The 57,671-nt window shown below is 60.5% G+C and carries 42 protein-coding genes and 14 pseudogenes (2 of these 56 cut by a window edge); 27 read left to right on the top strand and 29 right to left on the bottom strand.

All coding sequences use genetic code 11. The features are described 5' to 3' along the window. The 3 genes from AB4O25_RS04730 to AB4O25_RS04720 all read right to left on the bottom strand — a co-directional run. On the bottom strand, positions 1 to 1,376 hold the 5' portion of the coding sequence (locus AB4O25_RS04730) for a serralysin family metalloprotease (RefSeq protein ID WP_460150577.1). Its footprint begins 58 nt before the window's first position; only the first 1,376 of its 1,434 coding nucleotides appear in the window; its start codon is at positions 1,374 to 1,376; its stop codon lies beyond the left edge, outside the window. A gap of 366 nt (positions 1,377 to 1,742) precedes the next feature. Next, positions 1,743 to 2,846, bottom strand: a complete 1,104-nt coding sequence (locus tag AB4O25_RS04725; RefSeq protein WP_065879103.1) for a DmpA family aminopeptidase — start codon at positions 2,844 to 2,846, stop codon at positions 1,743 to 1,745. A gap of 9 nt (positions 2,847 to 2,855) precedes the next feature. Then, complete coding sequence (locus tag AB4O25_RS04720) at positions 2,856 to 4,220, bottom strand: APC family permease (protein ID WP_017530631.1); 1,365 nt, start codon at positions 4,218 to 4,220, stop codon at positions 2,856 to 2,858. A 199-nt stretch (positions 4,221 to 4,419) separates the two neighbouring features. Between AB4O25_RS04720 and AB4O25_RS04715 the strand changes: the two are divergent. Further along, positions 4,420 to 5,202 (top strand): annotated as a pseudogene (locus AB4O25_RS04715) (helix-turn-helix transcriptional regulator); the annotation flags it as partial. 57 nt (positions 5,203 to 5,259) lie between these two features. On the opposite strand, the gene AB4O25_RS04710 reads toward AB4O25_RS04715, so the two are convergent. The 4 genes and pseudogenes from AB4O25_RS04710 to AB4O25_RS04695 form a co-directional block, all read right to left on the bottom strand. Then, positions 5,260 to 6,339 (bottom strand): polyamine ABC transporter substrate-binding protein, encoded by a 1,080-nt coding sequence (locus AB4O25_RS04710; RefSeq protein ID WP_065879104.1) that lies wholly within the window; start codon positions 6,337 to 6,339, stop codon positions 5,260 to 5,262. Between the two features lie 60 nt (positions 6,340 to 6,399). Continuing rightward, positions 6,400 to 6,495 (bottom strand): annotated as a pseudogene (locus tag AB4O25_RS04705) (cupin domain-containing protein); the annotation flags it as partial. Between the two features lie 34 nt (positions 6,496 to 6,529). Continuing rightward, positions 6,530 to 7,936, bottom strand: a complete 1,407-nt coding sequence (locus tag AB4O25_RS04700; RefSeq protein ID WP_460150576.1) for an NAD(P)/FAD-dependent oxidoreductase — start codon at positions 7,934 to 7,936, stop codon at positions 6,530 to 6,532. Between the two features lie 49 nt (positions 7,937 to 7,985). After that, a complete protein-coding gene (locus AB4O25_RS04695; protein ID WP_460150943.1) occupies positions 7,986 to 8,795 on the bottom strand; it encodes a helix-turn-helix transcriptional regulator in 810 nt (269 codons plus the stop codon). Positions 8,796 to 9,051: 256 nt separating this feature from the next. Here AB4O25_RS04695 and AB4O25_RS04690 point away from each other — a divergent pair, with 256 nt between their 5' ends. Further along, a complete protein-coding gene (locus AB4O25_RS04690) occupies positions 9,052 to 9,324 on the top strand; it encodes a DUF1652 domain-containing protein (RefSeq protein WP_003174017.1) in 273 nt (90 codons plus the stop codon). Between the two features lie 65 nt (positions 9,325 to 9,389). Here the strand turns inward: AB4O25_RS04690 and AB4O25_RS04685 are convergent, their stop codons facing one another. Then, positions 9,390 to 11,837, bottom strand: a complete 2,448-nt coding sequence (locus AB4O25_RS04685) for a UvrD-helicase domain-containing protein (protein ID WP_460150575.1) — start codon at positions 11,835 to 11,837, stop codon at positions 9,390 to 9,392. Positions 11,838 to 12,053: 216 nt separating this feature from the next. Between AB4O25_RS04685 and AB4O25_RS04680 the strand changes: the two genes are divergently transcribed. Beyond that, entirely contained in the window at positions 12,054 to 12,749 is a 696-nt protein-coding gene (locus AB4O25_RS04680; protein WP_017530625.1) for a pirin family protein, read from the top strand. Positions 12,750 to 12,866: 117 nt separating this feature from the next. On the opposite strand, the gene pgm is transcribed toward AB4O25_RS04680, so the two are convergent. The 4 genes and pseudogenes from pgm to AB4O25_RS04660 form a co-directional block, all read right to left on the bottom strand. Next, complete coding sequence (gene pgm, locus AB4O25_RS04675) at positions 12,867 to 14,513, bottom strand: phosphoglucomutase (alpha-D-glucose-1,6-bisphosphate-dependent) (protein WP_460150574.1); 1,647 nt, start codon at positions 14,511 to 14,513, stop codon at positions 12,867 to 12,869. Between the two features lie 96 nt (positions 14,514 to 14,609). Continuing rightward, entirely contained in the window at positions 14,610 to 16,016 is a 1,407-nt protein-coding gene (locus AB4O25_RS04670; protein WP_460150573.1) for an aminotransferase-like domain-containing protein, read from the bottom strand. After that, positions 16,013 to 17,428, bottom strand: a pseudogene (locus tag AB4O25_RS04665) (hypothetical protein). The gene AB4O25_RS04670 and the pseudogene AB4O25_RS04665 overlap by 4 nt, the downstream one beginning before the upstream one ends. Before the next feature lie 698 nt (positions 17,429 to 18,126). After that, on the bottom strand, positions 18,127 to 19,149 hold the full coding sequence (locus tag AB4O25_RS04660; protein ID WP_460150572.1) for a zinc-dependent alcohol dehydrogenase family protein: 1,023 nt from the start codon (positions 19,147 to 19,149) through the stop codon (positions 18,127 to 18,129). A gap of 268 nt (positions 19,150 to 19,417) precedes the next feature. On the opposite strand from AB4O25_RS04660, the gene AB4O25_RS04655 reads away from it, so the two are divergent. After that, complete coding sequence (locus tag AB4O25_RS04655) at positions 19,418 to 20,332, top strand: LysR family transcriptional regulator (RefSeq protein ID WP_028616088.1); 915 nt, start codon at positions 19,418 to 19,420, stop codon at positions 20,330 to 20,332. A gap of 143 nt (positions 20,333 to 20,475) precedes the next feature. On the opposite strand, the gene AB4O25_RS04650 is transcribed toward AB4O25_RS04655, so the two are convergent. Both AB4O25_RS04650 and AB4O25_RS04645 read right to left on the bottom strand, forming a co-directional pair. Then, complete coding sequence (locus AB4O25_RS04650; protein WP_460150571.1) at positions 20,476 to 21,030, bottom strand: DcrB/PsbP domain-containing protein; 555 nt, start codon at positions 21,028 to 21,030, stop codon at positions 20,476 to 20,478. A gap of 256 nt (positions 21,031 to 21,286) precedes the next feature. Beyond that, on the bottom strand, positions 21,287 to 22,186 hold the full coding sequence (locus AB4O25_RS04645) for a LysR substrate-binding domain-containing protein (protein ID WP_068931823.1): 900 nt from the start codon (positions 22,184 to 22,186) through the stop codon (positions 21,287 to 21,289). Between the two features lie 204 nt (positions 22,187 to 22,390). On the opposite strand from AB4O25_RS04645, the gene AB4O25_RS04640 reads away from it, so the two are divergent. Both AB4O25_RS04640 and AB4O25_RS04635 read left to right on the top strand, forming a co-directional pair. Further along, complete coding sequence (locus AB4O25_RS04640; protein ID WP_017529083.1) at positions 22,391 to 22,993, top strand: glutathione S-transferase; 603 nt, start codon at positions 22,391 to 22,393, stop codon at positions 22,991 to 22,993. A 245-nt stretch (positions 22,994 to 23,238) separates the two neighbouring features. After that, a pseudogene (locus AB4O25_RS04635) lies at positions 23,239 to 23,736 on the top strand (pectate lyase); the annotation flags it as partial. A gap of 347 nt (positions 23,737 to 24,083) precedes the next feature. Here AB4O25_RS04635 and AB4O25_RS04630 read toward each other — a convergent pair. Continuing rightward, positions 24,084 to 24,928 (bottom strand): annotated as a pseudogene (locus tag AB4O25_RS04630) (ZIP family metal transporter); the annotation flags it as partial. Between the two features lie 471 nt (positions 24,929 to 25,399). Here AB4O25_RS04630 and AB4O25_RS04625 point away from each other — a divergent pair. The 3 genes from AB4O25_RS04625 (at position 25,400) to AB4O25_RS04615 (ending at position 26,721) form a co-directional block, all read left to right on the top strand. Continuing rightward, entirely contained in the window at positions 25,400 to 25,579 is a 180-nt protein-coding gene (locus tag AB4O25_RS04625; protein WP_460150570.1) for a con-10 family general stress protein, read from the top strand. 318 nt (positions 25,580 to 25,897) lie between these two features. Then, entirely contained in the window at positions 25,898 to 26,116 is a 219-nt protein-coding gene (locus tag AB4O25_RS04620; RefSeq protein ID WP_116078836.1) for a con-10 family general stress protein, read from the top strand. A 53-nt stretch (positions 26,117 to 26,169) separates the two neighbouring features. Further along, the gene (locus tag AB4O25_RS04615; protein ID WP_065879113.1) at positions 26,170 to 26,721 is read left to right on the top strand and encodes an ATP-dependent Clp protease proteolytic subunit; all 552 of its coding nucleotides are present in this window, start codon (positions 26,170 to 26,172) and stop codon (positions 26,719 to 26,721) included. A 188-nt stretch (positions 26,722 to 26,909) separates the two neighbouring features. Here the strand turns inward: AB4O25_RS04615 and AB4O25_RS04610 are convergent, their stop codons facing one another. Continuing rightward, positions 26,910 to 27,224 (bottom strand): hypothetical protein, encoded by a 315-nt coding sequence (locus AB4O25_RS04610; protein WP_068931822.1) that lies wholly within the window; start codon positions 27,222 to 27,224, stop codon positions 26,910 to 26,912. A 297-nt stretch (positions 27,225 to 27,521) separates the two neighbouring features. On the opposite strand from AB4O25_RS04610, the gene cyoA reads away from it, so the two are divergent. The 5 genes and pseudogenes from cyoA to cyoE all read left to right on the top strand — a co-directional run bounded on the left by cyoA (position 27,522) and on the right by cyoE (position 32,290). Continuing rightward, positions 27,522 to 28,439: a ubiquinol oxidase subunit II gene (cyoA, locus tag AB4O25_RS04605; RefSeq protein ID WP_017529076.1), complete on the top strand. Its 918-nt coding sequence runs from the start codon at positions 27,522 to 27,524 to the stop codon at positions 28,437 to 28,439. 54 nt (positions 28,440 to 28,493) lie between these two features. After that, positions 28,494 to 30,418 (top strand): annotated as a pseudogene (gene cyoB, locus AB4O25_RS04600) (cytochrome o ubiquinol oxidase subunit I). 3 nt (positions 30,419 to 30,421) lie between these two features. Further along, complete coding sequence (gene cyoC / locus AB4O25_RS04595; RefSeq protein ID WP_068931820.1) at positions 30,422 to 31,036, top strand: cytochrome o ubiquinol oxidase subunit III; 615 nt, start codon at positions 30,422 to 30,424, stop codon at positions 31,034 to 31,036. Position 31,037: 1 nt separating this feature from the next. Next, the gene (cyoD, locus tag AB4O25_RS04590; protein ID WP_116078841.1) at positions 31,038 to 31,376 is read left to right on the top strand and encodes a cytochrome o ubiquinol oxidase subunit IV; all 339 of its coding nucleotides are present in this window, start codon (positions 31,038 to 31,040) and stop codon (positions 31,374 to 31,376) included. 35 nt (positions 31,377 to 31,411) lie between these two features. After that, a complete protein-coding gene (gene cyoE, locus AB4O25_RS04585; protein WP_263290895.1) occupies positions 31,412 to 32,290 on the top strand; it encodes a heme o synthase in 879 nt (292 codons plus the stop codon). A 7-nt stretch (positions 32,291 to 32,297) separates the two neighbouring features. Here the strand turns inward: cyoE and AB4O25_RS04580 are convergent, their stop codons facing one another. Next, positions 32,298 to 32,807, bottom strand: coding sequence for a ferritin-like domain-containing protein (locus tag AB4O25_RS04580; RefSeq protein WP_065879118.1), 510 nt, complete (start codon positions 32,805 to 32,807; stop codon positions 32,298 to 32,300). A gap of 64 nt (positions 32,808 to 32,871) precedes the next feature. After that, positions 32,872 to 33,754: pseudogene (locus AB4O25_RS04575) on the bottom strand (manganese catalase family protein). A gap of 287 nt (positions 33,755 to 34,041) precedes the next feature. On the opposite strand from AB4O25_RS04575, the gene AB4O25_RS04570 reads away from it, so the two are divergent. Both AB4O25_RS04570 and AB4O25_RS04565 read left to right on the top strand, forming a co-directional pair. Beyond that, a complete protein-coding gene (locus tag AB4O25_RS04570; RefSeq protein WP_116078844.1) occupies positions 34,042 to 34,794 on the top strand; it encodes an OBAP family protein in 753 nt (250 codons plus the stop codon). A 128-nt stretch (positions 34,795 to 34,922) separates the two neighbouring features. Continuing rightward, positions 34,923 to 35,120 (top strand): hypothetical protein, encoded by a 198-nt coding sequence (locus AB4O25_RS04565; RefSeq protein ID WP_460150569.1) that lies wholly within the window; start codon positions 34,923 to 34,925, stop codon positions 35,118 to 35,120. On the opposite strand, the gene AB4O25_RS04560 is transcribed toward AB4O25_RS04565, so the two are convergent. The 8 genes and pseudogenes from AB4O25_RS04560 to AB4O25_RS04525 all read right to left on the bottom strand — a co-directional run bounded on the left by AB4O25_RS04560 (position 35,070) and on the right by AB4O25_RS04525 (position 44,092). Beyond that, a complete protein-coding gene (locus AB4O25_RS04560; protein ID WP_135196289.1) occupies positions 35,070 to 36,056 on the bottom strand; it encodes an SDR family oxidoreductase in 987 nt (328 codons plus the stop codon). The two genes, AB4O25_RS04565 and AB4O25_RS04560, sit on opposite strands and share 51 nt — an antisense overlap. Before the next feature lie 115 nt (positions 36,057 to 36,171). After that, positions 36,172 to 37,782: a gamma-glutamyltransferase family protein gene (locus AB4O25_RS04555; RefSeq protein WP_017529064.1), complete on the bottom strand. Its 1,611-nt coding sequence runs from the start codon at positions 37,780 to 37,782 to the stop codon at positions 36,172 to 36,174. Between the two features lie 22 nt (positions 37,783 to 37,804). Continuing rightward, positions 37,805 to 38,584, bottom strand: coding sequence for an amino acid ABC transporter ATP-binding protein (locus AB4O25_RS04550; RefSeq protein ID WP_017529063.1), 780 nt, complete (start codon positions 38,582 to 38,584; stop codon positions 37,805 to 37,807). A gap of 2 nt (positions 38,585 to 38,586) precedes the next feature. Next, entirely contained in the window at positions 38,587 to 39,363 is a 777-nt protein-coding gene (locus tag AB4O25_RS04545; protein ID WP_017529062.1) for an amino acid ABC transporter permease, read from the bottom strand. A 12-nt stretch (positions 39,364 to 39,375) separates the two neighbouring features. Further along, positions 39,376 to 40,185, bottom strand: a complete 810-nt coding sequence (locus AB4O25_RS04540) for an ABC transporter substrate-binding protein (protein ID WP_017529061.1) — start codon at positions 40,183 to 40,185, stop codon at positions 39,376 to 39,378. Between the two features lie 63 nt (positions 40,186 to 40,248). Then, positions 40,249 to 40,921, bottom strand: a pseudogene (locus AB4O25_RS04535) (GntR family transcriptional regulator). Between the two features lie 226 nt (positions 40,922 to 41,147). Beyond that, positions 41,148 to 42,678 (bottom strand): annotated as a pseudogene (locus AB4O25_RS04530) (sensor domain-containing diguanylate cyclase). Between the two features lie 523 nt (positions 42,679 to 43,201). After that, positions 43,202 to 44,092: a LysR family transcriptional regulator gene (locus tag AB4O25_RS04525; protein ID WP_017529057.1), complete on the bottom strand. Its 891-nt coding sequence runs from the start codon at positions 44,090 to 44,092 to the stop codon at positions 43,202 to 43,204. A 190-nt stretch (positions 44,093 to 44,282) separates the two neighbouring features. On the opposite strand from AB4O25_RS04525, the pseudogene AB4O25_RS04520 reads away from it, so the two are divergent. The 5 genes and pseudogenes from AB4O25_RS04520 to AB4O25_RS04500 all read left to right on the top strand — a co-directional run bounded on the left by AB4O25_RS04520 (position 44,283) and on the right by AB4O25_RS04500 (position 49,931). Continuing rightward, a pseudogene (locus AB4O25_RS04520) lies at positions 44,283 to 45,340 on the top strand (4-oxalomesaconate tautomerase). Positions 45,341 to 45,383: 43 nt separating this feature from the next. Beyond that, positions 45,384 to 46,697 carry a dicarboxylate/amino acid:cation symporter gene (locus tag AB4O25_RS04515; RefSeq protein ID WP_460150568.1) on the top strand — a complete coding sequence of 438 codons (1,314 nt, stop codon included), beginning with the start codon at positions 45,384 to 45,386 and terminating at the stop codon, positions 46,695 to 46,697. A 134-nt stretch (positions 46,698 to 46,831) separates the two neighbouring features. Then, a pseudogene (locus tag AB4O25_RS04510) lies at positions 46,832 to 48,135 on the top strand (CitMHS family transporter). A gap of 95 nt (positions 48,136 to 48,230) precedes the next feature. Then, entirely contained in the window at positions 48,231 to 49,475 is a 1,245-nt protein-coding gene (locus AB4O25_RS04505) for an OprD family porin (RefSeq protein WP_460150941.1), read from the top strand. 201 nt (positions 49,476 to 49,676) lie between these two features. Then, complete coding sequence (locus tag AB4O25_RS04500; protein WP_065879125.1) at positions 49,677 to 49,931, top strand: hypothetical protein; 255 nt, start codon at positions 49,677 to 49,679, stop codon at positions 49,929 to 49,931. A 33-nt stretch (positions 49,932 to 49,964) separates the two neighbouring features. On the opposite strand, the gene AB4O25_RS04495 is transcribed toward AB4O25_RS04500, so the two are convergent. Then, complete coding sequence (locus tag AB4O25_RS04495; protein ID WP_460150567.1) at positions 49,965 to 50,465, bottom strand: CinA family protein; 501 nt, start codon at positions 50,463 to 50,465, stop codon at positions 49,965 to 49,967. A gap of 122 nt (positions 50,466 to 50,587) precedes the next feature. On the opposite strand from AB4O25_RS04495, the gene AB4O25_RS04490 reads away from it, so the two are divergent. The 5 genes and pseudogenes from AB4O25_RS04490 (at position 50,588) to AB4O25_RS04470 (ending at position 53,335) form a co-directional block, all read left to right on the top strand. After that, complete coding sequence (locus tag AB4O25_RS04490; RefSeq protein ID WP_116078860.1) at positions 50,588 to 51,010, top strand: low affinity iron permease family protein; 423 nt, start codon at positions 50,588 to 50,590, stop codon at positions 51,008 to 51,010. Between the two features lie 85 nt (positions 51,011 to 51,095). After that, positions 51,096 to 52,405, top strand: a pseudogene (locus tag AB4O25_RS04485) (SDR family oxidoreductase). Positions 52,406 to 52,449: 44 nt separating this feature from the next. After that, on the top strand, positions 52,450 to 52,731 hold the full coding sequence (locus AB4O25_RS04480; RefSeq protein ID WP_116078864.1) for a hypothetical protein: 282 nt from the start codon (positions 52,450 to 52,452) through the stop codon (positions 52,729 to 52,731). 110 nt (positions 52,732 to 52,841) lie between these two features. Continuing rightward, on the top strand, positions 52,842 to 53,096 hold the full coding sequence (locus AB4O25_RS04475; RefSeq protein ID WP_065879130.1) for a DUF6555 family protein: 255 nt from the start codon (positions 52,842 to 52,844) through the stop codon (positions 53,094 to 53,096). Next, positions 53,093 to 53,335 (top strand): hypothetical protein, encoded by a 243-nt coding sequence (locus AB4O25_RS04470; protein ID WP_065879131.1) that lies wholly within the window; start codon positions 53,093 to 53,095, stop codon positions 53,333 to 53,335. The genes AB4O25_RS04475 and AB4O25_RS04470 overlap by 4 nt, the downstream gene beginning before the upstream one ends. Before the next feature lie 224 nt (positions 53,336 to 53,559). Here AB4O25_RS04470 and AB4O25_RS04465 read toward each other — a convergent pair. Further along, positions 53,560 to 55,352, bottom strand: a pseudogene (locus AB4O25_RS04465) (thiamine pyrophosphate-requiring protein). Positions 55,353 to 55,369: 17 nt separating this feature from the next. Beyond that, positions 55,370 to 56,226, bottom strand: a pseudogene (locus tag AB4O25_RS04460) (SDR family oxidoreductase). A gap of 329 nt (positions 56,227 to 56,555) precedes the next feature. On the opposite strand from AB4O25_RS04460, the gene AB4O25_RS04455 reads away from it, so the two are divergent. Further along, positions 56,556 to 57,671, top strand: the beginning of a protein-coding gene (locus AB4O25_RS04455) for a CheR family methyltransferase (protein ID WP_460150566.1). Its footprint extends 2,982 nt past the window's final position; the window shows 1,116 of its 4,098 coding nt (coding positions 1-1,116); it begins with the start codon at positions 56,556 to 56,558; its stop codon lies beyond the right edge, outside the window.

The following is a 57,671-nucleotide window of genomic DNA, read 5'->3' as shown; positions in this document are numbered from 1 at the left end:
ACGCCGTGCCCGGAGAAGTCCACCGCCAAGGTACCCAGGTTGCTGCCTGCCGCATAGGTCAGGACCGCGTCGCCGGCATGCCCGGTAAACGCATTGACGAAGCTCAGGCCGGCGCCTTTGGTGATGCCGCTGAGGTCGATCTTGTCCGAGCCCGAGGTGAAGTCGAAGAGCTTGTCTGCAGCCCCTGGCTTGGAATCGGAACTGGCGCCGAACACAAAGGTGTCGCTGCCCGCGCCGCCCCACAATTGGTCGGCACCACCCCCGCCATAAATCAGGTCATTGCCGGCCCCGCCTTTGATCACGTTGGCCGCGTTGTTGCCGATGATCAGGTCGTTGCCCGCGCCGCCGAAGGCGTTCTCCACGGTGACGCCCTTGGCGATGGACACGTTGCCCACCAGGCCGCCGACGTCGGAGAACGCGGTTTCATTGAGGTTGATCTTCTGGTTCTGGGTGAACCCGGAGAAGTCCAGGGCGTCATTGCCGCCACCGTCCCACACCGAGAACACCAGCTTGTCGGCGTTGGAGCTGGCGCTGAGAAAATCACGCCCGGTATTGGAGTTGAAACCGTAGGTGGTGTCACCGGCACGGGTGTTGTAGTTGGCGCCGTAGAGCTTCTGGATCGCCGCGATATCGTCGATCAACGGCCCCGAGGCATAGGCCTCGACCCCGCCTTTGCTGAAGTTCTGGTTAGTGTTGCTCTCGCTCCAGTAACTCATCAGGCTGTAGCCGCGCGTGTCCTGTCCATAGGTCGCGTCGTTGTAGGTGGGCGCGCCTTCGCCGGCGTTGTAGTCGCCGGGGTGAGCCAGGCCCAGGGTGTGGCCGATTTCGTGGGTGAGCGTCTGCCGGCCATAGTTGTTCAGGTCCGGGGTTTTGTTCGGCGTGTAGCTGTTGTTGGTCAGGTACCACGAGGTGCCGTCGTAGCCCGCGCCGGTGCCGGGCAGGTAGGCGAAGGCCGCCGCGCCGTCCTGGCCACTGCTGTAGTTGCCGAAGGTCATGTGGCCGTCACCGCCGCTGGCTTTCTCGGTGAACGCGACGTTGGCCACGTCTGCCCAGGATTGCATGGCCAGCACGGCCTGGGCCTTCTGCTGCGCGCTGAACTGGCTGAAGCCCGAAATGCCGTGTTTGTTCAGGGTGCTCGAGGAGGCCGAGGTGAGGAACGTGTAGGTCAGGTCGATCTTGCCGTTGCCGTCGAAGTCCCGGTACGCGGCGCCGTCGCGCAGCAGTTGGGTGGCTGCCTGGTCGACGGTGTAGGAGGGTTTGCCATTGATCGTGAGGTTGCCGCCACGGTCATACAGATGGCTGAAGCTATCGATTTGCGCGTAAGCGGTGCTGGCTTGCGCCGCCGACACGATAGCCTTGTCTTTTACTTTTGACATAAACGTACTTCCTTGTGTGCAAGTGCATCAGTCTTTGATCGATAGGAACCCCGCTGGCGAGATCGTCCTATCACTCGCCTCTTTTGAAGGCGTCACGAAACTGACACAACTTGAAATCTTTCGTCCACCTCTATTTCCAAGGTTAAAAACGCACCATCCGACAACTTAGGGAAGTCGGGTGCCGTATTTATTGGGGCACTCGGATTTTGTCCAACAAAAAACACCGGGCTCGTATTTAAATATTAAATATCGCTAACGCCGCGTAACTTCAGCGACGTCACGAATAATGGGATCCACTCTATTGCCACGGTGGCATTGGCAATATTAAACAGCCACTCCTTCAACTAACGATCAGGTTGTTCGTCATTACCGGGGCACACTCCAGCCGCTGTTTTTTAATGCCTGCAACAGCGTGTCGCCCGTGAGGCCCGGCACCCGTACGCCGTCATCGGTGGTCATGTCCTCCCCGGCCAGAATGGCGTTGATGATCGCCTCCTCCACCGCCTCGGCCGCCGCGCTGAACAGCGGCGAAATATGGTCGTTGTTGAGCATCTGCAACGTGCTGCTGAACGGCAGGCCTGCACGCGCGTAATCCGCCGGCGGCAGGTCCCTGTTGCCGGTGGCGAAGGCCAGGAACAGGTCGCCGCTGGAGTCCTCGGTACCGCCGCCGGTGCGGGCGATGCCAATGGATGCGCGTTGTGCCAGGCGCTGGCACTGGTGCGGCAACAGGGGCGCGTCAGTGGCAATGACCACCACGATCGAGCCCATGCCCGGCGTGCCGCGTTCGGCGAAGGGCGAGGCAATGCCCATCAGTTGGCGCCCCACCGGGTAGCCGTCGACCCGCAGCTCCTGGCGCTTGCCATGGTTGGCCTGCACCAGCACGCCAACGGTCCAACCGCCCTGCTCCGCCGGTAAACGTCGCGACGCGGTGCCAATACCGCCCTTGAACTCATGGCAGATCATCCCGGTACCGCCACCCACCGCGCCTTCCTGCACGGGGCCGGTCTCGGCGTTGTGCAGCGCCTGGCGCACGTGCTCAGGCTTGACGTGTTGACCCCAGATATCGTTGAGCAGGCCGTCGTAAGTCTCCATCACCACCGGCATGCACCAGTACACCGCCGGGTCCGCCAGGCGTTCGCGCTCCAGGGCGATCAGGGTGTCGCGCACGATGCCCAGGCTGTGGGTGTTGGTGATGGCCAGCGGCGTGGTCAACAGCCCGGCTTCGCGGATCCATTCAAGGCCGGTGGCATCGCCATTACCGTTGAGCACGTGGTAACCGGCGAAACACGGTTGTTGCCGCGCCTCGCCGGCGCGCGGCTGGACCACGCTGACGCCGGTGCGCACGTGTTTGCCGTTGATACGCGTCTTGAGTGTGCTGTGGCCGACCCGGACGCCCGGCACATCGGTGATTGCATTCAACTCACCGGGCGTACCCAGCCCCAACGTGATGCCCAATTGACGTGCGCGCATACCCACTCCTTACAGTTTCTGGAAGACCGGACTCGACCGGCCGCTGATGCAATAGAAAATCACCGACACGGCCAGCAAGCCGAGGATGACCATGATGTCGCGCACCGAGGCCGCCATGACCAACGTGATCAACAGGTACCCCGCGCCTAGTACCGCCAGCAACGCGGGCAACGGCCACAGCGGCATGCGATAGGGATGCTCGCGGTCGCGCAGCAGCGCACGGCTCATCAGTGCGCTCAGCGCCACCACCAGGTACACCAATATGATCAGCAACACGCTGAACGACGTGAGGTCGGCCAAATTCGAGCTGAAACTGAGCAGCGCCGAGGGGATCGCCAGGAACAGCGTAGCCAGCCAGGGCGAATCCCAGCGCGGGTGGATCCGCGTGAACAGGGTGTTGATGCTGGGTGTCCAGAGCGCATCGCGCCCGCTGCTGAACACCACGCGGCCGATCTGGATGACGATGGCGACGATGGCGTTGAACACCGACAGGAAGATCCCCGCGCTGACCAGCCGCGACAGGGTTTCATTGCCGTGGCTGGTGAGCAGGTAGCCGATAGGGTCGGGGCTGCTGATCATCGCGCTCAGGGAGGGCGCGCCGATCAACAGCGCGGTGATCGGTACCAGTTCGATGATCACCACCAGCCCCAGGGACCACAGCACCGCCTTGTGTACGCCTTTGCCGGCGCATTTCATGTCTTCGGCCAGCAACACTGCGGTGCCGTAACCGTTGTAGGAAAACAGGCCGATGCCCACCGCACCGATTACCAGGGCCCAGGGCGCCAGGTGCAGTACGCCGTTCTCGACGATCTGCGGCTGGAACAACACACTCGCGGGCTGCACCGGGTTGCCGAAGCCGATAAACACGATGACCAGCAACGCCGCCACTTCCAGCAGCAGGCACGTGCCGGTGATCCACGCATTGAGCTTGATATTGAGAACGCCCAAGGCGTAGCTGCATGCCACGATCACCAGGGCGACGGTTTGTGAATCAAAGCGGGTGCCCAAGGCGTTGTTGAGGTAGGTCGCGGCGCCGGTGGCCAATACCGGCGGGATAAACAGCAGCATCACCAGCACGGTGAGGAACGTCGCATAGCCGGCCATGCCGCCGAACACGCGCTTGGCATACACATACTCACCACCGGCGCTGTTATGGGCGCGGCCCAGTTCGGCGTAGCAAAAGGCGAACATCAGTGCGAGCAAACCGGCCATCACAAACGCCAGGAACACCCCGCTGCCGGCCTGCTGGATGGCGAACGGTGCGATCACGAAGACCGAACTGGCGGGTGTCACGGCGGAAACCGTGATGGTCACCACATCGAAGACGCTCAGGGTGGGTTTCAGCACGCCGTCAAGCGTGGGGGAAGTGCTCATATCGTTATCCTCTGTCGTTGTTCTTGGTGTGAGGCAGAAACGAAAAATGATGTGTTGGCGGGATATGTTTCCCGCTGAATAATGGTGAAATTAAACGCTGCGTTTATGTCAGCCAATTCCCCTATTGGCGTACTCCCCTTGACGGCCTGCGGCAAAAGCCGAACCCTGGGCCGATCTTTGGGTGGCGGGAGCCTGTCATATGAGCCTGTTTCGCGAAGTCGGCATGCACGCTGGCCTGGGCCGCACCGTCTCGCATATCGGCACCGAGCGTTTCTGGAAACCGTTGGTGTTGTTGCTGCACCAGTGCGTGCCCTTCGATAACGCCCTGGCGATCTTCTACCCCCTGGATGGCCCACCCCGGGCCCTGGAAGAGTACGACGCCCAGCCCACCAGCAAACCCGCTTCGATGCTGGTGTACCTCAATGGCCTGTACCTGCTCGACCCCTTCTACCAGGCGTGCCGTGAAGGCAATGCCAGCGGCGTGTATCGCTTGGAAGAAGTGGCGCCGGATCATTTTCGCCAGAGTGAGTACTTCCTCAACTACTTTCACGACAACGTGCTGGAAGACGAGGTGCAGTTCATCCTGCAACTGCCGGGTACCGGCACGCTGTCACTGTCGCTGGGCATGCAGCGGCGCTTCAGCGGCGAAGAGGCAGGCTTGCTGACTACGCTTGCGGCCTGGGTGCTGCCGCTGATGCAACAGCATTGGCAACAGAGCACTCAACGGGTGCCGGCCATGGACAGCCAGATCAGGGATGCATTGAGCCAGTTCGGCAGCGGTGTGCTGTCGGAGCGCGAACTGGAAATCGCCCGGCTGGTACTGCGCGGGTTTTCTTCCAAAGCCATGGCCGAGCGCCTGAATATCTCGCCGGACACGGTAAAAGTGCACCGCAGGCACCTGTACGCGAAGCTGGACATATCGTCACAACCGGAGTTGTTTTCGTTGTTTATCCAGTCGCTGGGGCATGACTTGAAAACCCCTGAGATCGTTCCCCCGCCAGGCGGGGGAACGATCAAACCCATCAAGACAGATGGTTTTTCAGCGCCCCATGCGAATGGTGTTCCAGACTCGCGTGCGAATCCGGTCGATATTCAGCGGCATGGCTTGCAGGGCAAACAACTTACCCATCATGTCCGCGCTGGGGTAGACCTTGGTGTCGCCTTTGATTTCAGGGTTGACCAGGCTGTCCGCCGCGCTATTGCCGTTGGCGTAGTGCACGGCGTTGGTGATCTCCGCCATGACCTGGGGCTCCAGCAGGTAATCCATAAAGGCGTAGCCGGCCTTTGCATCCGGCGCGTCGGCGGGCATGGCCACCATGTCGAACCAGATCGCGGCGCCTTCCTTGGGGATCTGATAACCGATCTTCACGCCATTGTTGGCTTCGGTGGCGCGGCTCTGGGCCTGCAGCACGTCGCCGGAGAAGCCGACAGCCACGCAGATATCGCCATTGGCCAGGTCACCGGTGTATTTCGAGGAGTGGAAGTACGCCACATACGGCCGCACTTTCATCAGCAGGGCTTCGGCCTTTTTGTAGTCCTCGGGGTTCTTGCTGTGGTGCTCAAGGCCCAGGTAATTGAGGGCGATGGGCAACAATTCCGGGCCGTTATCGAGGATGGCCACGCCACACTTGCTGAGCTTTTGCATGTATTCGGGCTTGAAAATCAGGTCCCAGGAATTCACGGGGGCATCGTCCCCAAGCACCGCCTTGACCTTGTCGATGTTGTAACCGATGCCGGTACTGCCCCACAGGTAGGGGAAACCGTGGGCATTGCCCGGGTCATTGTTCTCCAAGGCCTTGAGCAGCACCGGGTTGAGGTTTTTCCAGTTGGGCAACTGGCTCTTGTCGAGCTTTTTCAGCGCGCCACCCTGAATCTGCCGGGCCATGAAGTGGTTGGAAGGAAACACCACGTCATAGCCGGAGTTACCGGTCATCAGCTTGCCGTCGAGGGTTTCGTTGCTGTCATACACGTCGTAGCTGAAACCGATCCCGGTCTGTTTCTGGAAGTTCTTCGTGGTATCCGGGGCGATGTAGCTGGACCAGTTATAGATTTTCACCGTCTCGGCGGCCTGGCTGACAGAGGCCAGCAACATCAAGGGCAACAGGGCAATGGCTTTCATGGTTCGATTTCCTGGCGGTTTTAGGGCTGTTTTTATGGCAGGCGATCAAGGATCAAAGCGTTACAGAATCAATACGTAGGTCTTGCGCACGGTTTCCTGGATATCCCACACGCCCGTGCTGTTGGCCGGCAACATCAGTGCATCGCCGGCTTGTATATGCTCACGGGTGTTCTCGTGTGAGTGAAACGGCTCAGTGCATGAAACCTTCCATGAACCCGGCCACGCCGGTCGCCCATTTGCGACGCCACGGGGCGGAGTTGGGGTTGGCCAGCACCTGGTCTTCATGGACAAAACTGCGAATGATCGTGTTGTAGCCCAGCCAGCGGCAGGGCTCGGGTTCCCAGGCCTTGAGCGCGTCGAGACCACGTTCGCGAATGACCCAGGGCTGTTTGGTCAGCGCTGTATCGCGCCCGAGGATCAAGTCCGCCAGGGTGCGACCGCCGAGGTTGGCAGCGCCGACGCCCTCCCCGCCATACCCGCCAGCCAGTGCGATGCCGGACTGTTGATCACAGAGCATGTGCGGCCGGAATTGGCGCGACATGCCGAGATTGCCGCCCCACGAATGGCTGATCCGTGCGTTTTTCAACTGTGGGAACAGCTCACTGAACAGGTAGCGACGCAGCTCGACTTCGCTGTCGGTCAGATCGAAGTTGTGGCGCAACTGTCCGGCGAACTGATAGCCGCCACGGGCGCCGAATACCAGGCGGTTGTCCGCCGTGCGCTGGCCATAAGTGACCTGGCGGCTGCTTTCGCCGAAGGCCTGGCCGTGGCTCAGGCCAATCTCGTCCCAGGTGCTGGCCGGCAACGGCTCGGTGGCGACGATCAGACTTTGCACCGGCAATTGGTAGCGGCCCAAGGGCGGCAACGTGTTGGCATAGCCCTCGACGGCCGGTACCACCCACGCCGCGCGCGCACTGGCCTTCGCCGTGCGCAGGCCGCCGGACTGCCACTGGGTTACCGGGCTGTTTTCATAAATCTTCACGCCCAGGCGTTCCACCACCCGCGCCAGGCCGCGCACCAGCTTGGCCGGCTGAATCGTGGCGACATGGGGTGCATAGATACCGCCATAGGGCCTGGCGATGCGGAGCTGTTCGGCCAACTGCTGCGGGCTCAGCCAGCGGTAGTCGGCGTCGGTGAGGCCCTGGCAATAGAGCTTGTGCAGATAGGCGCGCAGGCTGGCTTCTTGCTCGGGGTAGCGCGCGGCACAGTACAGGGCGCCCCCCTTGCGGTAGTCGCAGTCGATGCCTTCGCGGGCCAGTACCTGCGCCACTTCGTCGGGGATGCCGTGCAGCAGATCGAACGAGGCGCGGCGCGCTTCGGCGTGCAAGCCGGCCAGCAGCCGATCTTCGCCGAGCAGGTTACCCATCAGCCAGCCACCGTTGCGCCCCGAGGCACCAAAACCGGCGGTTTGCGCCTCGATAATCGCGATGGTCAACTCAGGCGCCTGGCGCTTGAGGTAGTAGGCGGTCCATAGCCCGGTGTAACCGGCGCCGATAATGGCCACGTTGACGTCCAAGTCATGCTCAAGGCACGGCCGAGCCACCAGCGGGTCGTCCAGTTGATCCATCCATAAACTGATGTTGCGCCATTGCGGCATGCCAGGCTCCCCTACCTCATTTCGATAGAGGGGATCCTAGAGCGCGGGGTTATTCGCTGTCTTGCGCGCGTGCACGCAGGGAAATTTGCTTGACGTAGGCTTTGGGCGACTGCCCGGTGTGCTGGCGGAAGGCGCTGTAGAACGCCGACAACGAATTGAAACCGGCGGCGAAGGCCAGGTCGTCGACCTTTATCGGCGGTATGGCGTTATCCAGCGCTGCCAGCAAGTGCTGGAGCCGGGCCTGGTTGACGTAGCGGTAAAAGCTTTGCCCCAGCACTTGGTTGAGCAGATAGGAAATCTGGTTTCGGCTGTAGCCACACTCCTTGGCGACGCGCTGCAAATCCAATTCGGGGTCCAGGTAGGGTTGCCTGCGCTCGAAGTACTGCTGCAGGTCCTTGGCCATGTGCCCCAATTGCTGGGGCGACAGGCCCAGGCGGCTGACCGTGGGGCGCAAGGCCTGGGTGGGCTGCTCATGCACCAGTGACGCGTATTCATTGACCCGCCAGATCAACCCGTCGCGCACGGTAATGGCTTCGCTGGTACGAAACGACACCAGCCCCTGGCCGCCCCGCAACGTGATGCGGTACTGGATGAAGGCGGTGTCGCCCTCGGCACGGATGCGATCGGTGTGCTCAATGGCCTCATCGGCCTCACGGGGCATGCTGGCGTGCAGGTACTCACGCAGGTCGGCGTAACCAATGACACGGTTCTGGAAAAAGTCGTGGTACTGGATGTCCGGGTGGTAGTAGGACATTACCCCGTCCAAGTCGCGGTGGCGCCAACACAGATGGTGGCGCAACACCAGCTCACGCGTGGCGTGGGTGTGCTGGCAATCATCGTCGGCGGCGATGTCGGGCATGGGCGGTTCTGCGCTGGGTAAACCGTGGAGCTTGCCGAAATTCCACAGTGCCGACAACGGCCAATTGCGACCGCAGAGTAATGGCACTGTGCCCAATCCTGAGCAGGGCTTGACCTGCATCAACCTTATGCAAAACAACCGCCGAACGGGGCAAAAAAACTCGACTCGCGTTTGCGAACGAATGCTATTTTTAAAGCTCCGACGCCACGACCACTGACGGTCATGGCTCCCTGCCGCGAGCTAAAGGAAGCGCTCAATGAACAAGGTGGGCAACATGAACAAAGTGACGTTCCCCAACGCCTGCCAGTTGATGCGCTGGCATTTCCATCCGATGGGCTTCGAGGGCAGCATGGACGCGCCCGGCAGTATGGTCGCCCGCCTGTTCGACCGCGCCAGCGGCGAAACCCTGATTGCCATCGCCGGCATCCCCTGTGCCACGGTGATGAATGCCGCCGATGTGGAACGCATCATTGAAGCGGTGGAAGACGAGCTGGCGTCCTTTGTACCGCCGTTGTCGTTGCGGGCGTGAGGTGAAGGCGGGAACGCCCACACCTCATCCGGACAGTTGCTCCCACAGTAGAGCCGGTGCGGCTTTCAGCCGCGCTGGTCATCGAAAAATGCCTTTTTTCCATCGACCCGTTCCGAAGCCCTGGGCACATTCACAGCTTGGCCTTCGGGCTTTTCCACATACCAGTAGCACTGGCTGATGGCCCGGGTAATGCCGACGTAGGCCAGGCGCAGCACCTCGTCCTGTTGCGCCGTGTCATACGGCTCGCTGTCGCCGTCCTTGCCCAGACCCGCCATGCGATACACCTGATTCTTGTAGGGCGAACGGGTCACGTGCTGGCAATCCCCAAGCAGAAAGACCGCATCGGCCTGCAGCCCCTTGGCGCTGTGGTAGGTCAATTGCTTGAGCCTGCGCGCTTGAGGCGGCAAGCTGGAATCCACATTAACTACTGACTGAATATGATCTTGAATCAACAGCTTATCGCTGCTTTTTCGATACAGCATTAATATCGAATCACCCTTTTGGTAGTGCTCCAGCAATCGACGGCCCAGCGCTGCGTCATCACGCGCAAACACTTTGACCGGCTCCAGCGCCTTGGGCGTGCCGCTGGCCTTGGCCTTCTTGCCGGGAATCGCCGGGGCGGCCCGCACAATATGCTCGGCTGCATCAATGATGTGCTGATGGCTGCGGTAGTTCTCGCCGAGCATTACGCGGGTGGTACTCGGTGCGGGGAATTCTGTGTTGAATTGCATGAAGTATTTCGGCGAACTGCCGCGCCAGCCATAGATCGACTGCCAGTCATCCCCGACGCACAGCAGCGAAGAATGCTGTGCGCCACGCCCCACGTGCATCGCCGGGCCCCGGCTACGGATTTCGCGCAAGCTGGCCCGCAGCCACGAGACGATCTGCGGCGACACGTCCTGGAACTCGTCGATCATCAGGTGCGACAAGGGGCGCAGCAACGGATCGCTGAGCAACTTGAGGTTTTCCGGGGTGTTTTCGCCAAATAACGAGAACATGCGGTTATACGTCATGATCGGCGGCGATTGGTCGAGCAAGTGATCTTCCAGGGCCTTCCAGAAAATGCTCAGGGCCTCGAAGAAGAAGCGGTCCGGATCGTCTTTGGCAAAGCTCATCCGGCCCACGGCGGTGGGCACGTCCAGGCCGAGGTTCTCAATGAAGCCGGCCGCCATGACAAAGCTGTCGAGCAACGGTGCGCCGGCCAACTCACCTTTGACCTTGTAATCAAAGCCCGGCCCGGCGCTGGCATCTCCCGCCAGGCCGCTCGCAAGGCGCCCAGATGATTCATAACTATCGAACCAAATCAGTGGCTTACGACAGAAAGCTTGAAGCAAGGTGCGCTTTACCGCCCATTCCGCGCGTACCGACAGCTTGGCATTCGGGCGGCTGAGCTGAGGGTTTTCCCGTGGATCAAAGCCCAGCACCACCCAGGCATCCAATTCGGGGATATAGCCGTGGCAGTGAAACTGTGCGCCATTGACCTCCACGGTCTGACGGTTGGGCTCAATCCCCTTGATCGGCCAGGCGCCGGCGCGAAACCACAGGTCTTCGATCACATCGCACAGCTCTTCATCGCGCTTGGCCGCCAGTTCGGTGACCGCCGCACGTTTCTGTACATCCGGATGGTCACGCTCCAGCTCCTTGAGCTGCAGGCCCTGACGAGCCAGCGGTGCGATCAGCTCGCGGAAACGCGGGTGCTCGCCCTGCAACCGGTGATAACAGGCGTTCATCTGCTGACGCTGGGCGTCATTGATGCGCAGGTCGAAGGGGTTGCTATCGGCGTCTTCGAAGCCGGAACTGAGGTTTTCGAACGCTTGCAGGCGCTCAAAGCCCGGCAGGCTGCGCACCATCGGCAGGATGCGCGAGTGAAAGGTACGCACCACCGCCTGGGCATCTTTCATATCAAGCGGTTGGCCCCACAAGCTCATCATTTGCATGAGCTTGTGGATGAAGTCCTTGCGTGACTCGCGGGTAAAGGTCACCACCGTCATTGAGCTCAGCTCGAAGCCCAGATAATGGGTGAGCAGCAAAATGCGCAGTACCAGCGAGGTTGATTTACCGGCCCCGGCCCCGGCAATGACGGATGTCGAAGGCGTATCGCTGAAAATCATCTTCCATTGCGCCGCGCTGGGCTGGGCATGGGCCGGCAGCAACCGCGCCACGTCGGCCTTGAGACGTTTTTTCAGGTCGGCGGTCAGGGGCAACCGCCAATCGTCGAACAGGCTGTCGTCGATGCCGGGGGCTCGGTGCTCATCCGGGCGGAAATCACGAATCAACAGGACTTGTCGGCCCTCTTCGATGCCATCGGCCTTGCCTTCGCGATAGCCATACTCCACGCCGGCTTCGTGACCACTGCGAAACCCATCGGCTTGCCCGTGCAACCACGAAAACCGGTGCTGTGCGCGCAAGCGGGTCAGGCCGTGGCCAAACAAACGGGCGGCGAGGCGTTTCAACAGCGGCATTTGTGCCAGTGGGCGCAGTTCAGGGGGCAAATCAGGCTTGTGTTGCGGCACGCGGACTCCTGCGATGAGCTGGGTTTGACAGGTGCGCCATGGTCGCCGGAAACGCCGCGCAGTTCCAGCCAATTGCTGTGGCGTCATGCAGTTAGGCGATGAACTGAAAGTCAAAGCAGCGCAAACCAATCAATTTAGCTGATAGGAATCAGGCATTTTTTACGCTTTTATCGATGTTGGGCTGACGGATGATGCCGTCATCAACAGGAGGCAATCATGCTCGAACTTCGACCTTTCAAATCCCTGGGCGGCGCCCATCATGGCTGGCTTGACGCTCATCATCACTTCTCGTTCGCCGAATACCACGACCCCAAGCGCATGCACTGGGGCAACCTGCGTGTGTGGAACGACGACATCATCGCGCCAGGCACCGGCTTTCCACAGCACCCGCATCGTGACATGGAGATCATCACCTATGTGCGCGAAGGCGCGATCAGCCACGCCGACAACCTGGGCAATAAAGGCCGTACCGAAGCCGGTGATGTGCAGGTGATGAGCGCGGGTACCGGGATCGCCCACAGTGAATACAACCTGGAAGCCACGCCGACCAAGATTTTCCAGATCTGGATTATTCCCAACGAAGCCGGGCTGCCGCCGTCATGGGGGGCCAAGCCGTTTCCCAAAGGTGAGCGCGAGGGCTTTGTGACCCTGGCCAGCGGCAAGGTCGGTGACAGCGAAAGCCTGCGCATTCGCGCTGATGCGCGCCTGGTGGCGGCTAATTTGAAGGCGGGCGAAAGTGCTGAGTACCGACTCGACAGCGGCCGCCGTGCCTATCTGGTACCGGCCACGGGTGTGATTGACGTCAATGGCGTGCGTGCGCAGGCGCGAGACGGCGTGGCGGTCGAGGATGAGCAGGTGTTGCGGGTGACGGCGCTTGAGGACAGCGAGATCGTATTGGTCGATCTGGCCTGATCGAAAGGTGGGAGGGACGGTGCGACCTGCTCCCGATAGCGGTGTGTCAGTCAGCTGATTGAATAACTGTCGCACCGCTATCGGGAGCAAGCCCCTCCCACATTTTTTACAACTGTGTCAGTTGGAGCTGATTGCGCCATCTACCAGCACTTGCGCCTCTTGCACCAATTGCTTGAGGTGATCTTCGCCAATAAAGCTTTCGGCGTAGATCTTGTAGATATCCTCGGTGCCCGATGGCCGTGCGGCAAACCAGCCGTTTTCGGTCATCACCTTCAAACCGCCAATCGCCTGGTTATTGCCCGGCGCGTGGCTGAGGATCTGCTGGATGCCTTCCCCGGCGAGTTCGGTGGAGGTCACCTGCTCCGGCGACAGTTTACCCAGCAAGGCTTTCTGCGCGGGCGTGGCCTTGGCGTCCACACGAATGGCGAACGGTTCGCCCAGGGCGTCGGTCAGGCCACGGTAGATCTGGCTTGGGTCCTGGCCTTTGCGCGAGGTCATTTCCGCCGCCAGCAGCGCCGGGATCAAGCCGTCCTTGTCGGTGCTCCACACGCTGCCGTCTTTACGCAGGAACGACGCGCCGGCGCTTTCTTCGCCACCGAAACCCAACGAACCTTCGAACAAGCCGTCGGCAAACCACTTGAAGCCCACCGGCACTTCATACAGACGGCGGCCGATGCGGGCCGCCACCCGATCGATCAGGCCGCTGCTGACCACGGTCTTGCCCACGGCCGCATCGGCGCGCCAGTCAGGACGGTTCTGGAACAGGTAGTCGATGGACACCGCCAAGTAATTGTTCGGCGCCAACAGGCCGCCGGACGGGGTGACAATGCCGTGGCGGTCGTGGTCCGGATCGCAGGCGAAGGCGACGTCGAAGCGCTCCTTGAGGCCGATCAACCCCTGCATGGCATAGCTGGAGGACGGGTCCATGCGGATCTGACCGTCCCAGTCAACGCTCATAAAGCGGAAGGTGGCATCGACTTCGGTATTCACCACCTCCAGGTTCAGGCGGTAATGCTCGGCAATCGCCGACCAGTAGCGCACCCCTGCTCCGCCCAATGGGTCGACGCCCAGGCGCAGATCGGCGCTGCGGATCGCGTCCATATCGATCACGTTGACCAGGTCCGCCACGTAGGTATTGAGGTAGTCGTGACGGTGGGTTGTGTCGGCCTTGAGCGCCTGGGCATGGGAGATGCGCTTCACCCCGGCCAGCTTGTTGGCGAGCAGCTCGTTGGCCTTGGCCTCGATCCACTTGGTCACATGGGTATCGGCCGGGCCGCCGTTGGGCGGGTTGTACTTGTAGCCGCCACTTTGCGGCGGGTTGTGGGACGGTGTGATGACAATGCCGTCGGCCAGGCCGCTGGTACGGCCACGGTTGTAGCAAATAATGGCGTGGGAAATTGCCGGGGTCGGCGTGTATTCATCACCTTCAGCGAGCATCACATGCACACCGTTGGCTGCCAGGACTTCCAGGGCGCTGGCGCCGGCCGGCGTCGACAGTGCGTGGGTGTCCAGGCCGACAAACAGCGGCCCGTTGATGCCTTGGGCTTCGCGATACAGGCAGATCGCCTGGCTGATGGCCAGCACGTGCCATTCGTTGAAGCTCAGCTCGAACGAGCTGCCACGGTGCCCGGACGTACCGAAGGCCACGCGCTGGGTGGAGATCGCTGCATCAGGCTGGCCGGTGTAGTAGGCCGTGATCAGTCGCGGGATATCCACCAGCAACTGGGCCGGCGCCGGTTTGCCCGCAAAAGGACTGATTGTCATGCATAAACCTCGGAAAGAAGGATGTGGAAAAATGGCAGTTTACTGAGAGTTGGACTACTGCGCGACGGTATCGATCCTACAACACAAATAGAAATTTCACCCAGTCTGCGCCTGGCGCAAGGCGTCGCTCAATGCCGCCAGGGCAATGTCCAGATTAGGGTGGCCATGGAAGGTGTGGCTCACGCGCAGGTTCTGGTGATGCAAGCCGCTGACGCTGAACAACTCACCGGGTGCAACCACCACTTGCTGTACCAGCAAACGCTGGAATACCTGGCGCATATCCACGGCACGCGTGGAGGCCAGCCAGAACGCCGCCCCAGCCGCCGGCATTCGAAAACTCACCTGCCCTCCCAACTGTTGCTCCAGGCGCAGGCTCATCCGCACCGCTTGTTCGCCGAGCTGTTGGCGCAGCGTGCGCAGGTGCTGATCGAAACGCCCGCTTTGATGTAAGCGGGCGATGGCACGTTGGCGAATCGACGACAAGCGAAATGAGCGCAACAGGAATTGACGCTGCAACTCAACGCCCAGGCGCCGCGCCAGCAAAAAACCATAGGGGGCTTCCGAGCCGAGCAGTTTTTCGAATGAAGAGAACACGATCACCCGGTCAGGGTTCACCAGATCGCGCAACGCCGTGTGGGACGTATCGAAACTCAGCCGGCCGAAGGTGTCGTTTTCCAGCAGCCAGCAATCGTGTTGGCTCAGCAGCCGCGCCACTTCCAGCCGCTCGTAGAGCGACATCGTCACCCCCGAAGGCAAGCTGACCGTGGAAGAGAACATCACCAGGTGCACCGCTTCGTCGCGCAGCAGCCGCTCCAGGGTCGGGCGGTCCAGGCTACCCTCGGGTGTCCAGGGCAACTCAAGGATGCGCACCCCGGCGTCCTGGAACAGGCGCAGGATGAGCCAGTCACAAGGTGACTCCACGATGACCGTGCTGCCCCGCAGGCCCAGCACTTCAATCAGGATGTCCAGCACGCCGCGCAGGTCGGCACCGATGTACACATTGTCGGCGTGCCAGCAGTGGGTGGGCGACGAGGTGTAACGTGCGGCCAATGCGGCCTGTAATTCCCAGACCCCGTACGGCTGGGACCAGGGCTGCAAGTTTTCCGGGTACTGGCGCACCAGTTCGCGTTCCAGGCGCAGCAGGGCTGTGTCCAGTGAGGCCAGCAACGCGGGCTCATCGCCACTGAGCACGGCCATGCCGGGGCGTCGGGCTGCCGCGTAGAGGCGGTCGAGCAAATCCCCACCTGCCCACGCCGAGGGGTTGGCAGACATGGGCCAGGCGTAATAACCGGACTTGGCCACCGAATACACACGGCCTTCTTTTTCCAGCAACGCATAGGCGTACTGGATCGTCGAGATCGACACGTTCAGGCGCCCGGCCAACTGCCGCAATGACGGCAGCTTTACGCGGGTATCAGTACTGACCTCGTTGATCAGGGTAATCATGTAGCGGTAGACCGCCTGATACGCGAAGTCCGCCTGACGCTCGCCGCGCAGGGTCATTGCCCGGACGAATGCACGGCCAGGGCGGCGCCGTGGGTTGCAGGGGCACGCCGTGCGCCATGGACGTCGACAAGGGGACGTTTGCGATACAGGTGCTGCAACAGCGGCAAGGGCACGCCGCTGGTGTCCGTGACCCACTGTTGCAGCATATCGGCGGACGGCTTGCCCTGAGCACCTTGTGCAGTTCCGGCAGCGCCACCAGCATGCCCGGATGGCACTGGCGCAAATAGCTTTCCAGGCGCTCGCCATGATGAATGAACGGCGAAAACAACAGGCAGATCAGTTGGGTTTCATCCAGGCCGAAGAATGACTCGGCAAAAGTGCTTGAGAGCAAGCGCCCTTCAGCCGTGCCGGCCTGGGCGAGCAGTTCTTGGGGCATATGCAGGCCAAGCATGTACGGCGTTGCCTGCTGGATAAAATCTTCGACGCCCTCGGCGTAGTCCAGATCCCGCAGGCACTCAGCCTGCAGCCCGCGCAAATGGGCCATCAACAGCGGGTTGGAATAAGCCGGGTGCGTGAAGTGAAAACCCAGCGGGTCGGGGGTGTAGGCCATGAACTCAGTCAACAAGGACGATGAGCCCAGGTCGACGTCCTCCAGCAGGTCTGCCACACCGATGTAGGCGAGGTGGCGGTGGCTGGCCTTGCTGGGATCGTCATGGGCGACATAGTGGTCGCCGAATGCATCACGGTAATAACCGCTGCTCCACTCCTCCATTCGGGCGAACAATGCGTTGAGCGATAGCGCGCGGCCTTTGGCTATCGGCATACCGGCGCCCACGGCGGCTTTCTTGAGCCAGGCGAGAAACTGGCCTTGCTTGCGCGGGGAGTCACCGCTGACCAGCGCATGAACGCCGCCATTGCAGGTGGTGACACGCTGATAGAAGTCCTCAAGGGCCAGGTATGTGTCGTTGCACAGCATGGCGCGGCAGTCTCCGGAACTCAGGTGCCCGATCAACAACCTGGCGCGCCGGCTGATGTCTCGGGCCACTGGTGAGGCCGGGCGCAGGTGATTGAAGGGTTGTACCTCGTGGTTTTCCACCATTTAACAACTCCACGCGCGGGTCGTCGTGGAGGAACAAACGGCCATAGCCCCGATTGAGGGTGTCCAATTGGCTTTCCGTGATGCCCGTATGACGCAGCGTTGCGACCCGCAGGTGAAAGGTACGGGGCGCACGCCCGGCAATGGTCAACTGGGCGGCGCGCAACAGCGCCAGGGTGTAGCTGCTGACTTCACCCGCCATGGGCCAACAGTATTTTGAAATCCCCACCTGCTCCATGCCCCCTGCCGCCACAACGATGCGCTGTACCAATAACTGGAGTGCCGTTCGCCCGGAGCGACTGAAGTGCCCAATCAAACGCTGCAGAACTTGTTGGTAAACATGGTTCATCGCCTGCTCGTGAATAGTGCTCATAGTTCTACTACCTGAGTTGAAAGATCAAGCAACTGCTGGACAGTGCGTGCTCGACTTATTTTGCGTGTGGGAAAATCGCGCATTGCCTCGTGCGTCGATAAATAAACACTAGCAGCCTGTTGCCAAATCCCTGGGGGGCTTTGGCCAGCATCCAGCAGCCAGCACACGCACACAAGCTGCTGATATTTATGAGATAATTTAATACTCCCAATACCCTTAAGACCATTCCTACAGTTTCCTACAGTGTTTTAGCCAGCGTTTTAAAGAAGCTTCCGACAAAGCATTAAAAACAACTTTTCGATATAGGGGCTAGCGACTTTTATAGAAACACCTATGCGCTGCGCACGCAGAAGCCCTGCCTAGAGTTCGAATAACTAGCGGTGACCGCGTCATTGAATCAATCATTGCTCAATCCTTGAGATGAAAGTGAAGGCGTAATTATCAGTGCTGGAATAATGATTAATAGATACAGAACTTGGCCAAAAACCAGTGCAGATGAACAGGCGTGGCTGCATAAAAAGCGCACACACAACAACGCCGCGCTGTGATTCAGCGCGGCGTCAGGGACCAAGAGCAGGATTCAGGGGGCTAATGCGCCGAACGGTACCTATGGCGCCCGCAGGTTAAGCCCTGACAAATGGCGCATTTGCCCCATTCGTTGAGAGACTGGAGCATTCATTTGCGAATACTCCTACAGCTCAAACAGCTTCAACCTGCAATGCCACACGCTCGCGGCACGGGCATTCGTCCATATAGCGGTGCGCTTCGACGAATTGGCTGAACGGAAACACGGTAGTTTTCAGCGGCACAAGCACACGGTCAGCGGTCAACTGGTTGATATCACGCAACGCACGTTGCAGTGCAACCTGGTCCTGGATGATGCCCAGTTCCGGTTTTCCGGTGAAATTACCGATGCAGTGCACAAAGAACTGAATATTCTTCTGGAACGCCGCGCACGCCGGGAAGGGTGTCTGGTTACCGCCCTGCAGGCCATACAGCACCAGGCTGCCGCGCGGAGCCAGCACATCGCCAAGCAGCGACATCTGCGGGCCACCCAAGCCATCGAATACCACGTCAACGCCGCGGTTGTCGGTGAACTTGTTGATTTGCATCAGCAGGTCCTGTTCTTCGGTGACGATGACCTTCTCCGCACCGAGAGACAGCAGGTATTCACGCTCGTCACTGTTTTTGGTCGCCGCGATCACCTGCACACCCAGGGCTTTGCCCAGTTGTACGAACGAAGGACCGGCGCAATGACTGGCGTCGGTGACCAGCGCAAATTGCCCCGGTTTGACCCGGGCCAAGTCCATATAAGCAAAGTAGGCAATCAACAGCGGTGTGTAATGCACACTCGCTTGAATCGGACTCAAGACGTCCGGGTAGCGGGTCAGGGCCGAACGGGGCAGGACGATCTGTTCGCCATACACAGGGTAATCGTTGGGGCTCTCGGCCGGAAAACTGGCCACTTTATCGCCCACGGCCAGATCATCCACGCCGTCACCCAGGGCTACCACGACCCCGGCCATTTCATGGCCCAGGCCAGAAGGAAGACGTGCATGGGAAGACGCCAGGTTCTGGCGCCACAAAATGTCATACCAGCTGATGCCAATCGCTTCGACACGCACCTGCACTTCGCCCGGCGCGGGCTGTGCGGCTGCATGCTCTTCGCACTTGAGCACCTCGGCCGGACCAAACTTGTGAAAACGAATCGTGCGGGACATCGCAAACCTCGCCAAAGTAACCTCTAATGCCATGAACTCTATCTGGGCTTTCCAGGTAAGGCCACCGGTCGCCGTTAATAGTCGACATGTCTGTCATTGATTCCGCATGTGAGGAATAGACCTCAGGCGTCGTGGGAAAACTCCATTGACCTGTAGGAAAACTCAATTAGCCGGTGCAGAGTACCAGCCTTTCCCCGTAAGATTCACGCCGGGCATTGTTCCTATATGACCGCTCTCGTCAAGTTCGCTGACTCTTCCAGGACACAAGATGAACCGTAACGACCTGCGTCGTGTCGACCTTAACCTCTTGATCGTATTCGAAACCTTGATGCACGAGCGCAGCGTGACCCGCGCCGCCGAGAAACTCTTCCTCGGTCAGCCGGCCATCAGCGCGGCGCTGTCACGCCTGCGCGGGTTGTTCGATGACCCGCTGTTTGTGCGCACCGGCCGCAGCATGGAACCGTCGGCCCGCGCCGTAGAGATCTTCGCCCTGCTCTCCCCGGCCCTGGACTCGATCTCCACCGCCGTCAGCCGCGCCGCCGAGTTCGACCCTGCTACCAGCACCGCGGTGTTTCGCATTGGCCTGTCCGATGACGTTGAATTCGCCCTGCTGCCTCAACTGCTCAAACGCCTGCGCGCGGAAGCCCCCGGCATTGTGCTGGTGGTGCGCCGCGTCAACTACATCCTGATGCCGGGCCTGCTGGCCTCCGGCGAAATCTCCATCGGCGTCAGCTACACCGCCGACCTGCCGGCCAACGCCAAGCGCAAAGTACTGCGCCGCAGCCTGCCCAAACTGCTGCGCGCCGACAGCGTGCCCGGCTCCTTGAGCCTGGACGACTTCTGCGCCCGCCCTCATGCCCTGGTGTCGTTTGCCGGTGACTTGAGCGGCTTTATCGACGAAGAGCTGGAAAAACTCGATCGCAAACGCCACGTGGTACTGGCCGTACCGCAGTTCAATGGGTTGGGCACGCTGCTCGCAGGCACGGACATCCTGGCCACCGTGCCGGACTACGCCGCTGAAGCACTGACCTCGGCAGGCGGCTTGCGCGCCGAAGACCCGCCATTGCCGGTGCGCAGCTTTGAACTGCACATGGCGTGGCGCGGCTCGCAGGACAATGATCCGGGGGAGCGGTGGTTGAGGTCGCGGATTCAGATGTTCTTTGGCGACCCCGATAGTTTGTAACTGGGTACATAGCCCCCGTACGGCGCGGGTGGGTCGGGGAGTACGACACCGCGTTAGGCAAGCTTTGCGCACGAGCTCATGCGGGCTCCTTGTGATGGACAGACCGTCGGGAGCCGACAGCCTGCCCTCCGGAAACCTGCGGTTTACTTGCCCAGAATGTTCTTCAACGCAGCGGTATGGCCGGCCGGGTCGTTTACGCTGGACATCACTTCGATAACGGTGATCGTCTGATCGTTCATCGTCATCAACGAGGCCACCAGTAGTTTCAGGCCGTTGAAATCGTCGGTGCCGTCCAGGCGGTACATCTTCAAGCCATTCACCTGAATGGTCTTCTCGCTAGTCGTGCGAAAGTTGGGTGACGCGGCCTGCTGCTTTTCTTTCAAGGTATCCACGGCAAGGCGAAACGCAGCGTCCGGGGTGGTGCCCGCAGTCGACGCCGGACCTTCGGTAACGATGATGGCCTGCTCGCTTTTCGGATCGAAGTACATCGCGCCGCCGTTCTCGCTGTTCAAGGTGCGGGCCTCGACGCCTTTCAGCACGAACTTCAGCTTGCCGCCTGCCAGGGACACCGATTGCATGTCCGCTGCCGCCATAGCGGTTTTGTCAGGCAGCGCAGCAACTGCCATGGAGGCCGCGCCGCTCAAGGCAGCAAGCACGCACAAGGAACGGGTCCAGCCCAACAGCACATGTTTCGACATTAATAGCGCCTTTGTTTTCAGGCCGTCGAATACCGACGGCCTATCCTGCGAACAGCCTAGCTTAGTTGCCTGCTCACTTGCCCAGGATGTTGTTCACCGCCGCAGCGTGTCGCTCATATTTGCGGTCAGCATGGGGGTTGATACTTTTCGCGAAGAGCACCCGGTTTTAGGGGGTCGTGTTGGGGTATAAGTCAGTTCGATAAAAGGCAGTACCCCTATGTCGCGCTCAAACAGATCCATTCAGGCAGTACCTCTGTCAGGCGTTTTGTTTCAGTTGCGCGAAGTAACGTTCCACTTCGCCGGACAACCAATGGGAGAATTCGCGTTGTTTGTCTTGCGAACTTTCCCTGGGTGGCCACACCAGCCAATAGGGGTAGGCGTACGGCGCACTGACGTCACACAGCTGAACCAGCTCGCCCCGCTCGATAGCGTCATGTACCAGGCTGCGCCGCTCCAGCGCGATGCCTTGCCCCAGGCGAACGGCTTCCAATACCAGGTTGGAATCATTGCTGCATAACCCCTTGCGCGCGTCGCCCATCTTGACGCCGGCCGCTTCGCACCAGGGCAACCACGATTCAGTGTTGTAGATGATCGGGCTGTCGATGATTTCTTGCGGCGTCTGCGGCAGGCGTCCGCCATTGAAATGGGGAGCGGCAACTACCACGACTTCATCGTGAAACAACAGTTTTTGCTCGACGCCCTCCCAATCACCCTTGCCCATGCGGATGCCGATATCCACCGACTCCTGATGCAGGTTGGAAATTGTCAGGCTGGCTTGCAGGCGAATGCTGATATGCGGGTAAAGCTGCTGAAAACCCGGTAGGCGCGGTATCAACCACGACCGGCCGAACGACGGCAGAACCGCCACCACCAACTCCCCCATCTTGGGCTGGGCCTGGATCAATCGAGTGGCCTCGGCGATGTCGCCCAGGGCTTTACGAATCTGCAGCGCATACAGTCGCCCATCCTCGCTGACACGCAAGCCCCGCCCTTCGCGCACAAATAGCGTCAACCCGACAATCTCCTCCAGTACCTTGATCTGCTGGCTGACAGCTGAATGCGTGACGTGCAATTCCTTGGCGGCGAGGGTGACGCTTCCCAACCGGGAAGTGGCTTCGAAACTGCGCAGGCAGGTCAAGGGAGGAAATGCACTCATGTAAGCCAACCTAACCTTTCTCGGTAATATTTATCGATATTTTGCGGCCCGAACACAGGCTAAAGTAATCTCAAATTAACAATCCTGCCAGCCACAGGGTCTTTCCGCGCCACCCTCACCTCGCGAACTGCGAGCTACTGCTCAACCTGTACAAGTACCTCAAGTATCCCCATTGAAAATTACCCTGACGTAAATGGAGGCTTCATGAAACTGGTCGGCATGCTGGACTCGCCCTACGTGCGCCGCGTAGCAATTTCCCTGGATCTTTACGGCGTCGATTTTGAGCATCAGCCACTTTCGGTATTCAGCACCTACGAACAATTCGCCAGGATCAACCCGGTGGTAAAGGCGCCCAGCCTGGTGCTGGATGATTCAACCGTGTTGATGGACTCAAGCCTGATTCTCGATTACTTCGAAGCGCTGGCTCCGGCTGATAGAAAGCTGTTGCCACAGCCAGCCAGCGCGCGAGCCCAGGACCTGCAATTGACGGGGCTCGCCCTGGCCGCTTGTGAGAAAACCGTACAGATCGTGTACGAACATAACCTGCGCCCCGCAGAAAAACTCCACGAGCCCTGGCTCGACCGGGTAACCGGCCAGTTGCTGGCAGCCTACTCGGCCTTGGAAAAACGCCTGGCCCATGCGCCGAATCAAGCCCTGACGCAAGGTGCCGTCAGCGCGGCAGTGGCCTGGTCTTTCAGCCAGTTCAAAATCGCCTCGATGGTTGACGCCGAGGCCTTCCCGCACTTGCAACTCCATGCCAGGCGTCTTGAGGAACACCCAGCCTTCAAGCGATACCCCATCGAATAAGCGCCCTGCAACGTACCGCGATCAGCAACACCTTCACGCCTATCGGCACCGGCCGTGACGCGGATGCAAAACCCGTGCGCCTGCAAGGCTCAGTCAGTTCTCCGGCAAGCTGACAGCGCCCGGCTGAACCTCAGCTGAAGGCAATGGTTATCGGGCTTAAAGCGTTTGATAAATACCCGCGCCTATTCAGATCATGGCAAGCCTGTTTCGCAAGGCTTGGCCGCTGGTATTCAACCTTCAGGAATATGCCGTTGACGTTCCCGATTCCCCAGTGTCTTTCAGCCCTCGTGTTAGCTGCCGCTGTGCTGGTAACGCCGGCTCTGGCGGCAAGCCATGCCGAGGGTTTTGCCAAAGACGTAACCGGCGGTGGCCAAGTTGCGGCCGTGCGCCCCGCCACACCGGCCGCACTGCAAAAGGCGCTGTGTGCAAGCTTCGACCCACGGGGCAACTGCACCGATGACACCCCGCGCGTCATCGCCCTGGACCATACGTTTGATTTTCGCGGTTCGGTTGTGTCCGACGGCAGCGCCACGGTCACAGAGGCCGGGTGCATGGCCAACGCCTGCCCCCACGGCGGCGGGCAATGGGCAATCGACGGCGCCAACCATTTTTGCCAGTCGAAACCGCCGGCCACGGTGACGTATGACAAGGCAGGGTTGCAGCGTTTGAAGATCGGTTCGAACAAGACCCTTATAGGCATAGGGGCTCATGCCGGTATCCAGGGCATGGGGTTGGTCATCGGCAGCGCCTGAGTGGCGATGACTACCGCCCTCGGGATGCTTCTGTGCTGGAGGCGTTCAAGACCTATCGTCAATACCTTGTTGCACCGCAGCCAGCCGACATTGCGCGAATTGCAGTGCGGCGCGATGCCGGTGCGGGCCACCTGGATTTGGCTAGCCACTGATGCGATGTCTACTGCTGCTCATGCTCTGCTCACTGGCGAGCCCTGCCTTCGCCGGTTCTGATCAATCGGCAACCATAAATCAGTCACCCCGCAGTTGACAGCGCGCGGCTGTTCGGCACAAGCGCCTTCTTTGACTATCTAGCGCAGCGGGTCGACGTGTTCGACGAACTCGGCCTGGAAACCCGCTCACCCTAAAGCCGTGTCTAAAAACATCATCACGGCAAATCCGAGCATCAAGCCGAGGGTCGCGGGTGTCTCGTGGCCATTGCGATGGGTTTCGGGAATAACCTCATGTGACACGACAAATATCATTGCGCCCGCTGCCAGCCCCAGGGCGACGGGATAGCCCAAGGCATATCCACTTGAAATGCCCAAGCCCACCACAGCGCCTATTGGCTCCATCAATCCAGAGCCGATGGCAATCAACATCGCGCGATACGCCGAGACCCCGGTGACACGCAATGCAAGCGCCACCGCCAAGCCTTCGGGTATGTCCTGATCGCGATGGCCGTGGTCAAGGGCACCCCTACTTTGAGGTCGCCATCGGCAAAGCTGACACCGATGGCCATACCTTCCGGGAGGTTGTGCAACGTAATGGCGAGTACAAACAACCACACCCGATTGAACCGTTCGGTATGCGGGCCTTTACGTCCGCTTTGCGAATGCTCGTGTGGAACAAAGCGCTCCAGGCCAACCATGAGCGCGACGCCCAGCCCCAGCCCTGCCACCACTACGCAGGCAGCCAAGACCTGATTACCCGTCATTGCCTGTGCGGCATCGATACCGGGAAGAATCAAAGAAAACGAACTCGCGGCGAGCATCATCCCGGCAGCAAAGCCGAGCATGGTGTCTTGAGTGCGTGAGCTGATGCTGCGTAGCGCTATCGCTGCGATTGCGCCTAAAGCCGTCGCGCTGAACCCGCTCAGGCCACCCAGGAGGGCAAAACGCAAATTGGACACATCGGCCTTGAACAGGGCGCTGTATCCGCAGACCAGCAGCAGTAGCATCACACTCAGGATCGCCGCCCAGAACAACGCGCCCGCCCATCCAAGCTCGAACGCACGACTTAAATGGCCACGCGAGGCTGACTGCGCGGACGTAGACCTATCAAGCATCGTTATCTCCTCGGTGGCGGGCGTATCGTTGAGGGTTCAATCACGCACTGAGTCGCTGTCATGGGATTTTACCGGCGGCTCCAAAGTTCCAAAGCGTTGCCCGCCTTTACGTTGTTCCGCCACTGTTTATAACGCTGCGCGTCGAACGGGCTGTTGGCACTTCACACGCGCACTTAAATGCTATCAATCTAATATTGCAGACGTTAATAAAGTTAGACGAAGCGGCACTGTTGCGCGGCGCTTGTATAAGTTTTTTCACCGAGTCGACCGTTCGTCGCCAATTCATCTCATTGCTCAAAACGTTTTCGCGGGCCGCGTTATCGGAGTAGATATCCATTAGCGAAGTGGATAACTAGCGAAACGACAACTCACCGATGGAGAAATACCATGACGACGAGTAATAAGAACCCGGGCAACTTCGCCAATGATCCTCAGAAAGCATCGGAGGCGGGAAAGAAAGGTGGCCAAGCGTCCGACGGTAACTTTGCAAACGACCGTGAGAAAGCGTCGGAAGCGGGCCGTAAAGGTGGCCAGAACAGCCATGGCGGCGGCCGTAAGTCCTCATAGCAAAGCGGCCCAGTCGCCCTCCTAGTTATCAAAGGGAATAAACGATGCGAACGACAGTGGATGGCCAACAAAGCGATTTTTATCGCAGATCGGTTATGGAAAGGCACGCTGAGACAAACACAAGCGGACGTTCTCATACGACGGCGAGTTATGAATACCAGCGAATGCCAGAAAGAACCGAAGTAACAGTAGGTGTTTCACACACACCCTCCCTTGTGCGAAAGGCACTTATAAGCAGTGCACACACAGTTGTTTAGTGTGGCTTTCGTAGCATTAAAGCGACGTAACCTAACCCACATAGCAACGAGGTAAATCAACATGAGTACTCAAGACAAGCAAGGCCAAATGAGCGTCAATGAAGCCGGTAAAAAAGGCGGCGAAGCTACGTCCGCTTCTCATGACAAAGAGTTCTATCAAGAGATCGGTAGCAAAGGCGGCCAGAACAGTGGCGGCAACTTCGCCAACGACCGTGAGAAAGCTTCTGAAGCGGGGCGTAAAGGTGGCGAACACAGCCATGGTGGCGGCCGCAACAGTTGATGTGCTGGATGCAGGGGAGCGGCGCTCCCCTGTCTTTATGGATGAGGGACACCATGCCTTTACACATTATCAACTTTACCGGACCGATCACCGCGTCGACCTGCAGCCAGCTTATCCAACAAGCCTCGCTGGCCGTGCAGCAAGACGCCTCTGGCCTGGTCCTGAACATTGCCACCATGGGCGGTGAATGCAGCTACGGTTTCACGATGTATAACTTCCTGCTGTCACTGCCGATCCCGGTACACACCCACAACCTGGGCACCGTGGAATCGATGGGCAATATTATTTTCCTGGCCGGTGAGCGCCGGACCGCCTGCAAGCACAGCAAGTTTCTGTTCCACCCGTTCCATTGGCATTTGCAAGGTTCTATCGACCATTCGCGCATGTCCGAATATGCGATGAGTCTTGACTACGACTTACAGTTGTACGCACGCATCGTCGCCGAGCGCACGCTGGATGCCGCCGAAAAACTGGAAACCGAAAAATACCTGATCGCCGCGCCGCGCATTCTCGACCCGCCGAATGCCATGACCGCCGGATTGATCCATGCCATCGAGCTGCCTGTTATCAAGGCAGAGTTCGTGAGTAGTTTCATACACTCCTAGTTATTCAGAGGGGAGCACGGCAATGAGTAACGGAACACGTCCATCATTATCGAGTACCGATAAGTGTGCCGTATGTTTCTCAGCGCGCAGCCTGCTCACTTAGAACCTCCAGAACTCCTGTTTTGCCCGTACTCAGTACGGGCTTTTTTTTGCCGACTGATAGAGGCCCTCTGTGGGCTTGAACCCGGTCAATCATCTTCGTGCAAGTGAGCATCCGCGCAAGGTAATCGCCCCGACTCTCCGCCGGCGATTCGTTCCGCCTGATCAATACCGCGTTTGAGCGCATCCCGCACTGTCCATTCAGCGCCCGGCAATTGTTGGCTGCGCTCGGCAACACACTGCCCCGTAGCGGTATAGACGCAGACCAACACTTCTATATCCGCGTCCGTACGCTCTCGCGCCCTGACTTCGATATGACAACCGTTTTCCACCTCTTGGGTAAAACACTCTTCTTTCAATTGCTTTTCGATCCAAGTGTTGTAGGCATTACCTCGAATAAACATAAGTCATCTCCCGCATCGTTAGTTGGCCGGCCGTTACGTGAGACCTGAATCCTTATCCGGGATTCCGTATTTTTTTGCACGAGATTCGAACAAGCGCTTATACAAAAGCACCCGCGTTTCGCTTGTTAAGCCGTTCGTCAGGCGAAGTAACAAATTGTTAAACCAACCCTTCACGTCCAATTCAAATTGTTCGGGTAAGGGGTTTTAACACGCACAGCGTCAGCGGTTCGCTTGAATGACTTGGGCATACAAGCGCAACGCACTCATCGCGGATATTTATCAACACAGGAGCACGGCATGAAACGCGCGAGTTATGGCCTGGCCTATATCGCCAGCCTCTTCTTATTAACCGGCTGCAATCTGGTGGTGTTCAACCCAAAGGGCCAGATTGCAACCGACGAGCGCAACCTGATTATCCTCGCCACCGGCCTGATGTTGCTGGTGGTCGTGCCGGTGATCGTGCTCACGTTCGTGTTTGCCTATCGCTATCGCGCGACCAACAAAAAAGCCCGTTACTCGCCCCGTTGGGCCAGTTCGCACAAAATCGAAGCCGTGGTGTGGGGCGTTCCGTTGCTCATCATCATCGCCCTGGGATGGGTGACGTGGGAAACCACCCACGCCCTCGACCCCTATCGCCCGCTCGACTCCGACAAACAACCGCTCAATGTTCAGGTGGTGGCCACTGACTGGAAGTGGCTGTTCATTTACCCCGACCTGGGTGTCGCCAGCGTGAACGAGCTTGCCCTGCCGGTGCATACGCCGGTGAGCTTTACCATCACGTCCGACGCCGCCATGACCTCCTTTTTCATCCCGGCCCTGGGCGGGCAGATCTACGCCATGGCCGGGATGCAGACCAAGTTGCACCTGATCGCCAACGAGACCGGCGAGTTCAGAGGCATTGCCGCCAATTACAACGGCCCCGGTTTTTCCGACATGCACTTCTCCACGCTGTCACTGAGCGACACCGACTTTCAAGCCTGGCTGACAAAGGTCAAGGGTGCGCCGACGCAGCTGGACCACACCAGCTATGCGCAATTGGCCAAGCCTAGCACCCGGCACCCGGTGACCTATTACTCGGCGGTACAGGAGCGGCTGTTCCTGGACATCGTCGACAAATATGAAGGCATGAACAAGGCCGACAAAACCCAGCGCCGCCAGACCCGGTTGAACAGCACCGGCGAGCGCGCGGATCACTACCTGGTGCAGGAGCGTTAACAATGTTCGGGAAAACTTTCGTGGGAGGCGATCCCAACAAGCGAGCCCATTGTGATGTACACGCTCGCCTTCGTTGGGCTGATCGGTGTGGCGTTGGTGGGGTCGATTACCTGGAAACGCAAATGGGGTTATTTGTGGCGCGAATGGTTTACCTCGGTGGACCACAAGAAAATCGGCTGCATGTACATCATCGTGGCGCTGGTGATGCTGCTGCGCGGCTTCTCCGACGCGATCATGATGCGTACCCAGCAAGCCATGGCCGCCAGCGGCGGGCCAGGTTACCTGCCACCTGAACACTACGACCAGATCTTCACCGCCCACGGCGTGATCATGATCTTCTTTATGGCCATGCCTTTCGTGGTCGGCTTGATGAATATCGTGGTGCCGTTGCAGATCGGCGCGCGCGATGTGGCCTACCCGTTTCTCAACGCGCTGAGTTTCTGGCTGTTCGTGGTCGGCGCGGCACTGGTCAACATTTCGCTGGGGGTGGGCGAGTTTGCGCGCACCGGCTGGGTTGCCTATCCGCCGTTGTCCGAGCTGGGTTACAGCCCCGGCGTCGGCGTGGACTATTACATCTGGTCACTGCAGATATCCGGCATCGGCACGTTACTCACGGGGGTGAATTTCTTCGTGACCATCCTGAAGATGCGCACCGAAGGCATGACCCTGTTCAAGATGCCCGTGTTCACCTGGAACGCACTGTGCACCTCGGTGCTGATCCTGGCGTCGTTCCCGATCCTGACCGCCACCCTGCTGATGCTGACCCTGGACCGTTACCTGGGCATGCATTTTTTTACCAACGAAGCCGGTGGCAACCCGATGATGTACGTCAACCTGATCTGGGCCTGGGGGCACCCGGAGGTGTACATCCTGATCCTGCCGGCGTTCGGGGTGTTTTCCGAGATCGCGGCAACGTTCAGCAGCAAGCGGCTGTTCGGCTACGTGTCGCTGGTGTGGGCAACGATCGCGATTACCGTGCTGTCGTTCATCGTGTGGTTGCACCATTTCTTCACCATGGGCTCGGGCGGTAACGTCAACGCGTTCTTCGGCATCATGACGATGATCATCGCCGTACCAACCGGGGTAAAAATCTTCACCTGGCTGTTCACCATGTACCGTGGACGGGTGCGCTTCGAGACGCCGATGCTGTGGACCCTGGGCTTTATCGTGACGTTCAGCATCGGCGGCATGACCGGCGTGCTGCTGGCCGTGCCCGGCGCCGACTTCATGCTGCACAACAGCCTGTTCCTGATCGCTCACTTTCATAACGTGATCATTGGGGGCGCGGTGTTCGGCTACATGGCCGGCCTGACCTATTGGTTCCCCAAGGCCTTTGGTTTTCGCTTGTACGACAAACTGGGGCGTATCGCATTCTGGTGCTGGCTCATCGGCTTTTATTTCGCCTTCATGCCCTCGTACGTGCTGGGCTTCATGGGCATGACGCGCCGCCTCAACCACTTCAACAACCCGGAATGGCGGCCCTGGCTACTGCTCGAACTGGTGGGCGTGGCGATTATCCTCTGCGGTGTCGCGTCCCAGGCCCTGCAACTGTTTGTCAGCATCCGCTACCGTCATCGCTATCGCGACCTCACCGGCGACCCTTGGGACGGCCGCACCCTGGAATGGGCCACCGCCTCTCCGCCACCGCTGGTACAACTTCGCCGAGCAACCCAAGGTCAGCGACCTGGATGCGTACTGGGGCATGAAGGAACGCGGCGTCAGCACCCTCAGCCACACCGACTACCGAAGCATCCACATGCCGCGCAACACCGCTTCGGGCTTGGTCATCAGCCTGTTCGCACTGGTCTGCAGCTTTGCCCTGGTCTGGCATATCTGGTGGTTGGCGGCCTTCGGCCTGGTGGCATCGGTGGTTGCATTCGTGGTGCGCAGCTACGACGAAGACACCGATTACTTCGTGCCCGCGCAAGAGGTCGCGCGCATCGAAAAGGCACGCCCTGAAAGACCTGGCAGAGGCTTGACCCATGTCCAACATCATCATCGAAACAGACGTTGCGCATACCCACGAACAAGGGCACGAAGACGCCGGTTCCCTGAGCCTGTTCGGGTTCTGGATCTACCTGATGACCGACTGCATCCTGTTCGCCACGTTGTTCGCAGGCTATGCCGTGTTGCGCGACAGCGTGGCCGGCGGCCCTTCGAGCGTGGATATTTTCGAACTGCCCTATGTGCTGGGTGAAACCATGCTGCTGCTGTTGAGCAGCATCACCTACGGCTACGCGATGCTCGCCATGAACCGTGGCCAGCAAGCCCAGGTCCTGCGGTGGTTGGGGCTCACATTTGTGCTGGGTGCGGGCTTTATCGCCATGGAGTTCAACGAATTCCACCACCTGATCGAAGAAGGCCATGGGCCGGACCGCAGTGCGTTCCTGACCGCATTCTTCACGCTCGTGGGCACCCACGGCGCGCACGTGCTGACGGGGTTGATCTGGATGGCGGTGCTGATGGCCCAGGTCTATCAACGTGGCCTGACCAACACCAATGCCACACGCCTCAGTTGCCTGAGTTTGTTCTGGCACTTTTTGGACGTGGTGTGGATCTGCGTGTTTACCGTGGTCTATCTGTTAGGGGTGGTGTGAAATGTACAAACAAAGTTCGATTCACAGCAGCGCCGGTACAAGCCATGGCAGCAGCCGTTCGTACCTGGTCGGGTTCCTCGTTTCGGTGCTGCTGACCCTGGTCCCGTTCGCCCTGGTGATGTTCCCGTCACTGCCGCGCACCGTTACCGCATGGCTGGTGGTGTCGCTGGGCGCGATACAAGTCATCGCCCACCTCAAGTACTTCCTGCACCTGGACACGGCGGCAGAACAACGCTGGAACTTGATCGCATTGGTTTTTTCAGTGGTCATCATTTTGCTGCTGGTGGGGCTCTCGCTATGGATCATGGACAATATTCATCACAATATGCTGGCGCACTGAAACACTGGATAGGGCTACTCAATGTCGGGGTTCAATTGACGAAGCCCGGCATCATTTTCGGTAACCTCGCGTCAGTGCTCGGCGGTTACTTCCTGGCCTCCAGCGGTCATTGGGTGGCACCGTTGCGTTTGCTGGCGACCCTGCTCGGCACCGCGCTGGTGATCGGTTGCAGCTGCGTGCTGAACAACTGCGTTGACCGCGACATCGACCGGCGCATGGTGCGCACCTGTCACCGGGCGCTGGCCCTGCGAGCGATCACGGTGCCCAGCGCCGTAAGCTATGCCCTTGCGCTGGGCATCGCCGGCTTCAGTTTGTTGTGGGCTGCCAGCAATGTGTTGGCCTGCATCCTGGCGATGGTCGGCGTGGTTATCTACCTGGGGGCTTATACCTACTGGTTGAAGCGACGGTCGCATTGGGCAACCTTGATCGGCAGCCTCTGCGGGGCGATGCCGCCCGTTATAGGTTATGCCGCGGTCACCGGCCGGTTTGATGCCACGGCGATGCTGCTGATCGCGGTGTTCGGCTGCTGGCAGATGCCTCATTCACACGCCATCACCGTGATGCGGCGCGAGGATTTTCGCGCGGCGCGCCTGCCCTTACTGACGCTGTCCCAAACCCACAGGCAAATACAGGCGTACATGCTGGCCTTCCTGGCCAACGCTGTGTTGCTGGGTGTGGTGGCCCAAATGAACGTGCTGTATTTCACCGTGGTAAGCGGCCTTAGCGCTTACTGGCTGGCACTCGCCAACAGCCCTGTGCGCCTGATTGATCCGACACGCTGGGCACGCACGTTATTTGGTTTTTCGATTCTGCTGATACTGGCTCTGGATCTTTCGCTGGCGTTGAACAGCGGGCGCCAAGGCTCACTTTCATGCGGGGTGCAGGCGCCCGCCATCATGCGGTCGGGCGCCTGACGCAACGTCAGCGCTTGGCCTCTTCATCGGGGGCCGCAGAGCGCTGCAGAAACGCTTGGGTGAGCTCGGGCAAATGTTCGCGCAACCAGTCAGCCATGGCGACTTCCTGCGGCAGGATCTTTTCACAGGCCGCTTTGGTTTCGGCGTCACCGGCCTCCTGCGCGGCCGCGATGAGCACCGTGTAGCTGGCGATCTCCATATTTTCAAATACGTAGCCGGCCATGGCGCCCTTGATGACCTCATCGCTCATCAGTGAGCCACCGACCGCCTGCCCGAACGCCATCAACTTGCCGCCGATGTCTTTGAGCGTCGAGGAGCTGCCGCCCAGGCGCGTCAGGCATTCGTCAATCAACCTCTGCTGGTCGAGAGTCTCTTCTATATGCTGGTCGATGCGGGCCTTGAGCCGTGGGTAGTGCTCCAGGCGCTCGGATTGTGCCTTGAGCATTTTTTCGGCCTGTTGCTCCATCGCATGCGCATCGCGTAGCCAGTCGAGCAGGTTTTCCTGTGGAGTTGCCATGTCGTTAATCCTCGTCAAAAAATGCTGAACCGCCGCACGCCGGCAAGCGTGCGGTTGCCTTGAGTCAAATGGCAGGCTTGGGCGGGATACCCGCCCCCAGGTCAGCCCCGGTAGTGGGGTCGCTGGCGGGGTCCGAGAGCGTGCGGATCTTCATCGCACTCAGTTGCGCTTCCTCGTCGGCGTCCAGTTGCACCGTGGCCATGCCGTCGCCGCCATCCACCGCGGGTTGCGGGTTTTCCACGAACGTCCATTCTTCGCCCTGGTTCCAGGGCCCGCGAACATTCCCTCGCCCTGCGACATGTTGAAGTACACCTGGGTGAACTCAGGCATGCCCGGCAACTTGCCTTGGGGAAATTCGGCTGAATCGCATGCAACGCCTTTTCAAAGGACAGTTGATGCGCGATCTCGCGCGTCATCAGGAAGCCCAGCGCCTCCTTGACGCCCGGGTCGTCCGTGACGTTCATCAGGCGCTCATACACGATTTTGGCGCGGGCTTCAGCGGCAATGTTGGAGCGCATGTCGGCGGTAGGCTCACCGATCGTGTCGATATAAGCCGCTGTCCACGGCACTCCGGCGCTATTGGTCAACGGCGAACCGGCGCCATACAGCAGGCTGGTGATATGCGAGTCATTGCCCGCGCCGTTAAGCGCGCGATACAACTCGCCCTCCTCCTCCACGCCCTCGGCCATGCGCCCCTTGGCGCCCTTGTTGAGCATCACGATGATGGATCCCACAACCTCCAGATGGCTGAGCTCCTCGGTGGCGATGTCCATCAACAGGTCTTTGCGCCCCGGATCGTCCTCGGCCAGCGCTTGGGTGAAATAGCGCGACGCTGCCGCCAATTCACCCTGAGCGCCGCCAAACTGCTCAAGCAAAAGGTTCGCCAACCCCGGGTTAGGCTCGGCCACGCGCACGGTGTATTGAAGTCGCTTGTTATGTAGAAACATGAACAAATCTCCTCAGGCTTATTGAAAAGGAGACGGCCCCTTGGAAGGCGCGCCTACTTTTATGTGAAGCGAGCACCCAGAGGAAATTTCAAAATAAAGCGACGCATTTCGACCAGTGGTTATGTGCTACAGGCCAAGCGAAACGGCGGCCCTGGCGTGCCGAGTGCCGTCAGCGTTATCGCTGATTGAACGCCTGTTTGGCCGCACCTTCTAATGCTTGCACTGCCTGAACCTGGCAAGCGCCCCCCATGCACACCTCGATCAATCGACCATGGAAGGTATCCGAAATGAACCACGCCACACTCCACGTACTCTGCCTGACTACCGCCGTTACTCTGCTCACAGCCTGTGCCGGCAATAACTCGGCCTCCAATGTCGTGGCGCCTGGTAAGGCGAAATCACCAACCCTGCAATCTCTCGACGCCGGGGCGGCGCTGCTCCAATCGCGCCCGCCCATCGATGCGCTGAACGCTTACCTGGACGGCTTCCACTTTTATAATGGCCACCCCGACGTGCAAATGGAGGCCCATCATTACTGCTCGGTGCTCAACGAAGAAGTGATCCAGTGCGTGATCTACGACGGCAATCGCAAGGATGCAAAGTTGATGGGCGTGGAATACATCATCAGCGAACCATTGTTCGGCACGCTGCCGGCCGCTGAAAAAGCGTTGTGGCACAGCCACGTGCATGAAGTGAAATCAGGCCAGTTGGTCGCACCCGGCATCCCCGAAACGGCCGAGCACGCCCTGATGGAAAAACTCGTGCATACCTATGGCAAGACTTGGCACACCTGGCATACCGACCTCAACAAGCGTCTGCCGCTGGGTGTCCCTCAGCTCATGATGGGGTTCACCGCCGACGGCCAGGCCGACCCGGGCATGGTCGCCGAGCGCGACCAGCGCATGGGCATCGACAGCGCCGAAAAAAAGCAGGCGCGCATCGACATCGTCGCGCCGCCGATCGCACCCGGCGCCGACGCATGGCGCCAGGGCACTGTCATCCAGATCATCGACCCGACCGCAACGGCCCATCAGCATTGAACGCGGCGCTGGCCATCCGAGCCTGCCCGGCACGTCAGTCGATCCAAGGGAACAACCGGTCGCGTGCAGCGTCATCATTAAAAACGCGGGGCATTTGGCCCCGCTATCGCGCATAAAGGATGGCAATCATGTTCGATAAAAAACCCCGCTACATCGTCAGTTTCATCCACGACAACCAGCCGCAAAGCCGGACGCTGGAGCATGACAGCGACAGCCTCGCAAAAACCGCGCTGACGCTGAACGGCTTTGGCTATCGCTGGTTTCGATGCCACGGTTCAGAACCACAGCAAAACCATCGCACCGACCAGCGCCAACACCGCGGATAACGCCGACACCTGAGTGGAGGTCAGCGCCAGCGCGCTGTCGCGGGAGCGGCCGACGAAACGGCCGCGAGTGCGGTGCAGTTCAGCGCTCAGCGGTTGGCACAAGTTGTCGCCGTGGTCGCCGCTCTCATCTTCCTGGCTCATTTGGCCCGGATAGCACTGCCGCGCGAGCATATGATCGAGCAGCCCCGGGATCAGGCAACTGCCGACAATCGCCTTGATGCTTTCCATGCCCAGCCACAACTCGCGCGGCGTGCGCCGCACCACACTGAAGATCGCCCGAGCGGCCACGTCGGGGTCGTGGATGGGTGGCACCGGTTGCGGGCGTTTGTCGAGTTTGTTGCGCGCCCAGTCGAACTGCGGCGTGTTGATCGCCGGCAACTGCACCATGCACACACGAATGCGACTGCGCTCGTGCAGCAGCTCACAACGCAGCGCGTCGGTAAACCCGCGAACGGCGAACTTGGCGCCGCAATAAGCCGATTGCAAAGGAATGGCGCGATAGGCCAGCGCCGAGCCCACCTGGATGATCACGCCGCTATTGCGCGGGCGCAGCAATTTCAAGGCGGCCAGCGTGCCATTAACGGTGCCCAGGTAAGTGACGTCGGTGACGCGGCGGATTTCCTGCGCGGTGAGTTTTTCAATGGGTGAGAACGCCGTGACCATCGCGGAATTTACCCACACCTGCAGCGGGCCCAGTTGCGCCTCAAGCGCAAGGGCCGCCGCTTCAAGCGCCTGCGCATCGGCCACATCGACACTTATCGCCGTGACCGCCTGGCCGTACTGCGCCAGCTCTTCGCGCGTTGCCGCCAGAGCGGCCTCATCGCGTGCCAGCAGGCCGATGCGGTAACCGGCGGCGGCGAAACGATGCGCCGTGGCCCGCCCTACCCCCGCGCTCGCACCGCAGATCACCACCAGGCCGTTGTTCTGCTGATCCATTGCCACCTCCCACACGTTTGTGACGTCGCCTGCCCTCAACAAAATGGACGATAGGCAAACGCCGACAGTTCGATATTTTTGGAGGCCATGGTCGGCGCAGCGCCTGTGCAGCCGCTTACCACACCGCGATATGTGAGTCGGCCCTGGGCTCGGTGCCGCCGCACAGCACGCCGCTGAGCGGATCGCGCAGGATGATCTGCCCACGCCCGTAGTCGGTCAGGTCGCTGTCGGTCTGCACCTTGTGCCCGCGCCGTGCCAGCGCATTGACCAGGTCGCGGGAAGCGCCATGTTCGATGCCGACCTTCATGTCGCCCAGCCATTGCCAGCGCGGCGCGTCCAATGCCGCCTGAGGGTTGAGGCCGAAGTCCACCAGGTTCATCACCATTTGCACGTGGCCCTGGGGTTGCATATAGCCGCCCATTACGCCGAACGGCCCCAGCGCCTGACCACCCTGGCTGAGAAAGCCGGGGATGATGGTGTGGAAGGTTTTCTTGCCGGGTGCCAGGCAATTGGCATGAGTGGGGTCAAGGCTGAATTCCTGCCCGCGATTCTGCAGGGCGATGCCGCTGTCGGGCAGCACCACGCCGGAACCGAAGCCGTGGTAGTTGCTCTGGATAAACGAGACCATATTACCTTCGGCATCCGCCGTGGCCAGGTACACCGTGCCGCTGGCATGGGGGTCGCCGGGCTTGGGAGGCTGGGCCTGTTCGCCAATCTGGCCACGCCGGCGCGTGCTGTAGTCGTCGCTGAGCAGGTCGGCCACCGCCACGCGCATATGCGCAGGGTCGGTGATGTAGTGCAGGCCGTCGCTGTAGGCGAGCTTCATCGCTTCCAACTGACGATGCCAGGTTTGCTGGCTGTCGCGGTGGTCGAAGCTGAAGCCTTCAAGGATCTTCAACGCCATCAGTGCGACCAGGCCCTGGCCGCTGGGCGGGATTTCCCAAACGTCGACGCCCCGGTAATTGATGTGGATCGGCGCGACCCACTGCGCGCGGTAATCCTTGAGGTCGCTGGCGCGCAGGTAACCACCGCTGGCGCGCGAGTGCGCATCCAGGCGCTCGGCCAGGGCGCCGCGATACAGGCTTTCGCAGCGGGTGGCGGCCAGTTCTTCCAAGGTGCGGGCCTGGGCCGGGTTGCGAAAAATCTCCCCCGCCTGGGGCGCACGGCCGTTGATGAGGAACGTGTCGAACCAGGCCGCCAGCACGTCATCGCGGTGCGGGCTGAATTCGTTCAAGGCCAGCTGCCATTGATGGGCAACCACCGGTGACAACGGGAACCCCTCGCGCGCCAGGCTGATGGCCGGCTGCAGTAACTCGGCAAACGGCAACTTGCCGAAGCGTTGCGACAGCTCAGCCCAGGCCGATGGGCAGCCCGGCACGGTGACAGGGGTCCAGCCGTACAGCGGCATCTGTGGGTGCCCCGCCGCCTTGACCGCCTCGATACTCAAGCCCGCCGGCGCATGGCCGTTGCCGTTCAGGCCGTGCAACTGGCCCTTGCACCAGACCAGGGCAAACGCGTCGCCGCCCAGGCCGCAGCCGGTGGGTTCAACCACCGTAAGCGCCGCCGCCGTGGCAATGGCGGCGTCGATGGCATTGCCGCCGTTCTGCATGATCTGGATACCGGCCTGGGCGGCCAGTGGTTGGGAGGCGGCGACCATGCCGCGTCTGGCAAACACACTTTGGCGTTGCGACGGATAAGGGTATTCGTGAGCAGAGAATTTCAACATGGCAAAGGCTCTTGAAAAAGGGTCATAACACGCGGCTGAGAAACGCCCGGGTGCGCGGATGGCTGGGGTGGCTGAAAATCTGTTCCGGCGGCCCCTGTTCGATCAGCTCGCCCTGATCAAGCACCACCACGCGGTCGGCCACTTCACGGGCGAAGCCCATTTCATGGGTAACCACCACCATGGTCATGCCCTCCTCGGCCAGTTCTTTCATCACCTGCAAGACCTCGCCGACGGTTTCCGGGTCGAGGGCGCTGGTGGGTTCGTCAAACAGCATCGCCTGGGGCTTCATCGCCAGCGCACGGGCAATCGCCACCCGTTGCTGCTGGCCGCCGGAGAGCATCGACGGGTAATGGCCGGCCTTGTCCGCCAGGCCGACCCGCGCCAACAAGCCACGCGCCTGCTCCAGCGCCGCCGCGCGCGGCACGCCGAGCACCTGGATCGGCGCTTCGATGATGTTCTCCAGCGCCGTCATGTGCGGGAACAGGTTGAAGCGCTGGAACACCATGCCGATGTCGCGGCGCTGGCGGGCGATGTTGCGCTCCGACTCGCGCACCAGGCTGCCGTCGCTGCGTTCGCGATACCCCATGGCGCGGCCATTGACGCGTATGCGCCCGCCCTGAATGTCTTCAAGCAGGTTGATGCAACGGATAAAGGTGGTCTTGCCGGAGCCGGAGGCACCGATCAGCACCACCACTTCGCCGCGCCGCACTTGTAGGGAAATGCCCTTGAGGATCTGCAACTCGCCGAACGCCTTCTGAACATCCAGGGCCTCAATGATCAGCTCTTCACTTTGGTGCGCCATGCTTAACGTCCTCTCAGCAATTTGAGGGTGCTGCGACCGAACATGCGGCTGGCGGCCGGCGGTGGCGCTGACGGTCGATCGGACTGGCCGAAGCGGTGTTCGAGCCAGCGCTGGAAAAAGCCCCACAGCGTGGTCAGCGTGAGGAAATACAGGGCCACCACCAGGTACAACTCGAACACGCGAAAGGTCGCCGAGGTGATCATCTGCGTGCTGAGCAGCAATTCCTGCACGCCGATCACGCTGACCAGCGTGGTGTTTTTGAGCATCACGTTGAACTCGTTGCCCAGCGGCGGTACGATCACCCGGAACGCCTGGGGCAGCACGATGCGCCGCATCAATTTGGCAAAGCCCATGCCCAGGGAACGCCCGGCTTCGTATTGGCCCTTGTCCACCGCGCCGATGCCGGCGCGGATGATCTCGGCCATGTACGCGCCTTCATTCAGGCCCAGAGCAATGATCGCCGCCTGGATATTGCCGGGGATCATCAGCCCGAACAGCTCGATGTCCTCGAAGCGGAAGATCCCGCCGGCCGCCAGCGCGGTGTACAAAAACACGATCTGCACCAGTAACGGCGTGCCGCGCATCAGCCACACGTAAAAGCGCACCGGCAGGTGCAGCAGCGGGTTCTTCGACAGGCGCAACAGCGCCGCCCCCAGGCCCAGCGCGCAGCCGAGCAGCATCGCCAGCACGCTGATCAGGCACGTCAGCCACAGCCCGGTGAGGTACACCCCACTGGGCTGCAGCAGGTACTGCCAGAACACATCCCAATTGAAATTCATCGTGCGGTTGCCTCAGTCGAGTGTGTCGCTGCTGACATGCCATTTGTTTAGCAACTGCACGTAGCTGCCGTCGCTGCGCATGTCGCTGATGATCTGCTGCACGGCGGCGCTCAGTTGCGGGTCGTCCTTGCGCATGCCAAGGCCTGTGAGGATGCGGCTGAACGCGGGCACGCCTTCCTGGAACAGGTCCGGGGCCATCGCGGCGTAATAGCCGGCGGTTTCCACGGTGGTGCCATAGGCATCGACCTGGCTGATGCGCAAGGCCTGGAAGGCATCGGTGTCGGTGTTGTACACCACCAGTTTCATCGGTGGCTTGCCGGCCTTGGCGAGGCTCTCGTTGTGGGCGTCGAGCAGGGTCTTGATGGTGGAGCCGTTGAGCACCGCCACTTTGTGCGTGGACAGGTCATCCAGGGTCTTGATGCCCTTGGGGTTGCCCTTGGGCACCACCACCGACTGGCTGGAATACATGTAGTTGACGATGTCGATTACCTGGCGCCGCTCGGGCTTGTCGAACAGTTGGTCGACGATCATGTCGCACTGCTGGGCGAGCAGCGCGGGCACCAGGCCGGAGAACGGAATCACCCGCCACTGCACCTGTTTGTCGCCCAGGCGTTTGGCGATTTCCAAGCCCAGGTCAATGGTAAGCCCACGCGGTTTCTGGGCTTCGTCGAAGGACACCAGGGGCGGTGAATCCATCCCCGAGCAATAGGTGAGTTTGTCGACTTTTTGCAGGCGCTCCGGCACCTGCGGTGCGGCAGTTACCCATTGGCTGCAGAAAGCGAGAGAGATAGCCACCAGCAAGGCGCGGCGTTGTTTATGCATGACCAGACACTCCAGTTCGTTGAATAACGGGGCAGGACACAACGTCAAAACACGACAGCTTTCTTAGTGTTCGGATTGCAGAAATTGAATCAGCGCCGGCACCGTGCCTTCGATGTGCTCGCGCACCACGGCTTCGGCGCGACCGGCGTCGCCGGCGCGAATCGCATCAAGAATCACGGCATGTTCCTGACGCGCGCTGAGGGGTTTTTCGCTGTGCTGCAGCCACAAGCGCATGGGCGCCTCCACCAGCGAATACAGCGCCGATATCTGCTTCATCAGGCGCGGGCGGCCGCTGAGGCTGCACAGGTACTCGTGGAAGGCGCGGTGGCAGCGGACCCACGCGGCGCTCTCGTCGCGGTAGTCATCCATTTCGTCCAGCAGACGCTCCAACGCGGCCAGTTGGCGCTCACCGATGCGCCCGACGGCAACCCGCACCGCCAAGCCTTCAAGAGCGCTACGCATCTCGAACACCTCGTGCAGTTCTTCGATATCCAGGCCACTGACAATCGCGCCGCGGTTGGGACGCAGGGTTACCAGGCCCTGGGCATCCAGGCGCCGAAACGCTTCGCGCACCGGCATGCGGCTCATGCCGATCTCGCTGGCGATGTCCTCGGCGATCAACCGATCACCTTTGCGGTAGCGGCCGCCGCAGATGGCGTCGAGCAGGAAGTTGTAGGCCTCCTCCTCGGCAGTGAGGGGGCTGTCGACGGTCAATGTAAGCGGGAGCAAATTGCATGGGCGGGATCTCTGTATTTTTGTATCCAATTATCCACGGATACAATAAAGCAGAATCTGTGCCAGCCGACCCAGCGCCGCGTTAAGCGGCTGATTTGAATGGATTCGTTCGTTTATTCGCAGCAGAGATGGCAACCGAAGGGCGCGCTACGTGCTACCTAATGGCACAGCGACTGCCCGTTTCTGTGCCGCAAAGTAGCGGGTGAGCGCTGGACGGGCTAGCGCAGTTAGCTCGCGAGTGGGTCGCCTTTTGGGGTGTCGCCCTGCAGGAAAAACCGATTGCGGCCCGCCGCTTTGGCGCGGTAAAGCGACTGATCGGCGGCTTCGACAAACCCGAGCACCGGCTGCAACTGCGCGCCGGTCGCCGTAGCAATGCCAATGCTCACACTCACGCGCGCAAACGGGCTGCCCGGATGGGGAATGTTTTCCTGGTGCAGACGGTCGAGTATCAATTGCGCCACCACCTCTGCGCCCTGGCTGCCGGTCGCGGGCATGATGATTGCCATTTCCTCGCCGCCGTAACGTGCGACCAGGTCAGACGGGCGTCGCACACACGCTTGCAATAGCGTGGCGACCGCTTGCAGACAGGCATCGCCGGCAACGTGGCCGAGCGCATCGTTGAACCGCTTGAAGTGATCGATATCGATCATCAGCAAGGCCAGCGGTAAACCGTCGCGCTGTGCCCGGCGTGCTTCCACCGCCAGTGTTTCATCGAAACAGCGCCGGTTCGCCAGGCCGGTCAGCGCATCCTTCATCGCCAACAGTTCCAGTTGCCGGTTCGACTCAAGCAATTGTTGCTGAGCGATGTGCAACGCCGCTTCCGCGAGGGTGCGTCGGCGTATGTCCAGCAGCAGGAGCCAGCCGATCAGCCCGGTCAACCCCAAAGCCCCGCCACCACCACCGCCGATAGCGCCGCCTCGGTGCGCCATGCGGCGAGCGCTTCGTCCTTGCCCAACGCCACGGTGGTGATCAGTGGCAAGGTTTCGCTTTGCGAAACGCATACAGCCGCTCCACGCCATCCAGGCTGGAGGTGTACGAGGCGGTGCCAACGGATTGCTCGACCAGGTATTTGGCATAGATCGGCGACTTGGAAAAGTTGCGGCCCATGTCCTGCTCGCGGAAGGGATAGCGCACCAACAAGGTGCCATCGGTGTAGGACAAACCAATGGCGCCGTCCCGGCCGACGTCAATTTTGCCAAACACGCGCAAGAAATTCTCCACCCCCAGCGTCACGGCCACCACCCCGGCGAACTGCCCCTGAGCGTCATTGAAGCGACGGCTGATGGTGATCACCCACTCCCGATTGGAACGGCTCTGGATCGGCGGGCCAATAAACGGCTCACGGCTGGGATCGTCGCGATGGTGAATGAAATAAGCACGGTCGCGGCTGTTGGCCCCCACCGGAATCGGCCGGTTGGACGACATCAACCAGCGCCCCTGATTGTCATAGAGCGTGATGCCACTGAGCTGCGGCATCAAGGGCAGCTTGCGGTTGATCAGCGCACTGATTCGCTGGATCTGCGCCGGGCCATCGCCTTCGGTTTCCAGGCGCTCGACCAGCCCGAGCAACAACAGCGAGCTTTGCCGCACGACGCCTTCGGTGTAGGTGTTCAGTGCCTGGGTCAGGTTCAAGCCATGAACGTCTACCTCGGCCAGCGCCCGCTCACGGGACGACAGGATTTTCCAGACTGTCAGCGAGGTCAGCGAGCAGCCAATCATCAGCAGCAAGAGCATTACAAGGCGGGTATCACGCTTCACATCAGTACCTTAAGGAAGTCCGGTTTCCATTCCAGCCATCATTTGAACATCGGCACTTTACGGTGGCCACGTGTTCCCAGGCGCGAGCATACAAGCAGTGCGACGCGGCCGCAGCAACAGAGTGCGTGCTCGCACCCCCTTATTGATCGGGCTCAACGCATGCTCCAGGCCAAGCGACGCCTGACGTTCAGTCAGCTGCGTCGTTATCGGACGAGGGCACGCGGTCAATCCCGGAGTGCCGTTGGCAGGCTTGGCGCTGTCCTCGCCCGCGGGAGGACGGCTCTCGGGGTGGTCCCAATCGGTTGTCGCGTTAGGGTCTTCGTCACGGCCGGCAGTACCGATCACGCAGCCGTCTTCGTTGGGTGTGCCAGCTTCTTCAACGGGCCGGTACTGTTGGTTGGATGGCTCATGTTTCATGGAAAAATCTCCAGTTCACAGGATAGGAACCCGTTTGGAGCGACCGCTGAAGACCAAGTGCAACGAAAAGGACGAATGGCATGGGCGCAATGCCTTTAACCGGTGACTACTGCGGCCATTGTTCAAGCAGTATCGAAACGAATTTTTCCGCCGCCGGCGACAGTGATGCCCCGCGCCGGTAAACCAGGCCCAACGAACGGTTCACCACGGGTTCGATGAGCGGCACGCTGACCAAGGTCGGGTGATCGTGGGAAGGCATGGCCAGGCTTGGCATCGCCGAAACGCCCAGCCCGGCTTCCACCAGGCCCAGCGACGTCGAGAGGTGTTGCACCTCGTAAAACCACTGCGGGCGCCAGCTCAAGCCAGACAAGGCGTGATCCAGCAGCATGCGGTTGCCGCTCAGGCGCCCGACTCCGATCAAGCGGTAATCGCTCAGTTCAGACCAGGTGACCGACGTGCGCCCGGCCAACTCATGATCACGCCGGCAGGCCAGCACGAACGGCTCTATCACCAAGGGTACGAATTCGATATCCGGGTGTTGGCCACTCATCATGTTGATACCGAAATCGGCCTCCCCGCGCAGCACCGCTTCAAGCCCCTCGTTGGCGCTCAAGTCCAACAGGCGGATGCGGATTTTCGGGTAGCGCTCGTTGTACAGGCGAATCACCGACGGCAGGAAATAGAACGCGGCCGTCGGGATACACGCCAGGGTGACCCGGCCGATCTGGCGCTCGGCGAGTTCGCGGATGTTGAGAATCGACTCGTCGAAGTCATCCAGCAGGCGGCGCGCCTTGGGCAGAAAGTCGCGGCCGACGCTCGTGAGGCTGACCTTGCGCGTGGTGCGATCAAGCAATGCGGTGCCCAACCCTTCCTCGAGTTTTTTAATGCGGCGGCTGAGCGCGGGTTGCGACAGGTGCAATGCATCGGCGGCTTCGTGGAAGCTGCCCAGTTCGGCGATCTTCACGAAAGATCGAATATCGTTGAGCTCATAGTCCATGGCTTTTCTCATCGGCAGAGGGCGACGGGAGGTAATTTAGCGCACATTTTTCATTCGTCAAACGCAATAATCCTGTCAATCTTTGCATTGGAAACATTTCTGAAAGCTTGAGACTCTTGCCTCCAGAGCATCAATTACCTCGATTGATCAACAAGAGTCAGTCCCATGCAAAGAATTCCCCTGTGTGCTGATGCGCGGTGGCACCTCCAAAGGCCCGGTTTTTCTCGACTGGGATTTGCCGGCGGCCATTGAGGCCCGTGACGAACTGCTGCTTAACCTGATGGGCTCCGGCCACGAGCTGGAGATCGACGGCATCGGTGGTGGCAGCCCGCAAACCAGCAAGGTGGCGATTGTCAGCCCGTCGCTGCACCCGGACGCAGACGTGGATTACCTGTTCGTTCAAGTGATGGTGTCGCAACGCCGGGTCGACAGCGCGCCCAACTGCGGCAATATGCTGTGCGCCGTCGGCCCGTTCGCTATCGAACAGGGCCTGGTCAAAGGCACGCCGGGGCGCACCCGGGTACGCATTCGCAACGTCAACACGGGCACCTTTATCCATTCCGAGGTGTACACACCGGAAGGTAAAGTCAGTTATGAAGGCGACACCGCCATCGACGGCGTGCCCGGCACCGCAGCACCGGTGCAATTGACGTTCCTCGACGCAGCCGGCAGCAAGACCGGCAAACTCTTCCCCACCGGCAACACGCAAGACGTGATCGAAGGCATCGCGGTGACCTGCATCGACATGGCAATGCCGATGGTGCTGATCCAAGCCAGCCAACTGGGCAAGCGTGGCGATGAAAGCCCGGCTGAACTGGACGCCGATAAAGACTTCCTGCGCCGCCTTGAGTCATTGCGGCTCAAGGCAGGCCTGGCCATGGGCCTGGGCGATGTCAGCGACAAAGTGATTCCCAAGCCGGTACTGGTTTCGCCGGCCAAAGCCGGCGGTACGATCCAGGTCCGCTACTTCATGCCGCATAACTGCCACCGCGCCCTGGCCATTACCGGCTCGATTGGTTTGGCCACCGCCTGCGTGGCAGACGGCAGCATCGTCGCGCAGATGCTCGGCGGGGTCAGTACGCCGCGCCTGGAGGCGGTGCGTATCGAGCACCCCAGCGGCGGGATTGATGTTGTATTGTCCTACACCGGCGTCAAGGGTGAGACCATCCAGGCTTCCGTCGTACGGACCGCGCGCAGGCTTTTTCCGGCTACGTCTATGCCACGGACTCGCAGCGCCTCGCCGGATAATCTCGGCGGCCGTTGGCATTTTTGCATCCGCACAATTCTAAAAATGGGTGATGCCATGAAAGTTGTTAAATCGCTCTACTTCCAGATTCTCTGCGCCGTGGTGTTGGGCATCGTGGTCGGACACTTCTGGGCCCAGCAGGCTATTGCCCTCAAACCGCTGGGTGATGCGTTCATCAAGCTGATCAAGATGATGATTGCCCCCGTGGTGTTCTGCACCATCGTCACCGGCATCGCCGGGATGAGCGACAAACGCTCGCTCGGCCGCCTGCTCAGCAAAACCATGCTGCTGTTCTTCGGGCTCACGGTGATCAGCCTGGTGATCGGGCTGGTGGCGGTGTACGTGCTCCAGCCGGGTGCCGGCATGAACATCGACCCCAGCCAACTGAGTACCAAGGGCCTGGCCCAGTACACCGAGTCGGCCGCGAAGCTTGGGGTGGTGGAGTTTTTCATGCACATCATCCCCGACACCTTTATCGGTGCCTTCAGTAAAGGGGAAGTGCTGCCGGTGCTGTTTATCGCGGTGTTGTCCGGTTTTGCGTTGTCGTCACTGGGTGAACGTGGCAAGCCGGTGCTCGACGTACTCGAATCCGCCTCGCACATGGTGTTCAAGATCTTCGCCTACCTGATGCGTTTTGCGCCGGTCGGTGCTTTCGGCGCCTTGGCGTTCACCGTCGGCCAGTACGGCATCACCTCGCTGGGCTCGCTGGCCAAGCTGATCATGACCTTGTACATCGCCTGCGGCTTCTTCGTATTCGTCGTACTGGGCAGCGTTTGCCGCGCCAACGGTTTCAGCCTGTGGAAACTGCTGCGTTACTTTCGCGAAGAGTTCCTGGTGGTACTCGGCACGTCGTCCACGGAACCCGTCATGCCGCGCATGCTGGAGAAACTCGAAGCGCTGGGGTGCAAGAAAGGCGTGGTGGGCCTGGTGCTGCCCACCGGCTACTCGTTCAACCTGGACGGCACGGCTATCTACCTGTCGCTGGCGGCGATTTTCATTGCCCAGGCCTGCAACATTGACCTGAGCCTGACGCAGATCATTACCATGCTGGCGATCATGCTGCTGTCCTCCAAGGGCGCGGCCGGCGTGACCGGCAGCGGGTTCGTGGCACTCGCGTCGACCCTGACGGTCATTCACGACATCCCCTTGGCCGGCCTGGCGTTGCTGATCGGCGTTGACCGCTTCATGTCTGAAGCGCGGGCCCTGACCAGCCTGGCCAGCAACGCGGTCGCGACGGTGGTGATGTCGATGTCTGAAAATGCCTGCAACCGCGAAACGCTGGCGCGAATGCTCGACGCAAAGCCCGATGCGGCCCAGGCAGAAGCCTGGGAAGACCTGAAGGTCGCCAAACGCGTCTAGCGCCAACCGCAAACACCTACCCCTGACTTGACCGAGCCCCCCTCCCCGCCAGGCGCCATTGTGCCGCCTGGCGGGCAAGGGCCCGTGCGCCTCGGCGTCAGCCATTCTTACGATAACAACAAGAGACTCGTCCTATGCTCGCTTTCCTTGGCCTGGCCATGGTGGTCGTATTCACCGTCCTCATCATGACGAAGCGGTTGTCGCCGATCGTCGCGCTCACCGTGGTGCCCATCGTCTTCGCGGTGATTGGCGGTTTCGGCGGCACCACCGGCAAGATGATGCTCGACGGCCTGAAAATGGTCGCGCCGTCCGCCGCCTTGCTGCTGTTTGCCATCCTGTTCTTTGGCCTGATGATCGACGCGGGGTTGTTCGACCCGCTGATCCGCAAAATCCTCAAGCGCGTCAACGGCGACCCGATGAAAATCGCGGTGGGCACGGCGCTGCTGTCATTGCTGGTGGCTCTGGACGGCGACGGCACCACTACCTACATGATTACCTGCGCGGCGATGCTGCCGCTGTATAAGCGCATCGGCATGAACCCGATGATCCTGGCGACCATCTCCATGCTGTCGTTGAGCATCATGAGCGGCATGACGCCTTGGGGCGGCCCCGCGACCCGGGCCATCGCCGCGTTGGGCCTGGATGCCGGCGAATACTTCGTGCCGTTGCTGCCAACGATGATCGGCGGCGCCATGTGGGTGGTGTTCACCGCCTTCATACTGGGGCGGGCCGAGCGCAAGCGTATCGGCAACGTGCAACTGCAAAGCGGTGGCGGCGATTGCTACATCAACGCCATTCTTGAAAACACCCTCACAAGCGTCCGAAACTCGCCTACGTCAACCTGGCGCTGGTGGTTGCAGTGATGGTCGCGCTGGTGATGGGCCTCATGCACTCGGCGATCCTGTTCCTGATCGGCTTCGTGCTCGCGCTGATGATTAACTACCCGCAATTGGACATTCAGAAAGAACGCATCCTGGCGCACTCGGGCAACGCGATGACAGTGGTGCTGCTGGTATTTGCCGCCGGGATCTTTGCCGGGATTTTTTCCGGCACCAAGATGGTCGACGCCCTGGCGCAGACCCTGGTCGACTGGATTCCGCCGTCCTGGGGCCACCTGTTTCCGCTGGTGGTCGCGATCACCAGCATGCCGCTGACCTTCGTGCTGTCCAATGACGCCTACTATTTTGGCGTGGTACCGATCCTGGCCAATGCCGCGGCGGCATACGGCATCGACCCGGTGGAAATTGCCCGGGCCTCGATCCTCGGGCAACCGGTGCACCTGATGAGCCCGCTGGTCGCCTCGACCCTGTTGCTGGTGGGCATGGTCGACCGTGATATCGGCGACTTCCAGAAAGCCACCGTCAAATGGGCGGTGCTGACCTCCCTGGTGGTGACCGCGCTGGCCTTGCTCACCGGGGCCATCAGCCTGTTTACCTGATTCATCTCCCTGCAGCCTTCCAGCGCGCCTCGCTTACGAGGCGCGTGTTGCCCTGTACGCCGAATAACAACAACGAGACGTTTGCCATGAACCCTATGTATACCCGTCGGGCCCTTTTTTGCGCGTTCGGCCTGGCCCCCCTCGCCGGTGCCAATGCCGAAGGCTTTATTGATGACAGCAAGCTCAAGCTGCAACTGCGCAATGTGTATTTCAACGAGCACTTTCGCGACGAACACGGCATGAGCGCACGGGCCGCGAGGACGGCAAAAAGCGAGCGCACAGAATGGGCACAGGGTTTCCTGCTGGACTATCAGTCCGGGTTCACCGCAGGCACCCTCGGTTTGGGCGTGGATGCCCTGGGGCTCTATGGCGTCAAGCTCGATTCAGGGCGCGGTCGCAGCGGCACGGGGCTGATGCCGGTGCATGATGACGGCCGCGCGGCCGGTGAATTTGCCAGCGCCGGCGCCACCGTCAAAGCCCGGTTCGCCAAAACCACCGTCAAGTACGGCACCCTGCTGCCCAAGACCCCGGTGCTGATTTACAACGACGCACGCTTATTGCCACAGACCTACCAGGGTACCCAGGTCACTAGCACCGACATCGAGAACCTGATCGTCACTGGCGGGCACCTGGACCGCTTCAAGTTGCGCGACTCCACCGACAGCGTGCCGATCGTGCCGGATGGCTACAGCGGCGAAAAGTCAGGGGACTTCAACTACGCCGGCGCCGAATACAAATGGGGCAAGAGCACCCGCCTGAGCTATTTCTACGGCGAACTCGAAAATTTCTACCGACAGAACTTCGCCGGTATCCAGCACGACCTGCCGTTGGTCGGTGGCGTGCTGACCGCCGACCTGCGCTACTTCAACAGCGTTGATAGCGGCTCGGCGTACGCAGGCAAAATCGACAATGACCTGCTCAGCGGTCAATTGTCCTACGCAATCGCTGGGCATACGCTCGGCGGCGGCTACCAGACCCTGCGCGGCGATGCCGGTTTGCCCTACATCAGCGGTGCCACCGTGTACTCGTTCAGCAACGCCGGTATCGGCAAGTTCATCGAGGAGGACGAGAAGACCTGGATGCTCAACTACGGCTACAACTTCGCCGCCGTCGGCGTGCCGGGCCTGACCTTCTCCGCACGCTACCTGAGCGGCAATGACGGCAAGTCCACCACAACAGTCAAGGAATGGGAGCGTGACGCCGAGCTGGCCTACGTTGTGCAGGCCGGCACGTTCAAGGGGCTGGGTGTGCGCATGCGCAACTATGTCTACCGCTCCGAGTTCTCACGGGGCCGCGACAGCAACCGCCTCTACCTGACCTATGACATTGCCCTGTGGTAGTTCAATAAACGATGGGCTTCAGGCGTTTTTGCCCACTGGCCGGGGTCGCGTTCCACCCCCGGCCAACCGATCAGCCAGCTCAGGTTGCTTGTGCACTTAAACGCGGCGCGTCGACCAGAACAGCCACTATCTCGCCAGTATTTACGCAGCGGTTTTCTGCGCTAGCCTTGTCGTGTTCCGACTTCTTGCCCCGGTGAATTAATGGACAGGTTAACGAAAGCAGAAATTGAAGCGGCGCTGTCGGCGCGCCTGCCCAACTGCGCGGTCAAATGCGCGATCAACCCGGACAGCAGCCTGTCGGTTACGGTGTTGGCGCATGATGCCGAGCAGTTCACCATCGCCAATATCCAACGCGCGCACTATCACGGCCCATCGGGAATCAACCGGCTCACCCGGGAAATACTCGAAGAAATGGTCATGTCCAGGCAGTCGTCCCGACGGTCATCTGCGGGGTAATGGTTTCAAGGCCGGGCCCCGCTCGTCGAAGCGCTAAGCCTGTTCACCTGCCAGGGCCCGTTGATGAAAATGCGCCAGCCATTTCAAGGCATGCTCCGATGCGGCCTGTTGAACGTGCTCACGCCCGCCCATGAAGCGCTCTTTTCGACTGAACACACTCAGCCCGCGTCCGGTGCGAAAGGCCCACGCAAAACACACGGTGCCGGGCGGGATGCCGTCAACCGCGTCCGGGCCCAGTAGCCCCGTCGTCGCGATGGCAACATCCGCTGGGCTATCGCGCAGAGCGCCGCAAGCCATCTCTTGAGCCACCTCGCAACTGGTCAGGTTGAAGGTTTCCAGGGTGTACGCGCGTACGTTCAATAAGCGTTGTTTGGCTTGCGGCGAATAGACCACGTAGCCGCTTTCGATGCATGAACCCGCGCCCTCGACCTGCGACAGCAACGCGATGATTCTGCCGGCCGTGCATGACTCGGCCGTGGTGATAACCAATTGATTATGTTTAAGGTAATCGATGGTGGACGTGGCTACCGACATGCTCATGACTCCTGCGCGAAGGGCGTTTTCCTGATTGATTCTGGTAAAGCCCGGCGGGTTTGTAAAAAGAATTTCGAGATTTTGCTGCGGTCTACAAAAGACCACAACAGAGGGATTCCATCATGAGCTTCACCAAATTTTGCCAAGCACTTTCCAACCGGGCCGGCAGCCCAAAAACCTTCGTCGTGGCTGTAACGCTGATTGCCGTCTGGGCGCTCACGGGGCCGTACTTCCACTACGACGATACCTGGCAACTGATCATCAATACCTCGACCACGATCATCACGTTCTTGATGGTTTTTTTGATCCAGAACACGCAGAACCGCGACAACGACATTCTGCATTTGAAGCTCGATGAGTTGATCCGTGCCACCAAGGAAGCGCACAACACGGTCTTGTCCCTGGATAAGCTGGGCGCGCAAGAGCTCAAGAAACTGCGCGAGCAGTACAGCGCGCTGGGCCAGAACGACCCCGCTGGCGAGAACCTGCCCAAGGCGCGGGACGACGCCGCAGCGCGGGTGACCAACCACGATCAGCAACATTGAATGCCAGCCTCCTTCGGTCATTTGAATTGAACGATCATTTGCAGGCCCGCCTCTATCGCAGGACCAGCGAACGGAGGATGCCTTCATGATTGACTCAGCAACCGGAATGAGACCTGGCGAACGCTACGCAGTAGAGAACCAGGAACGAACGAAGAACTTTGGTGGTTTTTCCTGGATGGAAAATATTACCTGGGCCCGGAACTGATGACGGCGGTCGGCTGGCTGGAAGGCCAGACGTTTATCTACGACGAACTCGATGCCACAGGCGAGCCGGTGTTCCCCGACCGCGTTGCCGGCACGGTCGAAGACCTGACCCTGGTGTTGCACGATGGTGCTCGGCTGAAGCTGCGCCCGGTGCCGGTGCACGCGCCGCAGGATCCACCGGCCCCAGCGCCGGTCATGCAAAAACACCACGGCCGACTGCACGGCAAAACGGTGGTGATCACCGGTGCCTCCAGTGGCATCGGACGCGCCGCCGCCCATGCATTTGCCGAGCAAAACACCCGCCTGGTCCTGGCCGCCCGCGACCAGGCGGCCCTGGACGAGGTGGTCGAGGAATGTGCGGTGCGCGGTGCCGAGGCGATTGCGGTTAAAACCGATGTAACCCGCAACGATCAGATGCTGGCCTTGGCCGAACAGGCCGCTGCCTTTGGCAATGGCCGCATCGATATCTGGATCAACAATGCCGGTGTCGGCGCGGTGGGCAACTTCGAAAACACCCCGCTGGAAGCTCACGAGCAGGTGCTGCAAACGGACCTGCTGGGTTACCTGCGAGGCGCCTACGCGGCATGGCCTTATTTCAAGGCGCAGAACAGCGGGATCCTGATCAATACACTGTCGCTGGGAAGCTGGGTCGCCCAGCCCTACGCCGCCGCCTATTCAGCGAGCAAGTACGGCTTGCGGGGCTTGACGCAAGCGCTGCGCGGCGAACTGGTGGGTTTCCCGGACATTCACGTCTGCGACATTTACCCAGCGGTGATGGACACTCCGGGCTTTCGGGACGGCGGCAACTTTACCGGCCACGCCTTGAAGCCGCCGCCACCGGTGTACGACCCCCATCGTGTGGCGCAAGCGATGGTGGCCTGTGCGCTGCAACCGCGCAAAAGCACCACCGTGGGCGCTGCCGCCACCGTTGCTCGAATCGCCAACTTGGTGCTCCCGGCCTTCCCGCAACTGTCCGGTTGGCTTACCCGCTTCGGCCTCAATCGCAGCCCCCGCTGCGCGACGTCGTCGGGCAATCTATTCGCTCCTGCCACCGGCGAACGTCGCGTCGAAGGGGGCTGGCGACAAGCCGGCCATCCACCCTATTGGCTCGTGGCCGCAGGCGCCGCGTTGCTGGTCGGCGGCTTTGCGGTGGCGCGCAACTATCAAGCGAACCATAAGCGTCGCCCATAAATCAGGGGGCAACCGCCCCCTCCTTTGTTATTGGAGGTACCCGCATGTCTTACGATTACCAAGGTTCTGCCAGTGTTATCACCGCGTCACGCCATCTGGGAACGCCATCGGATGAATGTCTGAATGCCGACGTGGGTATCCACCTGAGCCGCTCAGAGAAACCGACCATTGCCACCCTGAAGTTCGATGCGCCCCTTCAGTGGCCGGGCAACCCTAACGTGGTCACCGTCAACCTGCCGGATGGCACGTCCGTCAGCGGTGTCATCGTCGACCTGCAACGGCCGGCTGAAGGCCCGGGCTGGGTAACCTTCACGGTGGATGACTGAGACATTCCCGGCCCTGGATAAGCCCGCCGGCTCGGCCATCGGTTTGTCGAACAACTTTTGAATCTTCGTGGGCGCCAAACATCTGTAGTTCATGAGCATAAGGAGGTCTCGTGAAACACAACTTATTCACTATCCGGTATCAGCTCCATGGTGAGCCCAAGTCCTTCATCGTGCGTGCGGCGCAGATGAACAATGCCCAAGCATGGCATTGGGCCAGTTGCGATGCCGGTGTGGCAGTCATACCCAGGTTTGGTCAACACACCCTCAAGCGTGTGTCCAAACCGATGGCGGAAAAATATGGCATCACGGATGTGCGCTGGAGCGGCTCCGAAGAGATCCAGTGGGCGGAGGGCCTCACACAATGAACAGCCAGACTCTTGATTACACGACCAGACAAATGTGGGACGAGGAGATGGCGCACAACGCCAAGATGTTTTTCGAGGCCGACCGACTGGACGCACAGGCGTACCAGATCATCGAGTCCTACAGCGGCGATGCGGCGACCTGGGCGCGCTTTCTCGAGGCCAAGAAAATTGCCGACGCGCAACGCACCGCAGCGTATCGAGACTGGATGCGCGTCCGACGCGCGATGCGCAACAAGTGAGCGTCAGCCCTGCGCAAGGCAGGGCTGAGAGTCGAGGCCCCCGACTCGGGATCTTTCGAAGGACCACCAGGGGCCACACCGCCCTGATCGACGTGCGCGTCAGCTGGGCGGTCGGCCGCTTCGTCTTGCGGTGTACCGTTTCGTTTAGCCGTTTCGGGACGCACCTTTTGCTCGGGTTGCGCCTGGTTGCGGCGTGTTCGCTGATTCATCCTGGCACCTGCCTTTTATTTCCGCCCGCCTCCCGGCAGTACGCCGGCCAGCACTTGCTTGGCGGTTTGTACAATGACGCCCGCTTCATCCGGATCGCCTTTGAGCAACGTGGTGGCGAATTTCTTCGCCTGCTCCAGTTTGATATGCGGCGGCAACGGCGGCACGTTGGGGTCGGTCTTGAACTCGATCAACACCGGCACTTGCGCGGCCAGGGCCTGCTCCCACGCGGCGGCCACCTGCTCCTCGCGCTCGACAAAAATGCCCTTGAGCCCAAGCGAAATCGCAAACAAGTGGTAGGGCACATCCGGGATAGCCTGCGAAGCTTCGAACTTGGGGTCGCCTTCCATCACGCGCTGCTCCCACGTGACCTGGTTCAGGTCTTCATTGTTGAACACCGCACAGATCCATTGCGGGCTTTGCCATTGCCGCCAATATTTGGCCACCGTGATCAGCTCGGCCATGTTGTTCATCTGCATTGCGCCGTCGCCCACCAGGGCAATCACGGTGCTGTGCGGATGAGCGAACTTGGCTGCGATGGCATAAGGCACGGCCGCGCCCATGGAGGCCAGGCCGCCGGACAGCGAACATTGCATGCCACGACGAATCTTCAGGTCGCGGGCAAACCAGTTGGCGCATGAGCCCGAGTCGCTGGTGATGATGGCGTGGTCGGGCAAGCGCGGCGACAGCTCGTGCACCACCCGTTGCGGGTTGATCGGCGTGGCCTTGGCCAGGGCACGTTTCTCCAGGGTTTTATCCCACGTGGCACGCCAGCCCTCGACCTGCTTGCGCCATTTGCGCGAGGTCTTGCGCTTGAGCAAGGGCAATAACGCCGAAAGGGTTTCGGCGGCATCGCCGAGCAGGTTCACCTCCATGGGATAACGCAGGCTCAGCATGTCGGGTTGCAGATCAATCTGCACGCCACGCGCCTGGCCTTCCTGGGTAGGAACTCGGCATAGGGAAAGCCCGAACCGATCATCAGCAAGGTGTCGCACTGGGTCATCAGTTTGTAGCTGGGCTCGGTGCCCAGCAGGCCGATGCTACCGGTCACCCAGGGCCAGTCATCCGGCAACACGGCCTTGCCGAGCAACGCCTTGGCCGCACCGGCGCCCAAGGCATCGGCGACGGCAAGCACTTCATCGGTGGCGGCCAGCGCACCGGCGCCGACCAGGATGGCGACCTTCTCCCCGGCGTTCAACACCTCGGCGGCGCGCTGCAGGTCGGCCTCGTAAGGCACGATGCGCGGCTTGGTATAACCCACGCCGGAATGCAGGGTGCCGTGGGCCCTGGCGGGCGGCTCATAGGCCGCCTCCTGCACATCGTTGGGCAGGATGATCGCCGTCACCCGGCGCTCGCCGACCGCCGTGCGTACGGCCCGGTCCACCAAGTGGCGCACCTGCGCGGGCACCGTGGCCTGTTGCACGAATGCCCCCGCCACATCCTTGAACATCGAAACCAGGTCCAGCTCCTGCTGATAATGGCCTCCCAAGGCTGCCCGCGCCTGCTGCCCGACAATGGCCAACACCGGCATGTGGTCCAGGCGCGCGTCATACAGCCCGGTGATCAGGTGCGAGGCACCCGGCCCGGAGGTGGCGATGCACACCCCCAACTCGCCCGTGAACTTGGCGTGGGCTGAAGCCATGAACGCGGCCATTTCTTCGTGACGGGCCTGGATGAATTCGATCTTGCCCTGGGCCCGGCGCAAGGCGCCGAACACGCCGTTGATGCCGTCACCCGGATAGCCAAAGATACGAGTCACGCCCCACTGGCTGAGCCGCTCGACCAGAAAGTCGCCTACTGTCATCGTCATCGGATGCCTCGCTGATATCAGAGAATCGGTTTGCCACCCGTTACGCCGTAGCGTTCGCCGGAGATGTAGCTGCCTTCATCCGACGCCAGCAGCACATAGATAGGCGCCACCTCGACCGGTTGGCCGGGGCGTCCCAAGGGCGTACTGCCACCGAAGTGTTTGATCGAGTCTTCGGTCATCGTCGATACGATCAGCGGTGTCCAGATCGGCCCGGGCGCTACGCTGTTGACGCGGATCCACGCTTGCCAAGCATTTGCGCCAGGCCCGCGGTGAAGTTGGCAATCGCGCCTTTGGTCGCCGCGTACGGCAACAAGGTAGGGTTGGGTGCATCGGAATTGACCGAGCTGGTGTTGATGATCGAGCTGCCCTCGGCCATGTGCGGCAGCGCGGCCTTGCAGATCCGGAACATCGCCGTGACGTTGACATTGAAGGTCTTCAGCCAATCCTCGTCGGGGATGTCTTCGAGCGTCTCGTAGGTCATTTGGTAGGCCGCGTTGTTGACCAGCACATCGATGCGCCCGAACTTCTCCACGGTGTCGTTGACGATCGCCGCGCAGTGCGCCGCGTCGTCCAGATCGCCGGGCAGCAACAGGCATTGGCGCCCTGCCGCCTCGACCCAGCGCGCGGTTTCCTTGGCGTCTTCATGCTCGTCCAGATAGGACACCGCCACATCCGCGCCTTCGCGCGCAAAGGCAATGGCCACGGCGCGTCCGATGCCGCTGTCGGCACCGGTCACCAAGGCAATCTTGTTGGCCAACCGACCCGAGCCTTTATAGGTTTGCTCGCCGCAGTCGGGCATCGGGTCCATCTTGCGCTGATCACCGGGAACGGGTTGTTGCTGTGGGCTGAACGGCGGTTTTGGATAGTTGCTCATCGCGGGTTCCTCCGGGTTGTGAATATTCTTGCGAGGCCGGGCCGGAAGGGTTAGTTCAGACAAATTTGCAGAAAATCGGATAACCGTCAGGTGCATGCGCGCCGCTCGTCAGTCTGGATAAACCTTTCCAGGTTTTTTCGTCTCAACCGTGAGGTAAAGGTCGCAGGCGTTCTGTTACAGGTAGGCTTTCAGCTATATTTCATTTCCGTTGCGCCCTCCCCCACGCTTGAATTCGTACCCTCTACACACTCTTCACGTGCGCAGTTAAAAAGGTTGGCATTTATGAAGTCTGCCCCCTGCGGTCTCCGAACGTTCCGCAACGCAAGGAATTGACCCCCAGCAATCTGGATTTCCCGGTGGTGGGAATTGGCGCGTCGGCAGGCGGGCTGCAAGCGGTGAAGAGTTTTTTTGAACACATGCCCAAAGACTGCGGCATGGCGTTCGTGGTGATCCTGCACCTGTCCCCCGACCATCAGAGCGTGGCGGACAAGATCATCCAGGAGTCGACCGGCATGCCGGTCACCCAGGTCAACAGCACCATGGCGATCGAAAAAAACCAGGTGTATGTCATTTCGCCCGCGCAGTTGTTGACGATGAATGATGGCTATCTGGCCTTATCGCCGTCGGTACGCGAAGGCGGCTCGCACATTGCCATCGACCTGTTTTTTCGCGACCTGGCCGACACCCATAAAGAACGCGCGTTTTGCCTGGTGCTGTCCGGTACCGGCTCCGATGGCGCGGTAGGGCTTTCACGGATCAAGGAGCAAGGCGGCATCACGCTGGTACAAACGCCGGAAGATGCCGAGTTCGACGGCATGCCCCTGGCCGCGCTGGAAACGCAAATGGTCGACCTGGTACTGCCCGTGGTGGAGATGCCACAGAAGTTGCTGGAGCTGTGGCGCAATGCCCAAGCGATCATCCTGCCCACCGCCAATGACCCCGAGATCCGCACCATCCCGCCGGCCAACGAGCGCGATGCGGCCGTGGCGGAGCAGTTGTTGCTGGACATCCTGATCCAACTGCGCGCCAGTACCGGCCATGACTTCAAGCACTACAAGCGCGCCACCGTGCTGCGCCGTATCGAGCGTCGCCTGCAAGTGACGGCGCAACCGGACCTGGCGACCTATTACAACTTTTTGCAATCACACCCGGAAGAAACCAAGGCATTGCTGGGCGATATGCTGATCGGCGTGACCAACTTCTTCCGCGACCGCGAGGCCTTCGAAGCCCTTGAGCGGGATGTGATCCCCAACCTGGTCAAGTCCCTGGAAGACAGCGCGCCGCACCGCGAGGAAGTGCGTATCTGGTCGGCCGGCTGCTCCACCGGTGAGGAGGCCTACAGCCTCGCGATGCTGGTGACCGAGCAACTGGCGCTGGATGCCAGCAACGCCAAGATGCAAGTGTTTGCCACCGATATCGATGAGCGTGCGATTACCCACGGCCGC

Source organism: Pseudomonas sp. S3_A03 (genome assembly GCF_054668275.1).
This window is presented reverse-complemented; position numbering and strand designations above follow the sequence as displayed.

What these genes read in the sequence shown, in the direction of transcription:
- AB4O25_RS04725 (WP_065879103.1), bottom strand. Translation starts at nt 2,846, where the DNA reads ATGCGCGCACGTCAATTGGGCATCACGTTGGGGCTGGGTACGCCCGGT.
- AB4O25_RS04720 (WP_017530631.1), bottom strand. Translation starts at nt 4,220, where the DNA reads ATGAGCACTTCCCCCACGCTTGACGGCGTGCTGAAACCCACCCTGAGC.
- AB4O25_RS04710 (WP_065879104.1), bottom strand. Translation starts at nt 6,339, where the DNA reads ATGAAAGCCATTGCCCTGTTGCCCTTGATGTTGCTGGCCTCTGTCAGC.
- AB4O25_RS04700 (WP_460150576.1), bottom strand. Translation starts at nt 7,936, where the DNA reads ATGCCGCAATGGCGCAACATCAGTTTATGGATGGATCAACTGGACGAC.
- AB4O25_RS04695 (WP_460150943.1), bottom strand. Translation starts at nt 8,795, where the DNA reads ATGCCCGACATCGCCGCCGACGATGATTGCCAGCACACCCACGCCACG.
- AB4O25_RS04690 (WP_003174017.1), top strand. Translation starts at nt 9,052, where the DNA reads ATGAACAAGGTGGGCAACATGAACAAAGTGACGTTCCCCAACGCCTGC.
- AB4O25_RS04680 (WP_017530625.1), top strand. Translation starts at nt 12,054, where the DNA reads ATGCTCGAACTTCGACCTTTCAAATCCCTGGGCGGCGCCCATCATGGC.
- pgm (WP_460150574.1), bottom strand. Translation starts at nt 14,513, where the DNA reads ATGACAATCAGTCCTTTTGCGGGCAAACCGGCGCCGGCCCAGTTGCTG.
- AB4O25_RS04670 (WP_460150573.1), bottom strand. Translation starts at nt 16,016, where the DNA reads ATGACCCTGCGCGGCGAGCGTCAGGCGGACTTCGCGTATCAGGCGGTC.
- AB4O25_RS04660 (WP_460150572.1), bottom strand. Translation starts at nt 19,149, where the DNA reads ATGTCCCGCACGATTCGTTTTCACAAGTTTGGTCCGGCCGAGGTGCTC.
- AB4O25_RS04655 (WP_028616088.1), top strand. Translation starts at nt 19,418, where the DNA reads ATGAACCGTAACGACCTGCGTCGTGTCGACCTTAACCTCTTGATCGTA.
- AB4O25_RS04650 (WP_460150571.1), bottom strand. Translation starts at nt 21,030, where the DNA reads ATGTCGAAACATGTGCTGTTGGGCTGGACCCGTTCCTTGTGCGTGCTT.
- AB4O25_RS04645 (WP_068931823.1), bottom strand. Translation starts at nt 22,186, where the DNA reads ATGAGTGCATTTCCTCCCTTGACCTGCCTGCGCAGTTTCGAAGCCACT.
- AB4O25_RS04640 (WP_017529083.1), top strand. Translation starts at nt 22,391, where the DNA reads ATGAAACTGGTCGGCATGCTGGACTCGCCCTACGTGCGCCGCGTAGCA.
- AB4O25_RS04625 (WP_460150570.1), top strand. Translation starts at nt 25,400, where the DNA reads ATGACGACGAGTAATAAGAACCCGGGCAACTTCGCCAATGATCCTCAG.
- AB4O25_RS04620 (WP_116078836.1), top strand. Translation starts at nt 25,898, where the DNA reads ATGAGTACTCAAGACAAGCAAGGCCAAATGAGCGTCAATGAAGCCGGT.
- AB4O25_RS04615 (WP_065879113.1), top strand. Translation starts at nt 26,170, where the DNA reads ATGCCTTTACACATTATCAACTTTACCGGACCGATCACCGCGTCGACC.
- AB4O25_RS04610 (WP_068931822.1), bottom strand. Translation starts at nt 27,224, where the DNA reads ATGTTTATTCGAGGTAATGCCTACAACACTTGGATCGAAAAGCAATTG.
- cyoA (WP_017529076.1), top strand. Translation starts at nt 27,522, where the DNA reads ATGAAACGCGCGAGTTATGGCCTGGCCTATATCGCCAGCCTCTTCTTA.
- cyoC (WP_068931820.1), top strand. Translation starts at nt 30,422, where the DNA reads ATGTCCAACATCATCATCGAAACAGACGTTGCGCATACCCACGAACAA.
- cyoD (WP_116078841.1), top strand. Translation starts at nt 31,038, where the DNA reads ATGTACAAACAAAGTTCGATTCACAGCAGCGCCGGTACAAGCCATGGC.
- AB4O25_RS04580 (WP_065879118.1), bottom strand. Translation starts at nt 32,807, where the DNA reads ATGGCAACTCCACAGGAAAACCTGCTCGACTGGCTACGCGATGCGCAT.
- AB4O25_RS04570 (WP_116078844.1), top strand. Translation starts at nt 34,042, where the DNA reads ATGAACCACGCCACACTCCACGTACTCTGCCTGACTACCGCCGTTACT.
- AB4O25_RS04565 (WP_460150569.1), top strand. Translation starts at nt 34,923, where the DNA reads ATGTTCGATAAAAAACCCCGCTACATCGTCAGTTTCATCCACGACAAC.
- AB4O25_RS04560 (WP_135196289.1), bottom strand. Translation starts at nt 36,056, where the DNA reads ATGGATCAGCAGAACAACGGCCTGGTGGTGATCTGCGGTGCGAGCGCG.
- AB4O25_RS04555 (WP_017529064.1), bottom strand. Translation starts at nt 37,782, where the DNA reads ATGTTGAAATTCTCTGCTCACGAATACCCTTATCCGTCGCAACGCCAA.
- AB4O25_RS04550 (WP_017529063.1), bottom strand. Translation starts at nt 38,584, where the DNA reads ATGGCGCACCAAAGTGAAGAGCTGATCATTGAGGCCCTGGATGTTCAG.
- AB4O25_RS04545 (WP_017529062.1), bottom strand. Translation starts at nt 39,363, where the DNA reads ATGAATTTCAATTGGGATGTGTTCTGGCAGTACCTGCTGCAGCCCAGT.
- AB4O25_RS04540 (WP_017529061.1), bottom strand. Translation starts at nt 40,185, where the DNA reads ATGCATAAACAACGCCGCGCCTTGCTGGTGGCTATCTCTCTCGCTTTC.
- AB4O25_RS04525 (WP_017529057.1), bottom strand. Translation starts at nt 44,092, where the DNA reads ATGGACTATGAGCTCAACGATATTCGATCTTTCGTGAAGATCGCCGAA.
- AB4O25_RS04515 (WP_460150568.1), top strand. Translation starts at nt 45,384, where the DNA reads ATGGGTGATGCCATGAAAGTTGTTAAATCGCTCTACTTCCAGATTCTC.
- AB4O25_RS04505 (WP_460150941.1), top strand. Translation starts at nt 48,231, where the DNA reads ATGTATACCCGTCGGGCCCTTTTTTGCGCGTTCGGCCTGGCCCCCCTC.
- AB4O25_RS04500 (WP_065879125.1), top strand. Translation starts at nt 49,677, where the DNA reads ATGGACAGGTTAACGAAAGCAGAAATTGAAGCGGCGCTGTCGGCGCGC.
- AB4O25_RS04495 (WP_460150567.1), bottom strand. Translation starts at nt 50,465, where the DNA reads ATGTCGGTAGCCACGTCCACCATCGATTACCTTAAACATAATCAATTG.
- AB4O25_RS04490 (WP_116078860.1), top strand. Translation starts at nt 50,588, where the DNA reads ATGAGCTTCACCAAATTTTGCCAAGCACTTTCCAACCGGGCCGGCAGC.
- AB4O25_RS04480 (WP_116078864.1), top strand. Translation starts at nt 52,450, where the DNA reads ATGTCTTACGATTACCAAGGTTCTGCCAGTGTTATCACCGCGTCACGC.
- AB4O25_RS04470 (WP_065879131.1), top strand. Translation starts at nt 53,093, where the DNA reads ATGAACAGCCAGACTCTTGATTACACGACCAGACAAATGTGGGACGAG.